We start from the raw sequence: 40,873 nt of genomic DNA, 5'->3' as shown, positions 1-40,873 counted from the left end.
TCCGGATCGGCACCGTGGCGGCCTGCAGCTGGCCTTCGCCATTGCCGACGCGCATCGGCTGGCCTGCGACCAGCGACAGGTTCGCGTCCCCCGTTGCATCGACATAAGCCCCGGCCCGCGCCTGGAAGGCACCGTCCATGCCGGCCAGCGTCACCTCGGCAATCTGCGGACCCTGGCGCACGGCGCCGGAAATCCGCGTGTGCAGCATTACGTCGATGTCGTGGTCGCGCATCACGCGGTCCAGACCCAGCTTCAGCGTTTCCGGGTCCAGCAGCACGATCCAGTTGCCCGTGGTGGGAGAGCGGTACGCGGTACGGTCGACGCCCATGCCAGCCAGTTCCTGCAGCACCTGTTCGCCCGCGCCCTTCACGGCCTGGATGGGTTCATCACCCCGCTGGAAGAATCCGCAATAGGCCAGCACCTGCGCATTCGTGGCCGCACCACCCAAAAATCCATATTTTTCAACAAGGCAGACCTTTGCCCCTGCCTTTGCTGCGCCCAAGGCTGCCCCTACGCCGGCAGCTCCGCCACCGGCGACAATCACGTCATATTCGGTCATTCAGCTTCTCCAGCTCAGCAGGTATTTCTCGGCGCGGCTGATCAGGAAGTTCACGATCAGCCCAAGGATCGACAGCATCGCGACCCCGGCGATCAGCTGGTCCGTCGACATCAGGTTGCCGGCCAGCAGGACATAGGCGCCGATCCCGTATTCGGCGCCGATCATCTCGGCCGCGACCAGAAGGATGATCGAGATCGAGGCAGAAATCCGCATCCCCGATAGGATCGCCGGCAGCGTGGCCGGGAACACGATCTTGCGGATGATCGCCATGCGGCCAAGGCCAAAGCTTTGCCCCATGCGGATCAGGGTTCGGTCGACACCGTCGATGCCGGAATAGGTGGCGATGACGGTCGGGAAGAAGGACCCGAAGAGGATGGTCGCGACCTTCGATCCTTCGCCGATCCCGAACCAGATGATGAACAAGGGCAGCAGCGCGATCTTGGGGATCGGGAAGATGGCAGAGACCAGCGGCGCCAGCCCGGCACGCGCAATGGAATTCAGGCCGATCAGCATCCCCACGATCAAGCCCAGGGTGGTACCGCAGACAAAGCCGATCACCAGCCGCCGAAGCGAGGCCGCAAGGTGCCGCCCCAGATCGCCGGAGCGGGCAAGGTCCATGAAGGCCTCGAACGCCTCGGACGGCGCGGGCAGCACGAGGGACGAGATGAACCCGCTGCGCGAGCCCCATTCCCAGAAGGCGATCAGGACGACGAAGACGCCCAGGCCCACGAAGCGTATGTCGATGGGTTTGAAGCCGCCACCGCGGAAAGGAACCGGCCGCGTTTCCGTATCGGCCTGCCCCGCGCTGCTGGTCGTACTGTCGAAATCGGTGGCACTCATCTCGGGTTCCTTCCGGTCATCAATGGGCCCTTTCACGAAGGGCCGCGCGCCTGGCGGCGACGTCGGATCCGCAACGGGCCCGACGGAGGGAGGGCAGGGAGGGGGCCCGCTGGGCGCGCGTCCCCTGCCCGACCTCTGCTCAGGTCGTCAGTTCGCGGTCGGCGTCCAGCGCCTCTTCCCGCATCATGTTCCACAGGTCCTGCTGCAACTTGGCCATCTTCGGATCGGACATGTCACGGTCTTCCAGCGGGATATCGATCTGCACGATCTCGCGGATCTTGCCCGGCCGGCGCGACAGCACGACGACATGGTGGCCCAGCCGCACAGCCTCGTTCAGGTTGTGCGTGATATAGCAGGCGGCAAACCTTTCACGGGTCCACAACCCGATCAGGTCCGCCATCAGAAGTTCCCGCGTCTGGCTGTCCAGCGCCGACAACGGTTCGTCCATCAGAAGCACCGCAGGGTCCACAGCCAGCGCACGCGCGATGGCCACCCGCTGCTTCATGCCGCCCGACAGCTGCTTCGGGATCGCGTTCACGAAATCCGACAGCCGCGTCCGTTCCAGCACGTCGGCAATGCGGGCATCGATATCGGCCTTGTCCAGCCCGTGGCCTTCCAGCACCAGCGAGATGTTCCCGTGCACCGTCCGCCAGGGCAGAAGCGCAAAGTCCTGGAACACGTAGGTCAGCGGGTTCAACGACCCTTCGGGCGGACGCCCCACTTCCAGGATCTGGCCGCTGGTGGGCTGTTCCAGCCCGCCCAGCATGCGCAGAAGCGTGGACTTGCCACAGCCGGAGGGGCCGATGACGCAGACGATCTCGCCCTCTCCGATAGTAAAATTGATGTCGCTCAGGATCTCGAGCGGACCGTAGTAATGGGACAGCGATTGGACCCTGAGCTGCATGTTCTTCTTACCGTCAGTAGGTCTTGACGAAGGTCGAATCGACCAGCTGATCCACCGTCAGATCGCTGTCGACCAGCTTTTCATCGGTGAACCACTGCATCTGGACGCCCACGTCGGTCTTGTTCAGCGCCGCGCCTTCGTTCAGGTACATGGCCCCGTTCTGGATCGACGGCGCAGCCTTTTCATAGGGCTGGTCGGCATAGACGTATTTGTGGATCATCCGGGTGACCTCTTCCTTGGCCGCCGGATCCGCGTTCGGATCAAGCAGGGCCGCGTTCACGTCCGCGATCCCCTTGGAATAGGCGCGCAGGAAGCGTTCCACCATGCCCCGGTTGTCCTCGATGTTCTTGACCGAGGTGATGATGGCCGAGATCTGGTATTCCGCGTAGTCGTTCAGCCAGCCGATTTCCTTGGCTGCACCGCTTTCGACCAGGGCCTTGGCGATGTGCGGCACCATGATCATCACGTCGACCTGGCCGGATTTCAGCGCGGCCACCATGGCCCCCACCTTCTGCAGCGGCACCATGCGGATGTCGTCCATGTTCCAGCCCTGATCTTCCGCGATCAGGTGGGTCATGTAATGGAAGGTCGACCCAACCTGGGTCATGGCGACCGAATGGCCCGGAATGTCCGCGACTTCGGTCAGGCCCTCGTCATAGGCCTTGTTCGACGCCAGGATCATCATCCCGTCGAAGCCCGCCTTTTCATGCAGCACGCCGCCGACGATCCGGATCGCGCCCTTTTCGGCCAGGTTCATCAGGCCCCCGGTCACGCCGGTGATACCGAAGTCCACGTCGCCCGACGCGGTCGCCACGGCGATCGGCTGGGCGGACTGAAAGAACTCCAGCTCGACGTCCAGGCCTTCCTCGGCGAAATATCCCTTTTCAAGCGCGACGAAACCCGCCCCGTGGCTGGTGAAGCGCAGCGCGCCAAGGGTCACTTTGTCGTTGGCAAAGGCCGGTGCGGCGGCCAGCGTCGCCGCCGCCACCATGGCCAGGCCCTTGGCGCCCGACAGCAGCTTGCGCCGCGAAAGTGCAGAGAACATGTCGTTTCCTCCCGAAGTCCCGGAGCCGGACCTCCCGGCCATCCGGTCGATTTTCCGTCCCGGTCTCCCGGTCGCGCACGGATGCGCGCCACCCGGGGCGGCCGTATTTCGGCACAGTGTACGAATATCGCGACGGCGTACAGAGCCCGAAAACCGCCGCGGCTATAACTTCAGGCTATGGATTCTCGTTATTCGAGTGCAAAGCGTTCGAGTGCCATTTTTACTTGTGCCTCGGCCATCTGTGCGCCGGTCTGGATTCGCAGGCCAAGCCCCCTTGCCCGTTGCAGGAAGGGGGTGACCGGCGGCTTGGTCACGATGTCCGCGATCAGCGCGCCGGATTTCGTGGCGTCAAGCGGGTCGACCATCGACACGCCGTCCAGACCGATAGCGGTCGCGTTCACGATCAGGTCGGCCATGGCAAGGTCATTCGGGCCGGCGACGCGGCAGACCCCGCCCAGCCGGTCCTGCAATGCCGCGATCCGTCCCGCCTCGGGGTCCGCCAGCGCCAGGTCCGTCGCCCCGGCCTGCGCCAGCGCATAGGCGATCGAGGCACCGGCCCCGCCGCAGCCGAACTGCATCACCCGTGCGCCTCTGGGATCGAAGCCGTTCAGACGCAGTGCCCCCACGAAGCCGACGCCGTCGATATTGTCGCCGACCAGCGCGCCGTCGGCACCCCGAAAGACGATATTGACGGCCCCGCAGGCCGCCGCCGCCCCTTCCACCCGGTCGACGAGGTTCATAAGGGCCTGCTTGTGCGGGGCGGTGGCGACAAAGCCGCGGACATTGCCCCAGTCGCGCAAGGCGGACACGAATCCGGCCAGGCCTGCCGGCGGCACGTGCAGCGGCACCATCCCCAGATCCAGACCGCCGGCCTGCGCCTCTGCGTTCACCACACCCGGCATCACGGTCTGCGCCACCGGATCGCCGATCATGAATACAACCGTCGCCGCCGCCGTCATCGCCATTTTCCCGCTCCATTCCCTGTCATGGTCGGATACAGGTGTACGCAGAAGCCGGCAGCCATGAAAAGGCGCCAGCCCCACATCGTGCCGCCCGGCAGCCTTCCGACAGCGGCAGCTTGCGCCGCGCCCGTGGACGGCAAATAGTGCGGCACCTTTTACGGATCCGTTCTGCCCATGCTTTCGCTGCGTCAGCTTGAAGTCTTTCGCGAAGTCGTCCGTCGCGGATCGATTTCCGCCGCGGCCCATTCGCTGGGCATCGCACAGCCTTCAGTTTCGAACACCGTGCGGCGGCTGGAAGACGTGCTGGGCGTGAAGCTGTTTATCCGGACGGCCAGCGGTCTGCGCCCCACGGTGATCGGCCAGCAGGTCTTCGATGCGTCGAACCCGACGCTGGCCGCGCTGGAACACTTGTCGGAAACGGTGATGGAGGTCGTGCGCGGCGGCCATATCGTCTTCCGCATGGGCGCGACGCCATCGGTCGCCAATGCGCTGGGGCCGCGGGTGCTGGCGCTGTTCGCCCGGCACCGGCCGGCAACCCGGCTCAGGCTCGATACCATCTCGATGAAGCAGGTGCGCGATTACCTTCTGGTGGGCGAAGGCGATTGTGCCGTGACCATCGTGCCGATGGACGATCCCGCCTTCGTCACGCAGCGGCTGTCCTCGGTCGGGATGACCTGCGTCGTGCCACGGGATCACCGGCTGGCCGCGCAAGACGATATCAGCGCCGCCGATCTGGATGGCGAACCCCTGATCTACCTTCATCCCCGCTCGCCCTATCTGGAAAATTTCGCGGCCCTTCTGGCCGGCGCCGGCGTCCAGCCCCGGATCGCGATCGAGGCGCGCTTTACCAACACCGCGCCGCAACTGATCCGCGAAGGCTTCGGCATTGCCCCCATCGACGAACTGACGGCCAGGGGGGTCCATGACCCCTCGCTGAAGGTGCTGCCGATTCGCGGGGCGGCCCGTCATCCGCTTCTGTTCCAGGTCCGCGCCGACAAGGTGGGCGAGGCCGATATCGAACTGTTCTACCGGTGCTTGCGGGATGCGGTCGACAGTTTCGGCCTGCCCGACGAACGCGACGGAATATAGCGTCAGGCTATTTCACCCTGCCTGCTTTTCGCTGGTCCCCGTCCCGTCGCCGGGCCACTTTCCCGCGCACCAGACCGGAGCGCTTGTCATGATCACGACCAACCAACGCCAGACCATCGCGCTTGCCGCTGCACGGTCCCTGCCCTTCGCCCTGTGGCGCGGTCGGGGAGAGACGGAGTTCACCGCGCTGGTATCGCTGACCGGCACGACCACGGCGCCAGTCTTCGGCGCGACGCATTCCGGTTTCGCCGTCTGCCCGTTCCGGACCGAGGACGGCAGCCGGGCCGAGATCATTCCGGCCGATATCCTGGTCCGCGACGCGATGCGGTTCCACGACGGGTCAGGCTGGTCCGACACTCCGGCGACCGATGCCCAGGGCGATTTCCTGAAGGCGCAGGCGCCGGTCCGGACGCAAATCGCGGCCTCGGGCACCGCGCCGGCCTGCACGGCCGAGGCCGATTACCAAGACCTGGTCGCCCGCGCCGTGGCGACGATCAAGGCAGGCGAGGTCAAGAAAATCGTCCTGTCCCGTGCCGATGCGCGCCCGCTGGCCCCCGACCACGACCTGGTCGACATGGCCGAGGTCCTGGCCGACCTCTACCCGACCGCCTGCGTGGCGCTGTTTCACACGCCCGCCGTCGGCTGCTGGATCGTGGCCACGCCCGAGGTCCTTCTCAGCGCCGACAGCGCAAAGATCGAAACGATGGCCCTGGCCGGCACCCAGTGGCCCGAGGCCGGGACCGATCCGGAAACGCTGGACTGGCCTGCCAAGATCGTCGAGGAACAGGGGCTGGTCGCCGAATATATCCGCGTGGCCTTCGCCCAGGCCGGGATCGCCAATGTGTCCGAAACCGCACCCGGCACGGTGCAGGCCGGTCACCTCTTCCACCTGCGCTCGGATTTCGAGGCCCCGCTGGCCGGCACCTCGCCCGAGGCGCTGGGGCAATTGCTGGACCGCCTGCATCCGACATCCGCTGTCTGCGGCATGCCCAAGGACAAGGCCCTGGCCTTCCTCGATGCCGGGGAAGGATACGACCGTACCGCCTATACCGGCTATTTCGGACCGGTCGCGGTCGAGGGGCTGACGAAGCTTTACGTCAACCTGCGGTCCGCACGGGTGTCGGGGTCGGACATCTACCTTCATGTCGGTGGCGGGATCGTGGCGGATTCCGTGCCGGAAACCGAATGGCAGGAAACCGTCCAGAAGGCCCGGATCATCGGCCGCGCGCTGGACGCCTGAACCTGACGTCCGAAATCCGTCCCGTGCCCGGGGACGGCAAGCCGGATCGCGCAGGCGATCCGGCGGGGGTGGGCGGGCGGGCCGTCGACGGGCGCGGGACGGTTGCCCCCTGGCCTACCGCACCAGGTTGAACGGCTCCTCGCCCGCCTCGATCGCGGCAATCCCGTCCACAAGGCACATGCCCATCGCATGCCGCGTTTCCACCGTCGCACTCCCGATATGGGGCGTGGCAAAGACATTGGGCAGCGCCGCATAGCGCGGGTCGAAATCCGGTTCGCCCTTGAAGACATCAAGGCCTGCCGCGAACAGGTGCCCGCTTTCCAGCGCCGCGATCAGGTCGTCGTCCACCACCAGGTCGCCCCGGCTGATGTTCACCAGCACCCCGCCCGGCTTCAGCCGCCCGATCAGGTCGGCATTGACGATGCCTGCCGTTTCCCTGGTGCCGGGTGCGGCGATCATCACCATGTCTGACGCGTCGAACAGCGCCTCCTTCGTGTCGAAAAAGGCGGCCCCCTGTTCCAGCTCGGCCGTCAGGCGGGACCGATTGTGATAGGCGATCCGCATCCCGAAACCCCGCGCCCGTTCGGCGATGGCCCGGCCAATCCGGCCCATGCCGAAGATCCCCAGCACCCGGCCCTTCAGTTGCGGGCCCGTCAGCTGGGTCGGCGACCAGCCCGGCCAGTCCCGGTTGCGGATCATCGCCGTGGCTTCCCGCGCGCGGCGACTGGCGCCCAGCAGCAGCAGCATGCCCACATCCGCCGTGGCATCCGTCAGCACGTCGGGCGTGTTCAGGACCGGGATCCCCAATTCCTTCGCCACCACCAGGTCGACATGGTCGAGCCCTACGGAATAGGTCCCCAGGGCCCGGATCTGCGGCAGGCGCGCAAAGAAGTCCCGGTCGACCCCGATCCCCGGGGCCACGATGACGAAGGGATATCCTTTCGCCGATTCCAGCGTCTGGTCGCGCGTCATCCGCGTCACCGGCGATTTGCGGAAATCGAACCGCGATGCCAATTCTGCCTCGACAGAGGCCGGCAGTTCCAGCGCCGCCATCACCTTCGTCTTCTTGTCGCTCATGGGGAAGGGTCCTTTCCTGCCGTCCATGCATTCATGCGCGGGCGGCAGGGCCGGCGCAACCCGGTCCGTCAGACCTGGATCCTGCCCTTGGCCAGCCGATAATAGATCGCGCCACCAAGGGCCGCGCCGATCAGCCAGGCATAACCCGACAGCTGGTTGACATAGGGCACCCAGACGGCCGCGATGGAAAAGACGGCCGCGACCCCGAAGGCGATCATCGCCGCATCGTTCCAGCCGTTGCCGTAATGGTATCGTCCGCCCTTCAGGTCATAAAGGTCGTCCCGGTCCAGCTTCTGCCGCCGCAGCAGGTAGTAGTCGGCCATCATGATCCCGTAGACTGGCGCCAGCGTCGCCCCCAGCGTGTTGACGAAGCCGCCGATGCCGAATTCGCTGATGAAGCTGGTCCAGAACCCGCCGATCACCAGCGCAAAACCCGACGTGATCAGCCCCGCCGTGCGAAAGCTGATCTTCGACGGCGCCAGGTTGGCGATCCCGTTCACCGACGGGATGAAGTTGGCAACCAGGTTGATGCCCACCGTCGCGGCAAAGAAGGTCACCGCCGCGACGACGGACAGAAGCACGCTGTCGGTCTTCTCGACGATCTCGGTCGGGTTGATGATCGCCTCGCCATAGACCACCGCAGCGCCGGCAGTGGTCAGCAGCGCCAGGGCCGAAAACAGGATCATGTTGAAGGGCAGTCCCGCCAGGTTGCCCACCAGCATCGCACGCTTGTCCTTCGCGTAGCGCGAGAAGTCGGAAAAGTTCAGCAGCACGGCCGCGAAATAGGACAGCATCGTGCCGACGATGGCGACAAAGCCTGCAAATTCCGTCCAGAAGGTGGCGCCCGGATGGACGAAGATAGTCTGCGCCCGGGCCAGAAGCTGCCCGTCGGACTTGTTCCACAGCACGATCACAAGCCCGATCATCACGGCATAGACGAACGGCCCGGCGATGTTCAGAAAGGTTTCCACCCAGCCCATGCCGCGCCAGAAAATGACGATGTGGAACAGCCAGACCAGGAAGAAGGCCAGCCAGTCGATACCGGTCATGCCCAGGACCTCGGCCCCGCCATGCAGGCCCGTCAACGACCGGATCAGCAGCGCCAGCGCGGTCGAGGCGAAATAGACCTGCACACCGTACCAGAACACCGCCACGATGGCCCGCAATATCGCCGGCAGCTTGGCCCCCTGCGTGCCCTTCGACGCCCGGGCCAGAACCGGATAGGGAATGCCATAACGTTCGCCCGCCGCGCCCGACAGGTTCACCAGAACCATCACGATCAGCCCCGCCACGATCAAGGCGGCAAAGGCGGCCCAACCACTGACCCCGTAAGAGATGAACAGCGACGCCACCAGCGAATAGCCGAACAGAGACTGGATATCGTTGGCCCAGATGTTGAAGATCGCGAACCAGCCCCAGCTTTTCTCCTCGGGCGTGATCGGGCTCAGCGTGTCGCCACTGTCGTTCTGTGTGGTGTCCGTCATCTGGTTCGCCCCCGACTGTCCCGTTTCCTGCCAAAGGTTAACGCGTCCGACGCGTCCGGCGCGATACAAAACCGGCGCCTGCCACCGAAACGCGACCGGTTCCGCCCGCGAAACCTGCAGGCGGGCCCTCGTTGCCAAAGCGGCGTGACATTCCCGGCCCGGGCCGCCTAGGGTGGCGCCGCAACGGCCCGAAGGACCCCGCCCAATGACCGACGCCCCTGCCCTGCTGCGCAAGCTGTTCGACGCGGCCGTCGCGGATGCGGATCCGATGCTGTGCCTGCCCGCGACCCTTCCCCCCAAGCCCGACGGCCGGGTCGTGGTGATCGGTGCCGGCAAGGCCTCTGCCCGGATGGCGGAGGCGGTCGAATCCGAATGGGGTCCGTGCGAAGGACTGGTGATCACCCGCGACGGCTATGGACGGCCCACACAGGGCATCCGCATCGTCGAGGCCTCGCATCCCGTGCCCGACCAGCGCGGCGTGGATGCGACGGCCGAAATGCTGGCGCTGCTGGACGACCTGGACAAGGACACATTCGTCCTGGCGCTGATCTCTGGCGGGGCGTCGGCGCTGCTGGTTCAGCCCGCAGGCGACATCACCCTGGCCGAGAAGCAGGCGATCAATTCGGCGCTTCTCAGTTCGGGCGCGCCTATTTCACAGATGAACACGGTCCGCAAACACCTGTCCCGCGTAAAGGGCGGGCAGCTGGCGGCGGCCGCCTTCCCGGCGCGGATGCTGGCGCTGGTGATCTCGGACGTGCCCGGGGACGATCCGGCCTTCATCGCCTCTGGCCCCACTGTGCCCGACAGGTCGACGCCTGCCGATGCGCGGGCGATCCTGGACCGCTGGAAGATCCCCCTGCCCGCCTCGGTCGCGGCGCAACTGGGCCGGCCTTCCGGCATCTGCGCGCCCAGCGACCCGCGGCTGGCGCGGACGGAAACCGTGATCGTCGCCGCACCGTCGCAATCGCTGGCACGGGCATCAGGGGTGGCCGAGGACGAAAGGATCGAGCCGCGGCTTCTGGGCGACGCCATCGAAGGAGAGGCCCGAGAGGTCGCCCGCGAACAGGCACAACTGGCGCTGGACACCCGGGCATGCATGAAACGGGGCGACAGACCGGTGCTGCTGCTGTCGGGCGGGGAATGTACCGTGACGCGCACGGGCAACGGGGTCGGCGGCCCCAATGCCGAATTCGCGCTGGCGCTGGCCATTGCACTGGACGGGCAGGACGGGATCCATGCCATCGCCTGCGATACCGACGGGGTTGATGGCGCAGCAGAGGTCGCGGGCGCCATCGTGACGCCCGACACCCTGTCCCGCGCCCGCAAGGCCGGACTGGACCCGGAACGGATGCTGGAGGCAAACGATGCGCACAGCTTCTTTTCCGCCATCCAGGATCAGGTGATCACCGGTCCGACCCTGACCAATGTGAACGACTTCCGCGCGATCCTGATCGAACCGCCTGCCTGACGGCTCAGTAAAGCTTGCCCCGCGCCGTCACGGGCCACAGGGTTTCGACGACCCCGTTCCGCACACCCACATACCAGTCATGAAGGTTGCAGGTCGGGTCGCAATGGCCCGGCACCAGCCAGACCTGATCGCCGCGGGACAGCTTGCCCTCCGGGTCCAGGATCACGCCGTGTTCGTCGGACGCGCCCTTGTAGGTCAGCCCATCGGCGTCGATCCGCGGCAGGCCGCTGTCGACCGACAGAGCCTTCAGCCCGGCATCGCAGACCGCGCGGCCCGGGACAGGCTGGCTCATGATGCCCGACAGGACGAACAGGGCGTTTTCCATGCCGCCGGGGCGGTCGCCGTCCTCTTCCCGGATGCGGTCGTAATCGGCGTCCATGAAGATGTAGGACCCGCATTGCAGTTCGTTGACCTGCCCCAGGTCCGTGTCCATGCGGAAGGACCCCGTGCCGGCGCCGCCGACGGTTTCGCAGGCGAAGCCCGCGGCCGCCAGCGCATCGATCGTGTCGCGGGTCAGCCGTGCCGCCGTTTCTGCCGCGGCGCGCCGGTCGGCCGGATCGGCAATGTGCTGCAAGGCCCCCTGATAGGCCTGGATGCCGCCGAAGGTCAGGCCCTGCGCGGCATCGACCAGACGGGCAAGCTCTACCGCGGGCTCCCCCGGTGCCACGCCGCAGCGCAGGCAGCCCACGTCGACCTCGACCAGGACATTCAGCGAGGTGCCATGACGGGCCACGGCTTCGGCCAGTTCGGCCACGCCCGCCGGGTCATCCACGCAGACGCCGATCCGTGCCTGCCCGGCCAGCCGCGCGATCCGGTCGGCACGGGCCGCCCCGCAGATCTGGTTCGAGATCAAGATGTCCGTCACGCCCGCGCGCACCAGCGCCTCGGCTTCCGACAGTTTCTGGCAGCAGATCCCGCAGGCCCCACCCTCCGCCATCTGGTACAGCGCGATGTCCGCGCTCTTGTGGGTCTTGGCATGGGGCCGCAGCCGCACACCCTTCTCCGCCGCGAAATCGCGCAGGCGGGCCGCGTTGCGTTCGAAGGCATCCAGATCGACCACCAGCGCAGGCGTCATCACGGCCGCGACCGGATCCCCCACGCGGGCCGGAACATCATAGCCGATTTCAGGATCGTACCGGGTCATCGCGGGTCCTTTCCGGATGGTGTCTAGATCGCGGGCGGATGGGGTTCGGTGCAGATGCACAGAACCTCGGCATCGGTCTTGCCCGTCGTGATGTACGCATGGCCCATCGCACTGTCGAGATAGACGCTGTCGCCCTTCTTCAGCGTCACGGGTTCGTAGAACTCGCTGTGCACCTCGATTTCGCCGTCCAGGACAAAAAGGAACTCCTCCCCGCCATGGCGGACCAGGTCCCCGAACTCGGTCAGGCTGCCCGCCTTCACCCTGGCGTGGATCGGCAGCATGAACTTGTTCTTCACCTCGGGGCACAGGTACAGATAGTCATAGTTCGGGGTGTTGATCAGCGCGCCCTCGCCGCGGAAAGCGGTGGCGAAACGGCTGTTCGGCGTGGCTATGCGGGCCTGTTCCTCTCCCGCGCCGGTGACCAGGTCGCCGATGGCCACATCCAGCCCGTCACACAGCTTCAGGATGATATCCAGCGTTGGCGACAGGGCGCCGTTCTCGATCTTGGAAATCGAGGACACTGACACGCCCGACCGCGACGACAGTTCGACCAGGGTCAGCCCTTCGGCCTTGCGCAGCTGCTTCACCTGCTTGCCGATCTCGCTCTTGAAGGACATCCGCTCTCTCCCGCTCGTGTGCCTGTTGCCCAAGACTTGCACGCCGTCACGCAAGTCTAGCAAAAAAATTTTCGTATGTGAAAATTTTTCTTGTAATGAAAAACGAAACCCGGAACGATGTAGGCAGATTCACGGAAAAAGGGAACTGACGGCAGATGGAAGAGACGCGGCCGACCTCGGCGGAGATCATCGTCATCGGAGCCGGCATTGCCGGTGCCTCCGTCGCGGCGGAACTGGCGCCCCATGCCTCGGTCATCCTGCTGGAGCAGGAAAGCCAGCCGGGCTATCATTCGACCGGCCGGTCGGCGGCGGTCTTCGCGCCCAGCTACGGGCCGACGCCGATCCGCGACCTGACCCGCGCCTCGCGCGCCTTCTACGAGGCGCCGCCGGCCGGGTTCACCGACCACGCCCTGTTCGGACCGCGGCCCATCCTGATGATCGCCCGCGACGATCAGCTGGGCGCGCTGGACGAACTGATCGACCTGATTTCCCCCGAAACGGATGTGAAACGTCTGGACGCGTCCGCGCTGACCGAGGCGCAGCCGCTGCTGCGTCCGGGCTATGCGTCGGCCGCGATGCTGGACATGGCCGGCCAGGACATCGATGTGCACGCCCTGCACCATGGCTATCTGCGGGCCTTCAAGGCGGCGCAGCAGACACTGGTCAACGGCGCCGCGGTCACGGGCCTGTCGAAATCGGGCGACACCTGGACGGTCGAGACCAGCAAGGGCGCCTTCACCGCACCCATCGTCGTCAACGCCGCCGGTGCCTGGGCGGGCGAGGTCGGCGCGCTGGCGGGGGCCGAAGCGATCGGCCTGACCCCCAAGCGGCGCACCGCGGTTACCGTGGCCGACCATGCCACGTTCGAAACCGCGCACCTTCCGATCACCATCGATGTCGAGGAAAACTTCTATCTGAAGCCCGATGCCGGACGGCTGCTGATCTCTCCTGCCGATGAAACGCCGGTGGCGCCGTGCGATGTCCAGCCCGAGGAGCTGGACGTGGCGATCTGCGTCGACCGGATCATGACGGCCTTCGACCTGGACATCCGGCGGATCGAAAGCAAATGGGCCGGTCTGCGCAGCTTCGTTGCCGACAAGGCCCCGGTCGTGGGCTATTCCGACGTGCAACCCGGCTTTTTCTGGCTGGCCGGTCAGGGCGGATATGGCATCCAGTCGGCACCCGCCATGGCGAAATTCGCGGCCTCGGCCGTGCTGGGCCGGCCGCTGCCGCCATCCATCGCGGACGAAGGCTTCGACCCGATCAGCGTCCGCCCGAGCCGGCTGAGGGCCGCAGCGTGATGTGGATCGTCCCCATCGCCGCGCTCGCGTTCCTGGGCAGCGGCCTGGCCCTGGCCTATGTGATCGGCGGTTCCGCCGTCCTGGCCTTCATCGTTTCGGACAACACCCGTTACCTGGCGGTGCTGCCGCAGAAGGTGTTTTCCAACATCTCGGTCTTCTCGCTGCTGGCGATGCCGCTTTTCATCCTTGCCGGAGAGGTCATGAACCGCGGCGGCGTGACGAAGGCGCTGATCGACCTGTCGATGGCCCTTGTGGGCCGTCTGCGGGGCGGGCTGGGCCATGTGAACGTCCTGACATCCGTGTTCTTCGCCGGCATCTCCGGCTCTGCCGTGGCGGATGCCGCGGCGCTGTCGAACACCCTTGTCCCCGCGATGGAAGAAAAGGGTTATACCAAGACCTATGCCGCCGCGATCACGGCCGCGTCGTCGATCATCGGGCCCATCGTGCCGCCGTCGATCATCCTGATCTTCTACGGCGCGGTCATGCAGACATCGGTCGCGGCGCTGTTCGTCGCGGGCATCCTGCCGGGGCTGGTGCTGGCCGCAGCACTTTTTGCGATGAACGCCTGGTATGCCTGGCGCGAGGATCACCCCCGTGTGTCGAAGGAAGACGCGCCGAAGATCCTGCCCGCCATCGGCCGCGCCGCCCCTGCCCTGCTGCTGCCGGGGATCATCGTGGGCGGCATCGTCTTCGGCTGGATGACGCCGACCGAAGCCGCGGCCGTGGCCGTCATCGCGGCGGCCCTGGTGGCGCGGTTCTACGACGGGCTGTCGCTGACGGATGTCTGGGAAAGCCTGTCCCGCACGGCGATCCTGACGGGTTCGATCTTCATGATCCTGTGCGCCGTGGCGGCGTTCGGCCACCTGGCCGCGCTCGAGCGGATCCCGCAGGCACTGGCCGCGCTGGTCACCGATCTGGGGCTCAGCCCGCTGGAATACATGATCGTGCTGAACCTGATCCTGATCGTGGCCGGCATGCTGCTGGACGTGACCGTGGCACTGGCGCTGCTGATCCCGCTGCTGGCGCCCGTCGCGCTGGCCAATGGCGCCGACCCGGTGCACCTTGGGATCATCATCTGCTTCAATCTGACCATCGGCCTGGTCACGCCGCCCCTGGGAGGCTGCCTGATGATCGTCTCGACCGTCACCGGCGTGAAGTACTGGGACCTGGCCCGCCGGGTCATCCCCTTCGCCATTGCCGAGGTCGGCGTGCTGGCCCTGCTGGTGGCCGTGCCCGAAATCAGCCTGGCCCTGCCCCGCCTGATGGGGCTGTGGAACTGACATCGACGCAAAACAAAGATCAACAGAGGAAGTACGACATGAAACTTGCAACCGGATTCCTGGCCACCGCCGCGGCGCTGGTGCTGGCCCTGCCCGCCGTGGCCGAAGTGAAAGTCGCGCTGGACAGCCCGCCGGACCTGAAACAGTCGGGCACCTATGTCTGGGCGAACACCTTCGCCAACTACCTGAACGAACACGGCATGGACGCCGTCGAATACGAACGCAACGCGCTGGGTGAGGAAGCCGAGCGCCTGGACCAGGTCAGCCAGGGCCTTCTGGAAGTGTCCATGTCCGACATGAAATCGGCCGGCCAGCTGGACGGCACGATCTTCGGCACCTCGATGCCCTTCTTCTTCAAGGACGGGGAAGAGCTCGACATGGCGCTGGACAAGGGCGGCATGCTGGAAATGATCAATGACGGCACCACGCCGGAAGGCGTCCGCGTGCTGGATATCGTCTATCTGGGCCTGCCTGCCGGCATCTTCACCACCGAAACGCCGATCCGCACCTTCGAGGACTTCGCCGGTGTCCGGATGCGCGCGCTGGACGAACTGCAGATCCAGGTATTCGAGACCTGGGGCGCCAAGGGCACCATCGTCAGCTGGTCGGAAGTGCCGAACGCGCTCCAGACCGGGGTCGCCGGCGGCTATATCAACCCGCCCTTCGTGCCGCTGGTCTATGGCCACACCTCCTTCATCAAGTACTTCACCGATACCAAGTCCTCGAACTCGGTCCGGATCGCGATCGCGTCCGAAGACTGGTATCAGGGCCTGAGCGACGAGGACCGCACCATCGTCGACGACGCCGTGAAGGCGGCCCACGACGCCAACCGCGCCTTCCTTCTGGACCGCAAGCAGGTCTTCGCGGACCTGGAAGCGGCCGGCATCGAGGTGATCGAACTGCCGGAAGAGGAACTGGCCAAGTTCCGCGAAGCCTCGGCCCCGCTTTATGAAAGCGTCGACATGCCCGAAGGCGCCCTTGACGCCTGGAAGGCGGCGGTCGGCCGGTGAGCACGGTCCACCATATCGCACGGGGGCTGGACCGCTTGTCGGCCCAGCTCAACCGCGGGGCCCTTGTTGTCGCGGTCGTCGCGGTCGTGGTGATGCTGGCCGCGGCGGCATGGCAGGTCTTTGCCCGTTATCTGCTGGCCCAGCCGCCGGTCTGGACCGAGGAGCTTTCGCGCTTTTCCATGGTCTGGGGCGGCATGATGGGCGCCAGTTGCGCCTATCGGCTGAAGGCCGACCCGACGCTCTTTCCCGAGGCGCTGGCCCTGACCGGCCCGGCCGGCGTGGCGGCAACGCTGGTCCGCGCGACCGGGGCGCTGATCTTCGTCGTGGCAACGCTGTGGTTCTGCATCTTCGGCGCCAATATGAACATCGCCCGCGGCTACATCGCCCGCCTGATGGGTCGCCAGGCCGAAACGATGGACGTGCCCATGCTGGTCTTCGGCATCGCAATCCCGATCGCGCTGGCCTTCATCGTGATCCACGTCCTGGCGGACATCGCCCGCCTGACCCTTCCATCCACCGAACGGCCGTCCGGCACCCCGGCGGCTGCAGGAGATCCCGCCTGATGAAGCTCTTCATGGCCTCGCTCGCAACCGAGACGAATTCCTTTTCGCCCATCCCCACCGGCTGGACCGGGTTCAAGGAAAACCTTCATTCCAAGAACGCCTCGACCGAGGGCGGCCAGGTCTATGCCACCGCGCTGAAGGTCTTCCGCAATCGGGCCGAGGCGCTGGGATGGGACGTGGTCGAGGGGCTGGCCACCTATGCCCAGCCCGCCGGCCCCACGATCCGGTCGGTCTACGAAACGATGCGCGACGACATCCTGGCGGACCTGAAGGCGGCGATGCCGGTCGACATTGTGCTGCTGTCGATGCACGGAGCCATGATCGCCGAAGGCTATGACGACTGCGAAGGCGACCTGATGGCCCGCGCGCGGACCATCGTGGGCCCCGATGCCGTCATCGGGCTGGAAATCGATCCCCACTGCCACCTGACGCCGCTGATGCTGGACAGTGCCACCGCCATCATCTGCTACAAGGAATACCCGCACATCGACATCGCCGAACGCGCGGAAGAGTTGTTCACGCTGTGCGCCGATGCGGCGACGGGCAAGACGAAGCCCGTGATGCGCGACTACGACTGCAAGATGATGGCCATGTACCATACCCCATTCGAGCCGATCCGCGGCTTTGTCGACGGTATGACGGCGATGGAAGGCAAGGACGGGATCCTGTCGGTCTCGCTCGCGCATGGCTTTCCCTGGGGCGACAGCCCGGTCGTGGGCACCCGTACGCTGGTGATCACCGATGGCGATCCGGACCTGGCCGCGGCCCGGGCCGAAGAGCTGGGCAAGACTCTCTGGAACCTGCGCGGCCAGCTGCGCACCTTCCCCGGCATGGCCGAAGGGCTGGACCGGGCGGTGGCGGCCAATGCCTATCCCGTCGTGCTGGCGGACTTTGCCGATAACGCCGGCGGCGGTGCACCGTCGGATTCGACATTCGTGTTGCAGGAGGTGCTGAAGCGCGGACTGAAGGACGTGGCGCTGCTGACCTTCTGGGACCCGGTCCTGGTGTCGATGTGCATCGATGCCGGCGTGGGGGCGGTGATGCCGGTGCGCGTCGGCGGCAAGGTCGGACCCATGTCGGGCGACCCTGTGGACCTGACGGTCAACGTCCGCGGCATCAACCGCGACGCCATCCAGTATTTCGGCAAGTCCGAGGCCAGCCTGGGCGACACGGTCTGGCTGGAGGCGGACGGCGTCCACCTGATCCTGTCGTCCAAGCGGACCCAGACATTCAGCCCCAACGTGGCCGAGGACCTGGGCCTGGACCTGTCAAAGATGAAGATCGTGGTCGTGAAAAGCTCGCAGCACTTCTATGACCGCTTCGCCCCCATCGCGTCCGAGGTCATCCACCTGGCCACGCCGGGCGCCATCCCGCCGGATTACACCATCATCCCCTATACCAAGCGGGACATGAACTTCTGGCCCAAGACCGAAAACCCCTTTGCCGAAAGTGCCGACGCATGACCCACGACCTTCTGATCCGCAATGGCCGCGTGATGGATCCCGAAACCGGCTTTGACGAGGTCTGCGACGTGGCCGTCAAGGACGGCACCATCGTGGCCGTGGGCAAGGACCTGGGCGGCGCGGCCGAGGAGATCGACGCCACCGGCCTGGTCGTGGCCCCGGGCTTCATCGATATCCACGCCCATGGCCAGACTGTGGCCGCAGACCGGATGCAGGCCTTCGACGGCGTGACCACGGCGCTGGAACTGGAAGTGGGCGTCCTGCCCGTCGCCGAATGGTACGACGACCAGGCCACCCGCGGCCGGCCGCTGAACTATGGGGCCGCGGCCAGCTGGATCTCGTCCCGCCGCGCGGTCATGAGCGGCTTCGAACCCACCGGCAAGATCAACCCGGTGGCCCAGATGGGCGCCACAAACGACACACGCTGGCATACCGACACCGCGACCGGCGGCCAGGTGGCTGAAATCGTCGGGCTGACCCGCCAGGGCCTGGACGAAGGCGCCATCGGCATCGGCATCCCCAACGGCTATGTCGCCGGCGCAGGCCTGAAGGAACTGACCGAGATCTGCGATCTGGCCGCGGAGTTCGGCCGGCCGACCTTCACCCATGTCGCCAATGCCTCGAACATCGACCCGAAAAGCTCGGTCGAAAGCTATGTCAAGCTGATCGGCCTGGCGGGGGCGACGGGGGCGCACATGCATATCTGCCACCTGAACTCGACCAGTCTTCTGGACATCGACCGGTCGGCGGAACTGATCCGCAAGGCGCAGGAACAGGGCCTGCCCGTCACGACCGAGGCCTATCCCTACGGTGCCGGTTCGACCGTCGTCGGCGCCGGCTTCTTCGCGGAGGAAGAGTTCACCGCCCGCACCGGCAGCCCCTACAGCGCCGTCGAGCTGGTGAAGAACGGCCACCGCTTCGAAGACCGCGCCGACCTGTTGAAGGCCGGGCACGAAAACCCGTCGGACCTGATCATCTGGCACTTCCTGGACATCGACGTGAACGAAGAACACCGCCGGATGCTCGATGTCTCGGTCCTGTTCCCGGGCGGCTCCATCGCGTCGGACGCGATGCCGTGGATCAAGCCGGACGGCTCGATCTATGACGGCGATGCCTGGCCCCTGCCGGACGACGCGGTTTCGCACCCGCGGTCGTCGGGGACCTTCACCAAGTTCCTGCACGACTATGTCACCGTGCGCGGCGCCGTGACGCTGATGGAAGGGCTGGCGAAATGTACGCTGTACCCGGCGCAGGTGATCGAAAGCTGCGCACCCCAGATCGCCAGGAAGGCGCGTCTGCGGGAAGGGTTCGACGCCGATATCGTGGTCTTCGATGCCGAAACGCTGTCGGACCAGGCGACATTCACCGAGATGAACAAGCCCGCCATCGGCGTGGAATACCTGATCGTCGGCGGCACCAAGGTCATCGCGGGCGGCGAACTGGATACCAAGGCCGCCCCCGGCCAGGCGATCCGCTGTCCGCAGGCGGCCTGATCCCAGGGCGACCCGGCCGTTCCGCGCGTACGCGGAACGGCCGAAGCTTCAGCAAGACGTGCAGCGGCCGGCCCCCTGTTGAAACTGCGGCGCAAATCGGCCGCTGCCCGGCGGGCCACCGGGCGGGACCTTGAAATTCAGCCACGCCCCAGCATCCGGGCGAAGGGCGTGGTCGCCCAGGCCCGGTACGTCCGCCGTGGCGTGATCTTCGTGATCAGTTCCAAGCTCTCGGCCTGGTCGATCAGCTTCTGCGCGCCGCGGGGCGTGATGTTCAGGTCCCGCGCCACGGCGCTGCCTGTCACGATGGGGGTCAGCGTCAGCATCCCGATCAGGTCCGGCATGCGCGAGGCGCCATGCGCATCGGCCCTTATGTCCCGCGACCGTTCCAGCCAGCGCCGAAGCAGCGGCAAGGCCGCGATGCCGCGGTCCAGCGTCCGGGTCAGCCCCTCCAGCAGGTCCCGCACCCGTCCGGGATGGGCCACCGACCACAGCCGGAATCCGTTGTCGACCAGCGCCAGCGACGGCTGGATCACCCATGCCCCGCGGGGGGCCGAAACAAGATCGTATGGCTCCGCCTCGCCCAGCATGAAGCGGCCGGACCCGCGCATCGCGTGATCCGCCGCGACCAGCGCCAGCCGCTCGACCGATGGCGCATTGCCTTCGGTCGCCACATGCACGATCCGCGCCACGGCCAGTGCCCCCAGCAGGGGGCTTGGCGCTTCTGCCATGGCATCCCGGATTTCGGCATAGTCCTGCGGCATGAAGGGATGCGGCCCCTCTCCCGCCGACAGCGACCAGAGGCGCGACAGGACCGTGCCCGTCTGTTCTTCGAGGGGGCCCGGCGAATGCAGGCCCCGCAACATCGCCGCCCCCGCCAACGCCGCCCGATCGCGATCCGGATCCCCCAGCGAGGCGCGGAACGGCCGGCCCAGAAGATCGACGGGCGAAACTGGCAGATCCTCCAGCCAGGTCGACGCACAGGCCTCCTGCACCGACGCCAGACCCCGCCACATCGCCGCCAGCGAGGCATCGGCCCGGAGCGCACCTTCCATCCGGGCCGCCAGGATCTCTGCCCGGAAGACGGTCGACAGGTCCGGTTGGGGGAAAAGGTCTTCCAAGGAAATTCCGCCTGATCTGGAAATCTGTGCCGGATCATACCGGCAAGCGCACGGAATGGAATTGCTCGATTCGTTCCCTTTCGACTTTCGGCCGGGCGGCCCAAGGGGGTTACGGTTGCCGGCAGTTGCGATGCAGAACAGGATCAACATTCCAAGCATCGGATGGCCCCCCGCCCGCGAACGTCCGCACAAGGGGTGTCCGGTTCTCCGGCAGGTCTTGCACAGCGCCCGCCTTCCGGAACGGCCATGGGCCGCGCGTTGAGACTGACGGTCATGGTGAGCGAGCTTCTGGCCTGAATGACCGGGAACGAGAGCCCGAACGCGGGGGCCCGGACCTGCCTTCGGGTCACGGTGCTGCAGCCCACCCCCCGCGGATGCCGTCCCTGTCGGCGCCGGGGCTCGCCGCCCCCACCGCCCTCGTGCCCCGCTAGCGGGACAGCATCAGCGTCGGCAGGTAGGTCACCAGCCCCGGGAACACCGCCAGCAACGCCACCGCCAGCACCAGAAGCCCGAAGAACGGGGCCGAGGCACGGGTGACGGTCCACATGTCCCGACCGCTCATCCCGTGCAGGACAAACAGGTTGAAGCCCACCGGCGGGGTGATCTGTGCCATTTCCACTACGACAATCAGGTAGATGCCGAACCAGATCGGGTCGAACCCCGCCTGCACCACCATCGGCAGTGCGACCGAGGTCGTCAGCACGATCATCGACGCGCCTTCCAGGAAACAGCCCAGCACGATGTAGATCAGCGTGAGAAGGATCAGCAGCGCCGCCGGCGAAAGGTTCTGTGCGGCGACCCACTTGGCCAATGCGGCCGGGATGCCAAGGAAGGCCATGCCGACCGACAGGAAGGCCGCGCCCAGGATGATCATGGTGATCATGCAACTGGTCCGCGTCGCCGCCATAAGGCTTTCGGTGAAACTGGCCCAGGTCAGCGCGCCCGACAGCCACGCCAGGATCAGCGCACCGAAAACGCCCAGCGTCGCGGCCTCGGTCGGGGTGGCGATGCCGCCATAGATCGACCCGATCACAGCCACGATTAGCAGCAGCACCGGGATCAGCCGGCGCGACTGGCGCAGCTTCTGGCCCAGCGGCAGCCGAGGACCCGCAGGTGGAACCGATAGTCCGTTGAAGGCCGACCACAGCATGACGTAGCCCATGAAAAGACCCATCACCAAGAGGCCCGGCACGATGCCCGCGATGAACAGGCGGGAAATCGACTGCTGCGCGGCAATGCCGTAGACGATCATCATGATCGACGGCGGGATCAGCAGGCCCAGCGTGCCAGACCCCGCCAGCGTGCCGATGGACATGCCTTCGTCATAGCCACGCTGCTTCAGTTCCGGCAGGCTCATCCGCCCGACCGTCGCCGCGGTCACGGCCGAGGATCCGGCCACTGCCGCCATCACGCCGCAGCCCACGATGTTGACGTGCAACAGCCGCCCCGGCAGCCGGTCCAGCCACGGGGCCAGACCCGCGAACATGTCCTCGGACAGCTTCGCGCGGAACAGGATCTCCCCCATCCAGACAAACAGCGGCAGCGCGGTCAGTGCCCAGCCCCAGCTGTTGTCCCAAAGGGTCGTAGCCAGCATCGAACCGGCCGGCGCGGGCGTGAAGAATGCGATGGCGACAAAACCCACGGCCGCCAGGGTGAACCCGATCCAGAGGCCCCCCGCCAGCAGCACCAGCAGGACCGCGCCCAGGATCGCCGTCGTGGTCAGGATGTCCATGGGCGCGGCCTCATTCGTTCAGCTCGATCCCGTCGAGCGCGGTTTCGTGGGGTGCGGCAAAGCCCGGTGTGCGGCCGGTCAGGACCAGCACCAGATCGTCCAGCATCGCAATGGCCAGCACGATCACGCCCACCAGCATCGCGGATTGCGGGATCCAGAAGGGCACCGCCAGCAGCCCCGGCGACAGGTCGCCGAAGCGCCAGGAATCGTGGATCATGCCGTAAGTCTGCCAGGCCAGGTAGGTGCAGCCGATCACACCGAAAAGGCCGATCCAAGCCTCGGCCAGCCAGGCCGCGCGCCCCTTCAGCCGGCCGACCAGCAGTGACACGCGAACATGCCCGCCGGTCTTCATCGTCCAGGCCAGGCCCAGAAAGGTGGTCCCCGCCAGAAAGAAGCCGCCGCTTTCGGTGGAATCGATCGTCACGCCGACGCTGCGGCCGACGATCTGCGCCACGATGGTCAGCGCGATCATGAACAGGCAGAACGCGGCCAGACCGCCGCTGACGAGGTAGAGAAGATCCAGGATCCTGCGCATGGGGCTGCCTCCGGATGCCATAGGCCCGCCCCGACCCGGTGTCACAAGACAGGGCCGGAGACAGGCAAGGGGTCAGGTCGGGCTCAGTTCGACGCCTTGTAGGTTTCCAGCACGGCGATCGCGTCGGGCGAGGCGGTGGCCTGCCATTCCGCCATCATCGCGGCGCCGACTTCCTTCAGCTTGGCCATGACCTCTTCCGGGGCCTGTTCCACGACCATGCCGTTTTCCTCCAGCACATTCAGCTGTTCGCCATAGGTGGCCTGGCTCATCTCCCAGCCGCGCTTGGTGGCGGCCTCGCCCGCCTTCACCAGCGCCTCCTGCATTCCGGCCGGCAGGGCTTCGAACGCATCCTTGTTCACGATGATCGCGTTCTTGGTGTAGATCGCGCCTGCAGCGGTGAAATATTCGGTATTGTCCCAGGCCTGAATGTCGATCCCGGTCTGGGGCGAGGTGAACAGCGCGTCGATCAGACCTGTGGCAAAGGCCTGCGGGATTTCCGCGAAGGGCAGGATCGTGGCCTCGAAACCCAGCGCATTTCCCATGTCCTGCGTGGCCTTGGAATAGATTCGCAGCTTCTGCCCGCTGAAATCGGCCAGCCCCGTCACCGGGAACTTGGTATAGAAGCCCTGTCCCGGCCAGGGCTGATAGGCCAGCACCTTCAGGCCGATCTTGTCGAACAGCTTGTCGAAATAGGGTTTCTGCGCCTCCATCAGCTTCCATGCGCTGGCATAGTCGCCGGCCACAAAGGGCAGACCCGCCAGATTGTACATCGGATCCTCGTTGGAATAGGATCCCAGCCGGATTTCTCCGATCTGGACCTGGTCGGTCTGGACCGCGCGGCGGATCGCGTCCAGCTTCATCAGCGTACCGTTTGAATGCAGCGTGATCTTCAGCTCTCCATCGGTCGCCGCCGCGACATCGTCGATGAAGAGCGCGATGTTCTGGGTCAGGAAATTGGTGTCGGGATAGCCGCTGGCCATCGTCCAGGAGGTTTCGGCGGGTGCCGCACCGGCGCCTGCCACTAAGACTGCGGTGGTTGCGGCCGCGATCAGGGCCCTGGTCGTCCGAAAGACGTGCATGGATAAACTCCCCGTTGTTGTCTGGTCTTGCTTTCCCGCCTTGCGGGCTTGTGGTCCCAGTTGCAGGACAGGCCGGAACCGATTGCAAGAAAAAATCGTATACTAAAACTGAATTCAGGGTGCGGGCGCCGGATCTGACGGCAGATGCTGAAAAATCCGGCAAACGACAAGAAACGTGCGTGTGAGATCGCGGGTCTGGGGTCTCTAGAGGTCGATTTCAACCGAATCCCAGCCTGAAACCTTGCATGTCGCGGTGACGGCCTGCAAAATTCGGATGACAACGCTCCTTATAATCGTATACGATGCTAAGCACGAATGACACGACCGAGTCCCCCAATGACCGACGACGACATCCACCGCGAGATCTTCGAGGCCATCATCGACGGGCGGCTGGAGCCGGGCGAGAAACTGGGCCAGGACGAACTGGGCAAGGTCTTCGGCGTCTCCAAGACCCGGATTCGTCCGGTCCTGCACCGTCTGGCCGACCAGAAGATCGTGGTGATCGAACCGATGCGCGGCGCCTTCGTCGCCCGCCCCTCGGTCGAGGACGCGCGCGCCGTCAACGCCGCCCGCCAGATCATCGAGGAAGGCGTGATCCGCGCCGCGACCCGCGCGGCAAAACCCCGGCATCTGAAGATCCTGCGTCAGATTGTGGCCGAGGAACAGGGCGCCCGCGACCGGCGCGACGGCGGCCATGCCCACCGGCTGACCGGGGAATTCCATTGCGAACTGGCACGGATCACCGGCAACGACGTGGTGGCCGAACTGGTCCGCGAACTGGTCTCGCGCGACAGCCTTGTCGTGGCGCTCTATCAACGGCCGGCCTCCTCCGTCTGTTCGCTGGGCGGGCATACCGACCTGATCGACAAGATCGCCTCGGGCGACGAGGACGCGGCGGCCCATGCGATGCGCCACCACCTTCAGGACGTCATGGACAGCCTGGACCTGGGCGACGAGGGGCGGAAGGCACCATCGCTGGCCACGGCCTTCGCCCATCTGGGGTCCCGGTCGTGACGCTGGCAGCGCGGGATTTCCTGGGCCATCGCGACGCGCCTCCGAAGGTCGAATGGCCCGGCAAGGCAAGGCTGGCCGTCTCCTTCGTCCTGAACTTCGAGGAAGGGGCGGAACTGTCCATCGCCGATGGCGACGAACGCAACGAGCCCGTCTACGAGGTGCGCGAGGAAGTGATCGGCGCCCCCGATCCCTGCATGTCCTCGCATTACGAATACGGGCCGCGGGCCGGCTTCTACCGCATCCTTTCGCTGCTGGAAGCCCACGGCATCCGCGCCACGATCAGCACCTGCGCCCGCGCCGCGGAACGGGTGCCGACGCTGATCGCCGAAGCCGCCGCCCGCGGACACGAAATATCGTGCCATGGCTATCGCTGGGAAACCCATGCCGGGATGGATCCGGCGCACGAGGCGCAGGTGATCGCGCGCACCCATGCCAGCCTGACCCGCATCGCGGGCGTGGCGCCGGTGGGCTGGCACACACGCTCTGCTTCTTCTCCCAACACGCGGCAATTGCTGTGGGACCATGGCGGGTTCCTTTACGATTCCGACGCTTACAACGACGATCTTCCCTATGTCGTCGGCGATGCGGACAGCCCCCACGTCGTCCTGCCCTACAGCTTCGATACCAACGACATGCGCTTCGGCCCCGGTGGCGGCTTTGTCTTCGGCGAGGATTTCACCCGCTATTGCGCCGATGCCTTCGACTGGCTGTGCCGCGAGGGCGAGACGCGGCCCAAGATGATGTCCGTGGGCCTGCACCAGCGCATCATCGGCCGCCCCGGCCGGATCGGCGGGTTGGAACGCCTGCTGCAGCACATGGCCGCCCGCCCCGATATCTGGTACGCGACAAGGGCCCAGATTGCCCATGCTTGGCGCGATATGGCGGGGATGGACCGCTGGTCCCCCCGCACCGCGGGCTGACGGTCATGCACCTGCTGATCGTCAATTCCAACACCTCGCCGGGCATTACCCGTCAGGTCGCGACCGAAGCGTGGTCGCTGGCCCGCGCCGGCGCCGTGATCAGCGCGGTCACGGCGCCCTATGGCGTCCCCGCCATCGAAACGCCGGAAGATGCCAGGATCGCGGCCGCCGCCACCTGCGATGCGATCCGGTCGGCGGGTCCGGTGGACGCAGCGATCATCGCCTGTTTCAGCGACCCCGGGCTGGTGCAGATCCGGGAGGAAGTCGCCTTTCCCGTCATCGGCATTGCAGAGGCCGCGATGCTGGACGCGGCCGCCATGGGGGACCGTTTCGCGATCCTGACCGTGGCGCCGACGACCATTCCGGGGATCCGGCAGACGGCCGATGAGTACGGCGTGGCCGGGCAGTTGACCGGCGTCCATGCGCTGAACCGGGGTGTGCTGGACAGTCACGCCGACCCCGGGCGGACGCTGAAGGACATGACCGACCTGGCGCAGGCTGTCCTCTCCGCCGAGAAGCCCGATGTGCTGGTCCTGGGCGGGGCCGTCACGGCCGGCATGACCCGTCATCTGGCGCACCTGATCCCTGTCCCGTTGATCGACGGGCTGGGCTGTGCAATGGCGCGGGCCGGGGCGTGAGAGCCCCCGCATCCGGGCGGGACGCGGCCGTCGAAACAGGAAGGGTTGCGATCGACCCGGCCGGAGGTCGCGAGGCGGCCGCCCCCAGTGAGGCAGTGGGCGGGCCGACCGCTGTCCGACCTGCGGCCGGGGGGACTTCCGTCAGGCGCCAGGTGGCCCCTAGCGGTGGCTGTGCCCGGCGGCCAGTTCCACGATTTCCTCGGTGATCTCTTCCTGCCGCAACCGCCGGGAGGTGGCGACCAGCGTGTCCGTCGTGTCCTTCACGTTGTCCTGCGCCGCGATCATGGCACGCATCCGCGCAACGTTCTCGGCCGCGAAGGCCAACATCACCGCCTCGACCAGTTCCGCAACGATGTATTCGTCGACCAGCTGCGCCAGCAGCCGAGCCGGCGGCAGCGTCGTCATCGGTGCCGACCGGCGCCCCGGCAAGGGAAACCGGGCATAGTCGAAGGGGACCAATTGCCGGGTCACGACCTCCATGCCGCTGACGCCCGTGGGCATCGCGTGCACGACCGAGACGCGGGCGATCTCCTCCGTGTCCATCATCCTGAACAGCGCGTCCGTCATGCGGGTCACCAGCGACACCGCCTGCGCCGGGTGGACGATCATGGCGTCGTTCCAGACCGGGTTGCGATGGCGTTCGGTGGCGACCAGAACGCCGCGGTCGCCGACCAGGAACAGGTCGTGCGGCCCGTCCAGCAGGGGTGTTGCCGCATCGAAGACCTGTTCGTTGTAGGTCCCGGCAAAGCCCTGTTCGGCAGTGATCACGATCACCGCGTGGTGACGGTCGTCGCGGGATATCCCCGTCGGGGCCGGATCGGGCATCAGCGCCATCGCCTCGGCAATGGCGTCGCCGATGGTTTCGGCATAGGCGCGGATGGCCTCGACCTGCTCGTGCGCCTCCTGCACGCGGGCGGTGGCGATGCCCCGCATGGCACGGATCACAGCTCCCAGCTTCTGGACCGTGCCGATCCGTGCCTCGACATCCGCCAGCCGGCCGGTCACGGCGCCTGCCCCACATCACGGGCCAGCGCCCGGACCGCCTCGACCAGCGCCGCGCGGATGTCGGCGTCCAGCTTGCCGGTTTCACGCACCTTGCCCGAAGCCTCGGCCGCATGGCTGTGAAGCCATCCGGTCAGCCGTTGCCGGAGCGTGGGCAGCTTCTCGGGCGCCAGATCGTCCAGCGCACCATCGGCGAGCGCCGCCAGAAGGGCCACCTGCCCCACCATGTCGAGCCCCGCGAACCGCGGCTGGGTCAGCAGCGCCCGGATTCGCAAGCCGCGGGCAATCCGTTCCTGCACGCGAGCGCTGGTCACGCCGCCGAACCGGGTGAACATCTCCAGCTCCTGGAACTGGGCGTAATCCAGACGGACGCGTCCGGAGACCTGCCGCAGGGCCGGCCACTGCGCCTTGCCCCCCACCCGGCTGACCGACAGGCCCACGTCGACCGCCGGCCTGCGGCTGGCGGCAAAGAGGCTGGTGTCCAGCACGATCTGCCCGTCGGTGATCGAGATCAGGTTAGTCGGGATATAGGCCGAGAGGTTGCCGGCATCTGTTTCGGCAATCGGCAGCGCGGTCAGGGACCCGCCGCCCAGTTCCGGCGCCAGTTTGGCCGCGCGTTCCAGCAGGCGGGCATGAAGATAGAAGATGTCGCCCGGATAGGCCTCGCGCCCCGGGGGTTCGCGGGTCAGCAGGGCCAGTTCCCTGTGGGTCGCGGCATGGCGGGTCAGGTCGTCGATGACGATCAGCGCGTGCTGGCCCCTGTCCCGGAAATATTCCGCGATGGTCATGCCGGCGAAAGGCGCGATCCACTGCATGCCGGGGCTGGAGGACGCGCCACCCACCACGAAGATGCAGCGTTCGGGGCCACCGTGGGTATGGACGGCCTCGATCACACGTTGGACGGCCGCTGCGGGCTGGCCCACGGCGACATAGACGCAGATCACGTCGCTGGTCTTCTGATTCACGATGGCATCGACGGCAAGCGCCGTCTTGCCCGTGGCCCGGTCGCCAACGATCAGTTCCCGCTGGCCCCGACCCAGCGAAAAGAGGCTGTCCATCACCAGAACGCCGGTTTCCAGCGGCTCCGTCACCTCGGCCCGGTCGATGATCGATGGTGCCGGGCGTTCGACGGGCAAGGTGTCCGCCGTGGCAACAGGCGCGCCGCCATCCAGCGGCCGGCCCAGCGGGTCGATGACCCGGCCCAGCAGCGCGTCGCCCACCGGGACTTCAAGCACCCCTCCGGTATCGATGACGCGGTGGCCGGCTTCGATCGCGCTGGCCTCGTCACAGATCACGACGTCGATTTCGTCCTCGCCCAGGCTGTGGGTGAAACCCAGCTGCCCACCCTGGAATTTCAGCAGCGCCCCCAGGGCAACGTCCGGCAGGCCCGAAACCTGCGCGATCCCGTCCGCCACCCGTTCCACCCGGCCCACGGCCATCGCCTCGGGCGCCAGGGGCGCGTCGGCCAGCGCGGCGCGGCTGCGGGTCAGCCAGTCGGAGGTCTCAGTCATCGGGGGCGATCCTGCCTGCAATCCGGTCGAGATCCGACCGGAAGGTGTTGCGGACGACGGCGTGCGGCGTGTCCAGTTCCAGCCCCGCGATCAGGCTGTCGTCGGTGATGAAGGTCAGGGGCACGGCGCGGCCGAGGGTCGCCTGCAACTGATCCGCGACCAGCGCCTGCTCATCCCCCGTCAGGGGTTTCGCGGAACGGACAATCGCCGGGCCTTCGGTCCCGATCCGGTCCTGCGTGGCTTTCGGCAGCTTCGACACGGCGTCGATCAGCCCGGGCACGAAGTCCACGGCCCGGGCACCACCCGGCAACTGGTCCAGCAGGCGCGCCGAGATATCGACGGCCAGGGTCGCGGCCTCGGCATGCCAGTGCTGGGTTTCGGCCGCGCGCTGGCGGTCCAGGTCTGCGGCCGCATCGGCGCGGGCCTTGTCGGCGTCGGCGCGGGCTTCGGCCAGGATCTGCTGCTTCTGGCGGTCGGCCTCGGCCCGGGCCTCGGTGATCAGCGTGGCGCGGTCGGCGGCGAGGGCGTCCTTGGCCTTCTGCGTCTCGGCCAGGGCTTCGGCGGCCGCGGCGCGGTCGGCCTGGGCCTGGTCCAGCGCCGCGTGGGCCGCGGCCTGCCGTTCCGCGATGATCCCGGCTACCGGACGGAACAGGAACCGCGCCAGAAGCCAGACCAGCACCACCGCGTTCACGGTCTGCAATCCGAAGGTCCACCAGTCGAAGCTCACCCGCCCTGCCCCCCTAGACGAAGGGATTGGCGAAAAGGACCAGAAGCGCGATCACCAGGGTATAGATCGCCATGGTCTCGATCATCGCCAGACCCACGAACAGCGTGCGGCTGACGGTGCCGGCGGCCTCTGGCTGGCGAGCGATGGCGTCCATGGCGGCAGCCACGGCGCGGCCTTCGGCCAGCGCGGGGCCGATTGCGCCGAAGCTGACCGCGATGGCGGCAGCAAGGATCGACACGACTTCGATCAGGTTTGCGGTCATGGCTTTGAGGCCTCCGTCTGTTGCGATGGTTCGGGAAGGTCGTCGCCCACGGCCGCGCCGATGAAGACGGTGGCGAGGACTGCGAAGATATAGGCCTGGACAGCGCCGGTCAGCAGATCCAGCGCCATCAGCGGGATCGGAACGAAAAGCCCCGCCAGCGACAGCACGATGCCCACGACGAAGACGCCGCTCATCACGTTACCGAAAAGGCGCACGACAAGCGAAAAGGTGCGGGTGATCTGTTCGACGATATTGAGCGGGATCATCACCCAGGAGGGTTCGGCGAAGGTGGCAAGATAGCCCTTCAGGCCCCTGCCCTTGATGCCGTAGTAGATCGTAGCCACCAGCACCATGACAGCCAGCGCCGCGTCGGTTTCCAGGTGAGCCGTGGGCGGTTCGATGCCCGGGATCAGCGCGCACCAGTTGGCGATCAAGACGAAGCCGAAGATGGTGCCGATCAGCGATCGGAACGGGCCTGGATCGCGCTGCATCGTGTCGCGGATCTGGTCGTCGATGACGCTGACGAAGAGTTCCAGGATGGTCTGCGTCTTGCCGGGCAACATCTTCAGCCTGCGGGTCGCCAGAAACGCGAAAAGCCCCAGGCCCGCCATGATCCCCCATGTCACCACCACCGGCGCGCTGATCGCGACGGGACCGATGTGGAACAGCGGTTCGAGGCTGAGAGGATTTTCCATTCAGTCCCCCTTCCGTGCCCGGCGCATGACGACAATGCGGCCCAGAAGCAGACCGATGGCACCGGCCAGCAGAGGCATCGCACCGGCCAGGGCCATGACCACGAAGATCGCGACCAGAACGGCAAGGCGTGCCAGTTGCAGGCCCAGGACCTGCCAGACCGGGGTGCCGTCCAAGTACATGGCCGACACGCGTTTCAGGGTCGAGAAATGGAACAGCCCCATCGCCAGACCGATCAGCAGGGCCAGGACGGAAACCGGCACCGGGTTCGCTGCGATGAAGGCACTCATTTCCGGTGCATCCATTTCCAGGCCGCATGAAAGCCGATGGCCGCGCCGATGAAGATCCCGGGCGCAGTGAAGAAGACCCCGCTGTCGAAATGCCGGTCAGCGAAACGGCCGATGACAATGCCCAGAAGGATCGGTGTGACGATGGCCCAGCCCAGGATCCCGATCTGGCCCAGCTGGTTGCCGAATGACGGCGGCGGCGTGCGGCGCGCCTCTTCGTCCCTGTCTGCGGTGCGGCGGGCAGCCTCGGCCGTGCGGTCGTCGTCGGTCATCCGTCGCCCCCTTCGCCAAGGATCAGGGGCGGGTGGTCGAAGGCGCCCGGCCGGTCGGGTCGCAGATAGCGCATGATCTGGCGCACCGCGCGGGAATGCAGCCGGGCCTCTTCGGTGCGGGCGCTGCGGTCGGCATCGACCTGGGCCGCGCGGAGGTCGGCCACCTTGGCCACGAGACCGTCCAGATCGTCGCCCAGAACGCCTTCACGGCAGGAAATCGACACCTTGGTCCCGCCCAGCACCGTCAGCACCCCGGCCCGGACGGCACAGAAATGCAGCCGGTCCCCGGCATCGCGCCAGCGGACGACCGACGCGGGCAGCGCCGTCAGAAAGTCGATATGCCCCGGCAGGATCCCGAAAGCGCCGCTGTCGTCCTCGGCCCGGACGGCACGCACATCCGCGGCGTCGATCAACGCCGCCATGGGCGTGGTGATGCGCAGATGCAGCGCCCCAGTCATGCCGCATCCGCCTTGCGGCCGGCCTCTTCCTTGGCGCGGGCTTCCTCGAATGTGCCGACCATGTAGAGCGAGCCTTCGTCCCAGTCGTCGGCCTCGCCCGCCAGGATCGCCTTGCAGCCCGCCAGCGTGTCTTCGATGCCGACCGACCGGCCTTCCATGCCCGTGAACGCCTCGGTCACCGTGAAGGGCTGGGTCAGGAAGCGTTGCAGCCGGCGGGCACGTTCGACGGCCAGCCGGTCCTCCCGGCCCAACTCCTCCACCCCCAGCAGGGAAATCACGTCCTGCAGTTCGCGGTAATGCTCGATTGTGCGACGGACCTGGTTGGCGACGGCCACGTGATCTTCGCCCAGGACCAGCGGGTCGAGCAGGATGGACGTGGACGCGATGGGATCGACGGCCGGGTACATCCCGTCGGCAGCCATGGCGCGGCTCAGGACGACGGTGCTGTCCACATGGGACGCGATGGTGGTCACGGCCGGGTCGGTAAAGTCGTCTGCCGGGACATAGACCGCCTCGATCGCCGTGATGGCGGCAGCGCCGCGGCTGGCAATGCGTTCCTGAAGCTCTGCCACCTCGGTCGCCAGCGTCGGCTGATAGCCTACGCGGCTGGCCATGCGCCCCAGTAGGCCCGACACCTCGGACCCCGCCTGGACGAAGCGGAAGACGTTGTCCATCAGCAAGAGCACGTTGCGGTGCTGTTCGTCCCGGAAATATTCCGACATCGCCAGCGCCGTCATCGGCACCCGCCAGCGCGCGCCGGGGGGTTCGTTCATCTGACCATAGACCAGCACCGTGCGGTCCAGAACCCCAGCGCCAGTCATGTCCGACAGCATCTCGTGCCCTTCACGGGACCTCTCGCCCACGCCGCAGAAAACGGAAATTCCTTCGTAGCGGGCGACCATGGCGTGGATCAGTTCCATCACCAGGACGGTCTTGCCGACGCCCGCGCCGCCGAACATCGCGGCCTTGCCGCCCTGCGCCAAGGGGGCAAGCAGGTCGACGACCTTGATGCCGGTGCGAAAGATCTCGTGACTGCCGGACTGCGCCGACAGGGGCGGCGGCGCGTTGTGGATCGGGCGGCGGGGCGTGTCGGCGGGCAGGGGCGCGCCGCGGTCGCCGATAGCGCCGGTGATGTCCAGAAGCCGGCCCAGGACCGCATCGCCCACCGGCACCGAAACCGGACCGCCAAGCGCGCGGACGGCCGCACCCCTGCGCAGGCCGTTGGTGGGCCGCAGCGCTATGGCACGGGCAGTGCGGTCGTCCAGGTGGGCCTGGATTTCGGCCACGAAGGTTTCGCCGGCCGTGAGTTCCACCTCGACCGCGTCGTTGATGGGGGGCAACGCGCCCTCTGGAAACCTGATGTCGAGCACGGCGCCGCGGATCGCGACAAGGCGGGCGCCGTCCGGTTCTGTGGGTTGCATGCGATCCGGTGCCCCTCTGCGAGGTCCTGACGTATCCACCCCATTCAGACCAGCGACGGTTCACATGTTCAAGGCGAAAGTGCCTTCGGGCCCACCCGCTTGCCAAGGCGTCGCACCTGCCGCACCCGCCGGCGATATCCCACTTGTTCAACCTGTCCCCAGGCGCAGAAGACTGGACATGCCGTTCTGCGCCATGACCGCCGGCATTGCCGCGGGCCACGGCGGCAACCCCCTTCGTCGCAGTTCCGGACGCGCGATGGGGCGTTCCTGTTCTCCACCGGCAGCCCGACCCGCCCGGTGGCGCCTCCGTAGCCTAGCCCGGCTTCACGTCCATGCCGCCGCGCTCCGGCCGAAAGCGGCGGCGACCGGACTGCCGGGATTTTGCGGGGTTCCGAATTGTTTTGCGGGGTTCCGAATTGTCATGTACCCGCATGGTCGATGGCTCTGCCAAGGGTTGAAAATGGCCGGTGGTCCGATTTCGGTCTGTCGGTTTGGGGTCATAAGGGCCATTCTGCAGGTCGGATGGGCCGCAAGGGTCCAGAGACAAAGGAAGGGCAGGAAACGGCATGATCGATCCGCATTGCCATACCAGCAGCATCAAGGTGAACCGTCCGGCCGAATCGGTGTTCGCGCTGATGTCCGACGGCGTGAAACAGGGCCACTGGGCCTGGGGCAGCGCCGGGCGCGAGGATCTGGGGAACGGGATTTTCGCCGGCACCTCGGTCTTCAACGGTGCGCGGACGCTGGTCCGGCTGAACGTCGACCCCGAGATGATGGTCGTGAACTATGATGTGGGCGGCTCGGAAGAGACGATGCGGTTCCGCAACATGTCCCGGGTCCTCCCCGGGCCGGTGCTGGGCTATGGCCCGGACGAATGCGTCGTCTCGCTGCTGACCTGGCGGCTGGCAGACCAGGATGATGCCGCCTGGGCCCAGATTTCAACCGTGCACGAGGCCGAGATGTATCTGATCAAGGGCCTGGCAGAGCGCGACCTGCCCTGAAGGGCAACAGCCGCTCGGAAAGCCGGGCCGCGATTTCGACTGCCGGGATGTCGCCCTGAAGCCGAAGACCCACCCTGCCCGGCGGCACTTTGGATAGCGCCCCGGGCGGCCACTTCGGGACCATCCGCAGGCCGCCCCCTGCCCGTCTTGCAGTCACAGCCGCCGTCTTTTCCGATCCCCGGCCATCAGTACAAGGCAGGCTCCCTGGCGGCCAGCGCATCGACGATCTTATCCAGTTCGGCTTCGGACAGCCCGGCATGGCGCAGATACCCCTCTGCCCCGCCGAAACCGCCCTGCAGCCAGTCCAGCACATATTCCATGTCGGCCGGTTCCGACTGCATCATCCGGGCCGCCAGCGCAGCGTCCGCCCCCCGGGCGATCGCCCCGTCCTTCAGAACGGCCAGAAGCCCCGCCCCCAGATCCGCCGTGGCGGCATAGTCGGCGACAATATCCGCCCGGGCGGCACCCAGCAGGTCCAGCAGCAGCGCAGCCATCACGCCCGTCCGGTCCTTGCCGGCGGTACAGTGAAACAGGACCGGAGCCCCATCCGCCTGGGCAAGCGCGCGGAAGGCGCGGCCGAACCTGGGCGCGGCACTTCCCAGCGCCTCGACATAGCGGTCGCCGAAACTGGCCGTCCCGTCGGCCGCGAAGACATGGCCCAGCGGCGCCAGCCCGTCGAAGACTGGGATGGGCATTAGGCCCGGGTGATCGGCGAAGGGCCCCGGGGCTGCGACGCGTTCCGCCTCGGACCGCAGGTCGATGACGCGGACAATCCCAAGTTCGGCCAGCCCGGTCCGTCCGGGATCGGTCAATCCGTTCATACCGCAGGCGCGGTAAACCCGGCCGGGCCGCACCCAGGCCCCGCCCTTCAACGGCGCACCGCCCAGGTCGCGGATGTTGTGGGTTCCGTCGAGCGGCATCAGCCGCGGAAAGATCGCGCTCATTTCAGTCCCGATTTCATGAAGCTGTCGATGACCTGCCGGTGCAGCACAAGGTAAAGCCCAAAGACCGGAAGCGAGGCCAGCGTCGCCGCCGCCATCAGCGGCCCCCACTGGTTGCCTTCCTGCGTCATGAACATCTGCAGGCCGATCTGGACGACCGAGTCCTCGATCTTGCGGATCAGGAGCAGCGGCCAGAAATATTCGTTCCAGGCCGAGATGAAGGCCAGCACCCCCAGCGATGCGATGGCCGGCCGCAGGTTCGGCACGATGATTTCCCACAGGATGCGCCAGTGGCCGGCATCGTCCATGCGCGCGGCCTCGATCACCTGTCTGGGGAAGGACTTCATCGCATTGACCAGGACCAGAACGGCAAAGGCCGCCGCCGCATTGGGCAGGACAAGGCCGGTGGTCGTATTCAGCAGGCCCAGCTTCGTCGACAGCACGTAGTTCGGGATCATCGTCACCTGGAACGGCACCAGCCAGGACAGCGCGATCAGCGACTGAACCACCTTGCCGCCCGGAAACCGCCAGCAGGTCAGCGCATAGGCTGCAAAAAGCCCCGTCAGGATCTGCGCCAGCGCCGTTGCCGCGGCCATGACGAAGGTGTTGCCCAGCATCTTCAGCATCGGGATCGCCGTCAGGACGAAGGCGAAGTTTTCCAGCGTCGGCTGCTGCGGCAGCAGCCGCAGCGAAAAGATCTCGATCTCTGGCCGGAAGGCGGTGACGATCATCCAGTAGACCGGCACGACCGCCGTCAGCACCAGCAGGATCATGGCGCCATGGGTGGCGACCGTGGTGGCGCGGGACCTAGTTGTCATGGAAGGCAACCTTTCTGGACAGGCCCAGGAACAGCAGGGCCAGCAGACCGAAGGTGACGAAGGTCATGATCCCGGCCGTGGCGCTCCACCCCGCGGAAAAGGTCTGGAACCCGTATTTCCACATCAGGAAGAAGATGTTGGTGGTGGCGCCCATCGGGCCGCCGTCGGTGATGGCGTTGATGTAGACGAAACTCCACTGCGCGCCGAAAAGGACGGTCATCATCACCAGCAGCAGGATCGTCGGCGACAAGAGCGGCAGCCGGATGTCGCGGGTGATCTGCCAGCGGTTGGCGCCGTCCATGCGCGCAGCCTCCAGATAGCCGGGGTCGATGGTGCCGTTGGCGGCGGACAAGAGCAGCGTGGAAAAGCCCATCAGCTTCCAGCCGGTGATCCAGACCATGGTCCAAAGCGCGATGTCGGGGTTCTGGAAGAACTTCACCGTCGGGAAACCAAGGCCCGCGATGATATGGTTCACGAGGCCATAGTCCTCGTTCAGCAGCCAGCGCCACAGCACGGCGGCGACGATGGGGGGCACGATCATCGGGATGAAGATCAGCGCGCGATAGAGGTTGCGCAGCCGGCCTGTCAGGTCCTGCGTCAGGATGGCCACAGCCAGCGGGATCACGACCGACAGCGGCAAGAGGCCCACCACGTACCAGACCGTGTTCAGCGCCGCCTGCCGCAATTCGGGCAGCGCCAGGAGGTTGCGATAGTTCGCCCAGCCCACCGGCTTCGGTGTCTTTGTGGGCAGCATGTTCCACTGGGTGAAGGACAGCTGGAAGCTCTGGAACAGGGGCAGGTAGATCCAGACGAAAAGCACGGCCAGCGTCGGCAGCAGGTAAAGCCAAGGTGCAACCTGGACACGCGGCAAAAGCCGGGCGGGCGCGCGGATGGCGGATGGGGCAACAGCATCGGTCATGCGGATGTAAGTCTTCTGAAAAGGGGAATGCGCGGCCCCCGCGAAGGGACCGCGCGAAGGGGCATCAGCCGTCGGCCGGCATCAGGGCCTGGGCCTGGACCTGGGCACGGCGCAGCACCTCGTAGGGGTCTTCGTCGCCCAGAACGGCCTCGGTCGCGGCGTCCTTCATCATGTTTTCCACCTGGCGATAGTTCGGGCCGGCGAAAGCCATGTTCGGCGTCAGACGGGTCAGCTGTTCCAGGTTCGGCTGGATCATCGGATGCGCATCGACCCAGGGCTTCAGGTACTGGGGATCGTCAACGATATCGAGCCGCAGCGGCAGGTAGCCGATCTTGGACGTGATCTGTGTATAAGCGTGCTTGGACGTCAGGAACTTCATCAGTTCCCACGCCGCGCGCTGCTTGACCGGATCCTTGGACAGCAGGAACAGGGCGGAACCGGAATTGGTGGGCGCGGTCGGTTTGTCGCCGAAGGACGGCATGGCGGCGACTTCAAGCTCGAACTTGCCGTCGGCGGCCTTGATGAAGCGGTTCTGCACGGCCGAGGTGAACAGGAACATGCCCAGCTTGCCGGCGGCGAAAGTGTCCATGTGGGACGCCGGGTCGATTTCCGCATAGGCGCCGCTGTCGCGCAGGTCGCGCAGCATCGCCACGGCATCGGCCGCGGGCTGATCGGCGAAGGTCAGCGTGTTGCCTTCGCGGACAATGCCGCCGTTCGACATCACGATGGACTGATAGACGAAGGTCCCGTCGATGGGACCGAAAGCGCCGGGAAAGAAGCCGTACTTGTCGGTCTTCTGCTGGATCGCCATGCCCGCTTCCTTGACCTCGGCCCAGGTTTTCGGCGGGTTCTTCGGGTCCAGCCCGGCTTCGCGGAAGATGTCGGCATTGATGAACATCACCGGGGTCGAGAAGGTATAGGCCAGCCCATAGGTCTTGCCGTCGACCCTGCCCAGGTCCAGACCGCTGGGCACCATGCCTTCGGCGTGGGCCGCCAGCTCGTCTCCGGCCAGATCTTCCAGCGCCTCGGCCCCCAGATCGTCGGCGGCATAGATCAGGTCGCGAAAGACCAGCTGTGCCAGGTCGGGCTCCTGCCCTGCCACGATGTCGGCCTGTACGCGGCTCAGGATCTCGTTCGATGGCGCACCGATGGGTTCGACCTTGATCAGCGGGTTTTCCGCCATGAAGTCGTTGATCAGGCCCATGGTCGTGTCGTTGTTCAGACCGGCCGAGGCAAGGTTGTAGGAATAGAAGCTGATGGTCACCGGCGCGGTGATCCCGGCCGCCATCTCAGCGCGGAGCGCGGGCGCCAGCGCGGTCAGCGCTACCGCGGCGACACCGGTCGCCAGGAAGGTTCTGCGAAGCATCGTTGGATCCTTTCGGGGGAATGTCTCAGGCAGTTTCGGTTTGGGCGGCATAGGCCGCCTCTTCGTTCGCGGCGGCGCGTTCGCGCAGCATCTCCAGCGGATAGACGTTCAGTTCCGCCCGGTCCGACGCCAGCGGCACCAGCTGCATGGTCAGGCCGGAGGACCGCAGCGTACCGATGCCGAAGCCGGCGCCGCGCACCATGCGCAGCCGGTCGGTGGCCAGGATGTCGGTGGCCGCGTGCTGGCCGATGCCGACGATCACCGGAATGCCGTGCCATACGGAAAAGCGGTCGTGGTGGATGTGCCCGGACAGGATGCCGCGGATATCGTGGCCCTTCAGCATGCCCCGAAGCTGTAGACTGTCAGCAATTCGGATTCCACGCCAGAATGCCTCATCCTCTTCATCGCCCAGCATGGGCGGGTGGTGAACGACGATCAGCTTCGGCAGATCGGCGTGATCCATCAGCCGCGCCGCCAGCCAGTCGAACTGGTGCGGTTCCAGCGCTCCGCCGATGGCGCCCGGCGTTGTGCTGTCCAGCGTGATGATATGGATTCCCGCGATCACCGTGTCGTGGTCGTAGGTCGCGTTGTTGCCGGGCCCCTGCCCCAGCATACCCTCATAGAACCCTTCGCGGGTGTCGTGATTGCCGATGGCATAGACGATCGGCATCTCCAGGCTTTCCAGCGCCTTCGCCAACTTGCGATAGCTGGCCGCATCCCCTGCATTGGCCAGATCCCCGGACGCGATCACGAAATCCGGCTTGGGGTCGATCCGGTGCACTTCGGCCAGGATCGCCGCCATCGTGGCTTCGGTGTCCGAATGGAGGTGCGGGTCATCCGCCTCGCCGAAGTGAAGGTCGGTCAGGTGAACGAAGGTTGCATCTGCCATGCGGTATCTCCTTGAAGTGCGGGCAGTGGATCGACGCGCTGGCCGGTCTCGCCATGGAAAAGGTGAAGGTCCTCGGGCTCGACGGTCAGGCCGAAGGGGCCCGACGGCGGCCGCGCATCGACCGGCAGCGCCACGACCAGGTCCAGCTCGGCGGAGGTGGCGTGCAGGTGCAGTTCCGATCCCAGATCCTCGCACAGGTCAGCGCGGAAGACCGGTCCGTCGGCGGGCGCGGCCGTCAGGCGAAGCGCGCCGGGGCGCATGCCGACCGTGACCGGCGTATGCGGGTTCAGCGGCCAGCGACCGCCAAGGCGCCAGCCGCCATCGGCGACCAGCGTGCCGTCCGAAACGATCCGGCCGGGCACAAGGTTCATGGCAGGCGTACCGATGAAGCCCGCGACAAAGACGCTGGCCGGGCGGCGGAACAGATCCTGCGGCGTGCCCACCTGCTCGATCCGGCCCTTGTTCATCAACACCATCCGGTCGGCCATGGTCATGGCTTCCAGCTGGTCGTGCGTGACGAAGACGGACGTCGTGCCCAGCCGGCGATGCAGGCGCTTGATCTCGACCCGCATGCTGGCCCGCAGCTTCGCGTCCAGGTTCGACAGCGGTTCGTCGAATAGGAAGACCTGTGGGTTCCGCACCATCGCCCGGCCCATGGCCACCCGTTGCCGCTGACCGCCGGACAGTTGCCCCGGTTTGCGGTCCAGCAGGTGGTCCAGTTCCAGCAGGCGGGCAACGTCTTCCACCCTGCCCTGCCGTTCGGCGCGGCGGACGCCCGCGACCTTCAGTGCGTAGCCGATATTCGCGGCAACCGACATGTGCGGGTAAAGCGAGTAGTTCTGGAACACCATGGCACAGCCGCGCCGACCCGGTTCAAGGTCGTTGACCACGGTCCCCCCGATCTGGATCCGACCGCCGGTCGCATCTTCCAGTCCTGCGATCAGGCGCAGCAACGTGGACTTGCCGCATCCCGACGGGCCCAGGATCACCAGGAATTCGCCGGATCTGATGGACAGGTCCACCGCTTCGACCGCGGCGGTTCCGGCGAATTCCTTGCGCAACTGGCTGATCGCGATTTCAGTCATGTGGGGCCATCCGTGTCCTGCAGGTTGGATGGCGGTCTAGGCCGAGTCGGTGTCCCTTAAATGACGGTCCTCAAACGGCGTTTGACGGGGCCAGCGAAACACGCCGCTGAACCGGACGTGCCCGGCGCGCGGGCTGGGCAAACATCGGTTCGATGATTTCACAAAGTTCCGCGATCACGGGTTCTGCGTCGCCTTTCAGCGGACGGCCGGTCAGCACCTCGCATCGCGGGGCATGGCGGGTGAATTGCGACCGGACCCCAAGGGCCGCGGCCAGACGCCAGGCGATCTCTTCTTCGGTGAACCACGGCGCCGCGCGACGAAGGTATTCGGCAAAGATCCGATGTGGCTTCACGCCGTTGATCAGCGGGTCGAAATGCTCGGGATGTTCGGAAAAGGTCGCCAGCCGGTTCATGTATTGCAGTACGGCATAGGGACTCTCCGGGTCCATGCTCCACCGCAGCGAGGTTCCGATCAGCGCCCTGACGATAGCGCCGACGCTCGGCGATGCGGGGGCGGCCCGGTCGATGCAGCGTTGCAGCTCGGTCAACCTTTCGCTGTTCAGCCGGTCATAGACCCGCTGCGCGGTGGCCACGGCCAATTCCTCCAGCGATCCAAAGTGATACGAGACCGAGGCGACATTGGTCCC

The 40,873-nt window shown here is 66.4% G+C and carries 42 protein-coding genes (1 of these 42 cut by a window edge); 13 read left to right on the top strand and 29 right to left on the bottom strand.

The window, feature by feature from the left end; genetic code table 11:
• From FQK05_RS23725 to FQK05_RS23705, 5 genes are all read right to left on the bottom strand, one after another.
• Window positions 1-559, bottom strand: a 559-nt coding sequence (locus FQK05_RS23725; protein WP_158971651.1) for an FAD-dependent oxidoreductase, incomplete at its 3' end; no start/stop codon positions are given.
• Window positions 560-1,399: an ABC transporter permease gene (locus tag FQK05_RS23720; protein WP_158971649.1), complete on the bottom strand. Its 840-nt coding sequence runs from the start codon at window positions 1,397-1,399 to the stop codon at window positions 560-562.
• A gap of 139 nt (window positions 1,400-1,538) precedes the next feature.
• Complete coding sequence (locus FQK05_RS23715; protein WP_158971647.1) at window positions 1,539-2,303, bottom strand: ABC transporter ATP-binding protein; 765 nt, start codon at window positions 2,301-2,303, stop codon at window positions 1,539-1,541.
• 13 nt (window positions 2,304-2,316) lie between these two features.
• Window positions 2,317-3,348 (bottom strand): ABC transporter substrate-binding protein, encoded by a 1,032-nt coding sequence (locus tag FQK05_RS23710; protein ID WP_158971644.1) that lies wholly within the window; start codon window positions 3,346-3,348, stop codon window positions 2,317-2,319.
• Between the two features lie 188 nt (window positions 3,349-3,536).
• Window positions 3,537-4,313: a shikimate dehydrogenase family protein gene (locus FQK05_RS23705; RefSeq protein WP_158971642.1), complete on the bottom strand. Its 777-nt coding sequence runs from the start codon at window positions 4,311-4,313 to the stop codon at window positions 3,537-3,539.
• A gap of 171 nt (window positions 4,314-4,484) precedes the next feature.
• Here FQK05_RS23705 and FQK05_RS23700 point away from each other — a divergent pair, with 171 nt between their 5' ends.
• Both FQK05_RS23700 and FQK05_RS23695 read left to right on the top strand, forming a co-directional pair.
• Window positions 4,485-5,399, top strand: a complete 915-nt coding sequence (locus tag FQK05_RS23700; protein ID WP_158971640.1) for a LysR family transcriptional regulator — start codon at window positions 4,485-4,487, stop codon at window positions 5,397-5,399.
• Between the two features lie 88 nt (window positions 5,400-5,487).
• Entirely contained in the window at window positions 5,488-6,639 is a 1,152-nt protein-coding gene (locus FQK05_RS23695) for a chorismate-binding protein (protein WP_158971638.1), read from the top strand.
• Between the two features lie 114 nt (window positions 6,640-6,753).
• On the opposite strand, the gene FQK05_RS23690 is transcribed toward FQK05_RS23695, so the two are convergent.
• Both FQK05_RS23690 and FQK05_RS23685 read right to left on the bottom strand, forming a co-directional pair.
• Window positions 6,754-7,716, bottom strand: coding sequence for a 2-hydroxyacid dehydrogenase (locus tag FQK05_RS23690; protein WP_199252758.1), 963 nt, complete (start codon window positions 7,714-7,716; stop codon window positions 6,754-6,756).
• Between the two features lie 68 nt (window positions 7,717-7,784).
• Window positions 7,785-9,200, bottom strand: coding sequence for an NCS1 family nucleobase:cation symporter-1 (locus FQK05_RS23685; protein ID WP_158971636.1), 1,416 nt, complete (start codon window positions 9,198-9,200; stop codon window positions 7,785-7,787).
• Window positions 9,201-9,405: 205 nt separating this feature from the next.
• Here FQK05_RS23685 and FQK05_RS23680 point away from each other — a divergent pair, with 205 nt between their 5' ends.
• Entirely contained in the window at window positions 9,406-10,668 is a 1,263-nt protein-coding gene (locus FQK05_RS23680) for a glycerate kinase type-2 family protein (protein WP_158971634.1), read from the top strand.
• A 4-nt stretch (window positions 10,669-10,672) separates the two neighbouring features.
• On the opposite strand, the gene FQK05_RS23675 is transcribed toward FQK05_RS23680, so the two are convergent.
• A complete protein-coding gene (locus tag FQK05_RS23675; RefSeq protein WP_158971632.1) occupies window positions 10,673-11,812 on the bottom strand; it encodes a DSD1 family PLP-dependent enzyme in 1,140 nt (379 codons plus the stop codon).
• Window positions 11,813-11,835: 23 nt separating this feature from the next.
• Window positions 11,836-12,429 carry a helix-turn-helix domain-containing protein gene (locus tag FQK05_RS23670; RefSeq protein WP_158971630.1) on the bottom strand — a complete coding sequence of 198 codons (594 nt, stop codon included), beginning with the start codon at window positions 12,427-12,429 and terminating at the stop codon, window positions 11,836-11,838.
• Window positions 12,430-12,584: 155 nt separating this feature from the next.
• On the opposite strand from FQK05_RS23670, the gene FQK05_RS23665 reads away from it, so the two are divergent.
• From FQK05_RS23665 to FQK05_RS23640, 6 genes are read left to right on the top strand one after another with little or no spacing between them, the layout of a single operon-like run.
• Window positions 12,585-13,730: an NAD(P)/FAD-dependent oxidoreductase gene (locus FQK05_RS23665; protein ID WP_158971628.1), complete on the top strand. Its 1,146-nt coding sequence runs from the start codon at window positions 12,585-12,587 to the stop codon at window positions 13,728-13,730.
• Window positions 13,727-15,010 carry a TRAP transporter large permease gene (locus tag FQK05_RS23660; protein WP_158971626.1) on the top strand — a complete coding sequence of 428 codons (1,284 nt, stop codon included), beginning with the start codon at window positions 13,727-13,729 and terminating at the stop codon, window positions 15,008-15,010. The genes FQK05_RS23665 and FQK05_RS23660 overlap by 4 nt, the downstream gene beginning before the upstream one ends.
• Window positions 15,011-15,048: 38 nt before the next feature.
• On the top strand, window positions 15,049-16,020 hold the full coding sequence (locus FQK05_RS23655) for a TRAP transporter substrate-binding protein (RefSeq protein WP_158971624.1): 972 nt from the start codon (window positions 15,049-15,051) through the stop codon (window positions 16,018-16,020).
• On the top strand, window positions 16,017-16,583 hold the full coding sequence (locus FQK05_RS23650; protein WP_233270654.1) for a TRAP transporter small permease: 567 nt from the start codon (window positions 16,017-16,019) through the stop codon (window positions 16,581-16,583). Before FQK05_RS23655 ends, FQK05_RS23650 begins: the two co-directional genes overlap by 4 nt.
• Window positions 16,583-18,046 carry a M81 family metallopeptidase gene (locus FQK05_RS23645; RefSeq protein ID WP_158971622.1) on the top strand — a complete coding sequence of 488 codons (1,464 nt, stop codon included), beginning with the start codon at window positions 16,583-16,585 and terminating at the stop codon, window positions 18,044-18,046. Before FQK05_RS23650 ends, FQK05_RS23645 begins: the two co-directional genes overlap by 1 nt.
• A complete protein-coding gene (locus FQK05_RS23640; RefSeq protein ID WP_158971620.1) occupies window positions 18,043-19,539 on the top strand; it encodes an amidohydrolase family protein in 1,497 nt (498 codons plus the stop codon). The genes FQK05_RS23645 and FQK05_RS23640 overlap by 4 nt, the downstream gene beginning before the upstream one ends.
• Before the next feature lie 137 nt (window positions 19,540-19,676).
• Here FQK05_RS23640 and FQK05_RS23635 read toward each other — a convergent pair whose 3' ends face one another.
• The 4 genes from FQK05_RS23635 to FQK05_RS23620 all read right to left on the bottom strand — a co-directional run bounded on the left by FQK05_RS23635 (window position 19,677) and on the right by FQK05_RS23620 (window position 24,003).
• Complete coding sequence (locus FQK05_RS23635) at window positions 19,677-20,657, bottom strand: helix-turn-helix domain-containing protein (RefSeq protein WP_158971618.1); 981 nt, start codon at window positions 20,655-20,657, stop codon at window positions 19,677-19,679.
• Between the two features lie 427 nt (window positions 20,658-21,084).
• Entirely contained in the window at window positions 21,085-22,389 is a 1,305-nt protein-coding gene (locus tag FQK05_RS23630) for a TRAP transporter large permease (RefSeq protein ID WP_158971616.1), read from the bottom strand.
• Between the two features lie 10 nt (window positions 22,390-22,399).
• Entirely contained in the window at window positions 22,400-22,924 is a 525-nt protein-coding gene (locus tag FQK05_RS23625; RefSeq protein ID WP_158971614.1) for a TRAP transporter small permease, read from the bottom strand.
• 83 nt (window positions 22,925-23,007) lie between these two features.
• Complete coding sequence (locus tag FQK05_RS23620) at window positions 23,008-24,003, bottom strand: TRAP transporter substrate-binding protein (protein ID WP_158971613.1); 996 nt, start codon at window positions 24,001-24,003, stop codon at window positions 23,008-23,010.
• Between the two features lie 336 nt (window positions 24,004-24,339).
• Here FQK05_RS23620 and FQK05_RS23615 point away from each other — a divergent pair, with 336 nt between their 5' ends.
• From FQK05_RS23615 to FQK05_RS23605, 3 genes are read left to right on the top strand one after another with little or no spacing between them, the layout of a single operon-like run.
• Window positions 24,340-25,017 (top strand): GntR family transcriptional regulator, encoded by a 678-nt coding sequence (locus tag FQK05_RS23615; RefSeq protein ID WP_158971611.1) that lies wholly within the window; start codon window positions 24,340-24,342, stop codon window positions 25,015-25,017.
• Window positions 25,014-25,937, top strand: a complete 924-nt coding sequence (locus tag FQK05_RS23610) for a polysaccharide deacetylase family protein (protein ID WP_233270653.1) — start codon at window positions 25,014-25,016, stop codon at window positions 25,935-25,937. Before FQK05_RS23615 ends, FQK05_RS23610 begins: the two co-directional genes overlap by 4 nt.
• A gap of 5 nt (window positions 25,938-25,942) precedes the next feature.
• Window positions 25,943-26,575, top strand: coding sequence for an aspartate/glutamate racemase family protein (locus FQK05_RS23605; protein ID WP_158971609.1), 633 nt, complete (start codon window positions 25,943-25,945; stop codon window positions 26,573-26,575).
• Window positions 26,576-26,734: 159 nt separating this feature from the next.
• On the opposite strand, the gene FQK05_RS23600 is transcribed toward FQK05_RS23605, so the two are convergent.
• The 9 genes from FQK05_RS23600 to atpD are packed head-to-tail and all read right to left on the bottom strand — an operon-like array spanning window position 26,735 to window position 33,208.
• Complete coding sequence (locus FQK05_RS23600; RefSeq protein WP_158971607.1) at window positions 26,735-27,580, bottom strand: F0F1 ATP synthase subunit gamma; 846 nt, start codon at window positions 27,578-27,580, stop codon at window positions 26,735-26,737.
• Window positions 27,577-29,088: a F0F1 ATP synthase subunit alpha gene (locus FQK05_RS23595; RefSeq protein WP_158971605.1), complete on the bottom strand. Its 1,512-nt coding sequence runs from the start codon at window positions 29,086-29,088 to the stop codon at window positions 27,577-27,579. Before FQK05_RS23595 ends, FQK05_RS23600 begins: the two co-directional genes overlap by 4 nt.
• Window positions 29,081-29,815 (bottom strand): F0F1 ATP synthase subunit delta, encoded by a 735-nt coding sequence (locus tag FQK05_RS23590; RefSeq protein ID WP_158971603.1) that lies wholly within the window; start codon window positions 29,813-29,815, stop codon window positions 29,081-29,083. The genes FQK05_RS23595 and FQK05_RS23590 overlap by 8 nt, the downstream gene beginning before the upstream one ends.
• Before the next feature lie 13 nt (window positions 29,816-29,828).
• Entirely contained in the window at window positions 29,829-30,077 is a 249-nt protein-coding gene (locus tag FQK05_RS23585; RefSeq protein ID WP_158971601.1) for a F0F1 ATP synthase subunit C, read from the bottom strand.
• Window positions 30,074-30,772 carry a F0F1 ATP synthase subunit A gene (locus FQK05_RS23580; RefSeq protein ID WP_158971599.1) on the bottom strand — a complete coding sequence of 233 codons (699 nt, stop codon included), beginning with the start codon at window positions 30,770-30,772 and terminating at the stop codon, window positions 30,074-30,076. The genes FQK05_RS23585 and FQK05_RS23580 overlap by 4 nt, the downstream gene beginning before the upstream one ends.
• Window positions 30,773-31,060 (bottom strand): N-ATPase subunit AtpR, encoded by a 288-nt coding sequence (locus FQK05_RS23575; protein ID WP_158971597.1) that lies wholly within the window; start codon window positions 31,058-31,060, stop codon window positions 30,773-30,775.
• Window positions 31,057-31,329: an AtpZ/AtpI family protein gene (locus FQK05_RS23570; protein WP_158971595.1), complete on the bottom strand. Its 273-nt coding sequence runs from the start codon at window positions 31,327-31,329 to the stop codon at window positions 31,057-31,059. Before FQK05_RS23570 ends, FQK05_RS23575 begins: the two co-directional genes overlap by 4 nt.
• Window positions 31,326-31,787 carry a F0F1 ATP synthase subunit epsilon gene (locus FQK05_RS23565; protein ID WP_158971593.1) on the bottom strand — a complete coding sequence of 154 codons (462 nt, stop codon included), beginning with the start codon at window positions 31,785-31,787 and terminating at the stop codon, window positions 31,326-31,328. Before FQK05_RS23565 ends, FQK05_RS23570 begins: the two co-directional genes overlap by 4 nt.
• A complete protein-coding gene (gene atpD / locus FQK05_RS23560) occupies window positions 31,784-33,208 on the bottom strand; it encodes a F0F1 ATP synthase subunit beta (protein ID WP_158971591.1) in 1,425 nt (474 codons plus the stop codon). Before atpD ends, FQK05_RS23565 begins: the two co-directional genes overlap by 4 nt.
• A 566-nt stretch (window positions 33,209-33,774) precedes the next feature.
• Between atpD and FQK05_RS23555 the strand changes: the two genes are divergently transcribed.
• Window positions 33,775-34,209 carry a hypothetical protein gene (locus FQK05_RS23555; RefSeq protein ID WP_158971589.1) on the top strand — a complete coding sequence of 145 codons (435 nt, stop codon included), beginning with the start codon at window positions 33,775-33,777 and terminating at the stop codon, window positions 34,207-34,209.
• 185 nt (window positions 34,210-34,394) lie between these two features.
• On the opposite strand, the gene FQK05_RS23550 is transcribed toward FQK05_RS23555, so the two are convergent.
• From FQK05_RS23550 to FQK05_RS23520, 7 genes are all read right to left on the bottom strand, one after another.
• Entirely contained in the window at window positions 34,395-35,153 is a 759-nt protein-coding gene (locus FQK05_RS23550; protein WP_158971587.1) for a tyrosine-protein phosphatase, read from the bottom strand.
• The gene (locus FQK05_RS23545; protein ID WP_158971585.1) at window positions 35,150-35,968 is read right to left on the bottom strand and encodes a carbohydrate ABC transporter permease; all 819 of its coding nucleotides are present in this window, start codon (window positions 35,966-35,968) and stop codon (window positions 35,150-35,152) included. Before FQK05_RS23545 ends, FQK05_RS23550 begins: the two co-directional genes overlap by 4 nt.
• Window positions 35,958-36,887: a carbohydrate ABC transporter permease gene (locus FQK05_RS23540; RefSeq protein ID WP_158971583.1), complete on the bottom strand. Its 930-nt coding sequence runs from the start codon at window positions 36,885-36,887 to the stop codon at window positions 35,958-35,960. Before FQK05_RS23540 ends, FQK05_RS23545 begins: the two co-directional genes overlap by 11 nt.
• Window positions 36,888-36,951: 64 nt before the next feature.
• Entirely contained in the window at window positions 36,952-38,253 is a 1,302-nt protein-coding gene (locus FQK05_RS23535) for an ABC transporter substrate-binding protein (protein WP_158971581.1), read from the bottom strand.
• A gap of 25 nt (window positions 38,254-38,278) precedes the next feature.
• Window positions 38,279-39,142: a metallophosphoesterase gene (locus FQK05_RS23530; protein WP_158971579.1), complete on the bottom strand. Its 864-nt coding sequence runs from the start codon at window positions 39,140-39,142 to the stop codon at window positions 38,279-38,281.
• Entirely contained in the window at window positions 39,115-40,227 is a 1,113-nt protein-coding gene (locus FQK05_RS23525; RefSeq protein ID WP_158971577.1) for an ABC transporter ATP-binding protein, read from the bottom strand. Before FQK05_RS23525 ends, FQK05_RS23530 begins: the two co-directional genes overlap by 28 nt.
• A 70-nt stretch (window positions 40,228-40,297) precedes the next feature.
• A protein-coding gene (locus FQK05_RS23520) for a TetR/AcrR family transcriptional regulator (RefSeq protein ID WP_158971575.1) crosses the window boundary here: on the bottom strand, window positions 40,298-40,873 show its 3' portion. The gene runs 111 nt beyond the window's last position; 576 of the gene's 687 nt are visible here — the last part of the coding sequence; the start codon falls outside the window, past its right edge — the gene reads right to left on this strand; it ends in the stop codon at window positions 40,298-40,300.

The sequence above is a fragment of the Chachezhania sediminis genome (assembly GCF_009765275.1).
In the GTDB taxonomy this organism is placed as follows: Bacteria; Pseudomonadota; Alphaproteobacteria; order Rhodobacterales; family Rhodobacteraceae; genus Chachezhania; species Chachezhania sediminis.
The sequence above is the reverse complement of the archived record's forward strand: the minus strand, read 5'-3'. Positions and strand labels throughout refer to the sequence as shown.

Excerpts from the sequence above, each read along its gene's own strand:
- FQK05_RS23550 (WP_158971587.1), bottom strand. The coding sequence starts at position 35,153 with ATGAGCGCGATCTTTCCGCGGCTGATGCCGCTCGACGGAACCCACAAC.
- FQK05_RS23680 (WP_158971634.1), top strand. The coding sequence starts at position 9,406 with ATGACCGACGCCCCTGCCCTGCTGCGCAAGCTGTTCGACGCGGCCGTC.
- FQK05_RS23565 (WP_158971593.1), bottom strand. The coding sequence starts at position 31,787 with ATGACTGGGGCGCTGCATCTGCGCATCACCACGCCCATGGCGGCGTTG.
- FQK05_RS23695 (WP_158971638.1), top strand. The coding sequence starts at position 5,488 with ATGATCACGACCAACCAACGCCAGACCATCGCGCTTGCCGCTGCACGG.
- FQK05_RS23705 (WP_158971642.1), bottom strand. The coding sequence starts at position 4,313 with ATGGCGATGACGGCGGCGGCGACGGTTGTATTCATGATCGGCGATCCG.
- FQK05_RS23535 (WP_158971581.1), bottom strand. The coding sequence starts at position 38,253 with ATGCTTCGCAGAACCTTCCTGGCGACCGGTGTCGCCGCGGTAGCGCTG.
- FQK05_RS23525 (WP_158971577.1), bottom strand. The coding sequence starts at position 40,227 with ATGACTGAAATCGCGATCAGCCAGTTGCGCAAGGAATTCGCCGGAACC.
- FQK05_RS23640 (WP_158971620.1), top strand. The coding sequence starts at position 18,043 with ATGACCCACGACCTTCTGATCCGCAATGGCCGCGTGATGGATCCCGAA.
- FQK05_RS23675 (WP_158971632.1), bottom strand. The coding sequence starts at position 11,812 with ATGACCCGGTACGATCCTGAAATCGGCTATGATGTTCCGGCCCGCGTG.
- FQK05_RS23690 (WP_199252758.1), bottom strand. The coding sequence starts at position 7,716 with ATGAGCGACAAGAAGACGAAGGTGATGGCGGCGCTGGAACTGCCGGCC.
- FQK05_RS23685 (WP_158971636.1), bottom strand. The coding sequence starts at position 9,200 with ATGACGGACACCACACAGAACGACAGTGGCGACACGCTGAGCCCGATC.
- FQK05_RS23715 (WP_158971647.1), bottom strand. The coding sequence starts at position 2,303 with ATGCAGCTCAGGGTCCAATCGCTGTCCCATTACTACGGTCCGCTCGAG.
- FQK05_RS23645 (WP_158971622.1), top strand. The coding sequence starts at position 16,583 with ATGAAGCTCTTCATGGCCTCGCTCGCAACCGAGACGAATTCCTTTTCG.
- FQK05_RS23710 (WP_158971644.1), bottom strand. The coding sequence starts at position 3,348 with ATGTTCTCTGCACTTTCGCGGCGCAAGCTGCTGTCGGGCGCCAAGGGC.
- FQK05_RS23555 (WP_158971589.1), top strand. The coding sequence starts at position 33,775 with ATGATCGATCCGCATTGCCATACCAGCAGCATCAAGGTGAACCGTCCG.
- FQK05_RS23580 (WP_158971599.1), bottom strand. The coding sequence starts at position 30,772 with ATGGAAAATCCTCTCAGCCTCGAACCGCTGTTCCACATCGGTCCCGTC.
- FQK05_RS23665 (WP_158971628.1), top strand. The coding sequence starts at position 12,585 with ATGGAAGAGACGCGGCCGACCTCGGCGGAGATCATCGTCATCGGAGCC.
- FQK05_RS23700 (WP_158971640.1), top strand. The coding sequence starts at position 4,485 with ATGCTTTCGCTGCGTCAGCTTGAAGTCTTTCGCGAAGTCGTCCGTCGC.
- FQK05_RS23615 (WP_158971611.1), top strand. The coding sequence starts at position 24,340 with ATGACCGACGACGACATCCACCGCGAGATCTTCGAGGCCATCATCGAC.
- FQK05_RS23575 (WP_158971597.1), bottom strand. The coding sequence starts at position 31,060 with ATGAGTGCCTTCATCGCAGCGAACCCGGTGCCGGTTTCCGTCCTGGCC.
- FQK05_RS23530 (WP_158971579.1), bottom strand. The coding sequence starts at position 39,142 with ATGGCAGATGCAACCTTCGTTCACCTGACCGACCTTCACTTCGGCGAG.
- FQK05_RS23720 (WP_158971649.1), bottom strand. The coding sequence starts at position 1,399 with ATGAGTGCCACCGATTTCGACAGTACGACCAGCAGCGCGGGGCAGGCC.
- FQK05_RS23595 (WP_158971605.1), bottom strand. The coding sequence starts at position 29,088 with ATGACTGAGACCTCCGACTGGCTGACCCGCAGCCGCGCCGCGCTGGCC.
- FQK05_RS23630 (WP_158971616.1), bottom strand. The coding sequence starts at position 22,389 with ATGGACATCCTGACCACGACGGCGATCCTGGGCGCGGTCCTGCTGGTG.
- FQK05_RS23655 (WP_158971624.1), top strand. The coding sequence starts at position 15,049 with ATGAAACTTGCAACCGGATTCCTGGCCACCGCCGCGGCGCTGGTGCTG.
- FQK05_RS23625 (WP_158971614.1), bottom strand. The coding sequence starts at position 22,924 with ATGCGCAGGATCCTGGATCTTCTCTACCTCGTCAGCGGCGGTCTGGCC.
- FQK05_RS23570 (WP_158971595.1), bottom strand. The coding sequence starts at position 31,329 with ATGACCGACGACGACCGCACGGCCGAGGCTGCCCGCCGCACCGCAGAC.
- FQK05_RS23585 (WP_158971601.1), bottom strand. The coding sequence starts at position 30,077 with ATGACCGCAAACCTGATCGAAGTCGTGTCGATCCTTGCTGCCGCCATC.
- FQK05_RS23605 (WP_158971609.1), top strand. The coding sequence starts at position 25,943 with ATGCACCTGCTGATCGTCAATTCCAACACCTCGCCGGGCATTACCCGT.
- FQK05_RS23540 (WP_158971583.1), bottom strand. The coding sequence starts at position 36,887 with ATGACCGATGCTGTTGCCCCATCCGCCATCCGCGCGCCCGCCCGGCTT.
- FQK05_RS23620 (WP_158971613.1), bottom strand. The coding sequence starts at position 24,003 with ATGCACGTCTTTCGGACGACCAGGGCCCTGATCGCGGCCGCAACCACC.
- atpD (WP_158971591.1), bottom strand. The coding sequence starts at position 33,208 with ATGCAACCCACAGAACCGGACGGCGCCCGCCTTGTCGCGATCCGCGGC.
- FQK05_RS23670 (WP_158971630.1), bottom strand. The coding sequence starts at position 12,429 with ATGTCCTTCAAGAGCGAGATCGGCAAGCAGGTGAAGCAGCTGCGCAAG.
- FQK05_RS23545 (WP_158971585.1), bottom strand. The coding sequence starts at position 35,968 with ATGACAACTAGGTCCCGCGCCACCACGGTCGCCACCCATGGCGCCATG.